The sequence below is a fragment of the Actinomyces sp. 432 genome (assembly GCF_009930875.1).
GTDB lineage: Bacteria > Actinomycetota > Actinomycetes > Actinomycetales > Actinomycetaceae > Actinomyces.
On the sequence record NZ_CP025249.1, the window covers coordinates 865,071 to 921,787 of the forward strand.

48 protein-coding genes, 2 tRNA genes and 3 pseudogenes (1 of these 53 only partly in view) are annotated in these 56,717 nt (G+C 68.9%); 32 read left to right on the top strand and 21 right to left on the bottom strand.

Annotation, left to right across the window (positions count from 1 at the left end):
• Window positions 1–150: 150 nt before the first annotated feature.
• The 3 genes from CWT12_RS03540 to ptsP form a co-directional block, all read right to left on the bottom strand.
• Window positions 151–1,545 carry an Ig-like domain-containing protein gene (locus CWT12_RS03540; protein WP_161923734.1) on the bottom strand — a complete coding sequence of 465 codons (1,395 nt, stop codon included), beginning with the start codon at window positions 1,543–1,545 and terminating at the stop codon, window positions 151–153.
• A 441-nt stretch (window positions 1,546–1,986) separates the two neighbouring features.
• Window positions 1,987–2,982 carry an acyl-CoA thioesterase gene (locus CWT12_RS03545; protein WP_161923735.1) on the bottom strand — a complete coding sequence of 332 codons (996 nt, stop codon included), beginning with the start codon at window positions 2,980–2,982 and terminating at the stop codon, window positions 1,987–1,989.
• Window positions 2,979–4,676, bottom strand: a complete 1,698-nt coding sequence (gene ptsP, locus CWT12_RS03550) for a phosphoenolpyruvate--protein phosphotransferase (RefSeq protein WP_161925269.1) — start codon at window positions 4,674–4,676, stop codon at window positions 2,979–2,981. Before ptsP ends, CWT12_RS03545 begins: the two co-directional genes overlap by 4 nt.
• A gap of 279 nt (window positions 4,677–4,955) precedes the next feature.
• Between ptsP and CWT12_RS03555 the strand changes: the two genes are divergently transcribed.
• Both CWT12_RS03555 and malQ read left to right on the top strand, forming a co-directional pair.
• Window positions 4,956–5,186, top strand: coding sequence for a glucose PTS transporter subunit EIIB (locus CWT12_RS03555; protein ID WP_161923736.1), 231 nt, complete (start codon window positions 4,956–4,958; stop codon window positions 5,184–5,186).
• A 289-nt stretch (window positions 5,187–5,475) separates the two neighbouring features.
• Window positions 5,476–7,635: a 4-alpha-glucanotransferase gene (gene malQ, locus CWT12_RS03560; RefSeq protein ID WP_161923737.1), complete on the top strand. Its 2,160-nt coding sequence runs from the start codon at window positions 5,476–5,478 to the stop codon at window positions 7,633–7,635.
• A 59-nt stretch (window positions 7,636–7,694) separates the two neighbouring features.
• Here the strand turns inward: malQ and CWT12_RS03565 are convergent, their stop codons facing one another.
• Window positions 7,695–8,156, bottom strand: a complete 462-nt coding sequence (locus CWT12_RS03565; protein ID WP_161923738.1) for a PTS sugar transporter subunit IIA — start codon at window positions 8,154–8,156, stop codon at window positions 7,695–7,697.
• Window positions 8,157–8,273: 117 nt separating this feature from the next.
• On the bottom strand, window positions 8,274–10,862 hold the full coding sequence (pepN, locus tag CWT12_RS03570) for an aminopeptidase N (RefSeq protein WP_161923739.1): 2,589 nt from the start codon (window positions 10,860–10,862) through the stop codon (window positions 8,274–8,276).
• A gap of 529 nt (window positions 10,863–11,391) precedes the next feature.
• Between pepN and CWT12_RS03575 the strand changes: the two genes are divergently transcribed.
• The 8 genes and pseudogenes from CWT12_RS03575 to CWT12_RS03605 all read left to right on the top strand — a co-directional run bounded on the left by CWT12_RS03575 (window position 11,392) and on the right by CWT12_RS03605 (window position 19,004).
• The gene (locus CWT12_RS03575) at window positions 11,392–12,537 is read left to right on the top strand and encodes an MFS transporter (RefSeq protein ID WP_272927774.1); all 1,146 of its coding nucleotides are present in this window, start codon (window positions 11,392–11,394) and stop codon (window positions 12,535–12,537) included.
• 140 nt (window positions 12,538–12,677) lie between these two features.
• Window positions 12,678–13,574 carry a DeoR/GlpR family DNA-binding transcription regulator gene (locus CWT12_RS03580; RefSeq protein WP_161923740.1) on the top strand — a complete coding sequence of 299 codons (897 nt, stop codon included), beginning with the start codon at window positions 12,678–12,680 and terminating at the stop codon, window positions 13,572–13,574.
• 77 nt (window positions 13,575–13,651) lie between these two features.
• Window positions 13,652–13,932: pseudogene (locus tag CWT12_RS14645) on the top strand (alcohol dehydrogenase catalytic domain-containing protein); the annotation flags it as partial.
• A gap of 316 nt (window positions 13,933–14,248) precedes the next feature.
• Window positions 14,249–14,644, top strand: a pseudogene (locus CWT12_RS13380) (zinc-binding dehydrogenase); the annotation flags it as partial.
• 183 nt (window positions 14,645–14,827) lie between these two features.
• Entirely contained in the window at window positions 14,828–15,655 is an 828-nt protein-coding gene (locus CWT12_RS03590) for a class I fructose-bisphosphate aldolase (protein ID WP_161923741.1), read from the top strand.
• Between the two features lie 42 nt (window positions 15,656–15,697).
• Window positions 15,698–16,801, top strand: a complete 1,104-nt coding sequence (locus CWT12_RS03595) for an FGGY-family carbohydrate kinase (protein ID WP_161923742.1) — start codon at window positions 15,698–15,700, stop codon at window positions 16,799–16,801.
• A gap of 92 nt (window positions 16,802–16,893) precedes the next feature.
• Window positions 16,894–17,904, top strand: a complete 1,011-nt coding sequence (locus tag CWT12_RS03600; protein ID WP_161923743.1) for a 2-hydroxyacid dehydrogenase — start codon at window positions 16,894–16,896, stop codon at window positions 17,902–17,904.
• The gene (locus CWT12_RS03605) at window positions 17,901–19,004 is read left to right on the top strand and encodes a glycerate kinase family protein (protein WP_161923744.1); all 1,104 of its coding nucleotides are present in this window, start codon (window positions 17,901–17,903) and stop codon (window positions 19,002–19,004) included. Before CWT12_RS03600 ends, CWT12_RS03605 begins: the two co-directional genes overlap by 4 nt.
• A gap of 51 nt (window positions 19,005–19,055) precedes the next feature.
• Here CWT12_RS03605 and CWT12_RS03610 read toward each other — a convergent pair whose 3' ends face one another.
• From CWT12_RS03610 to CWT12_RS03620, 3 genes and pseudogenes are all read right to left on the bottom strand, one after another.
• Window positions 19,056–20,153, bottom strand: a complete 1,098-nt coding sequence (locus tag CWT12_RS03610; RefSeq protein ID WP_161923745.1) for an LCP family protein — start codon at window positions 20,151–20,153, stop codon at window positions 19,056–19,058.
• A 17-nt stretch (window positions 20,154–20,170) separates the two neighbouring features.
• Entirely contained in the window at window positions 20,171–21,142 is a 972-nt protein-coding gene (locus tag CWT12_RS03615; protein WP_161923746.1) for a hypothetical protein, read from the bottom strand.
• 366 nt (window positions 21,143–21,508) lie between these two features.
• Window positions 21,509–23,634, bottom strand: a pseudogene (locus tag CWT12_RS03620) (M13 family metallopeptidase).
• A gap of 86 nt (window positions 23,635–23,720) precedes the next feature.
• On the opposite strand from CWT12_RS03620, the gene CWT12_RS03625 reads away from it, so the two are divergent.
• Both CWT12_RS03625 and CWT12_RS03630 read left to right on the top strand, forming a co-directional pair.
• Complete coding sequence (locus tag CWT12_RS03625; protein WP_161923747.1) at window positions 23,721–24,185, top strand: ribose-5-phosphate isomerase; 465 nt, start codon at window positions 23,721–23,723, stop codon at window positions 24,183–24,185.
• A gap of 72 nt (window positions 24,186–24,257) precedes the next feature.
• Window positions 24,258–25,232: an Fpg/Nei family DNA glycosylase gene (locus CWT12_RS03630; protein WP_161923748.1), complete on the top strand. Its 975-nt coding sequence runs from the start codon at window positions 24,258–24,260 to the stop codon at window positions 25,230–25,232.
• A gap of 217 nt (window positions 25,233–25,449) precedes the next feature.
• Here CWT12_RS03630 and cysE read toward each other — a convergent pair whose 3' ends face one another.
• The 3 genes from cysE to CWT12_RS03645 all read right to left on the bottom strand — a co-directional run bounded on the left by cysE (window position 25,450) and on the right by CWT12_RS03645 (window position 28,429).
• Window positions 25,450–26,025: a serine O-acetyltransferase gene (cysE, locus tag CWT12_RS03635; RefSeq protein ID WP_161923749.1), complete on the bottom strand. Its 576-nt coding sequence runs from the start codon at window positions 26,023–26,025 to the stop codon at window positions 25,450–25,452.
• 362 nt (window positions 26,026–26,387) lie between these two features.
• Window positions 26,388–27,317, bottom strand: a complete 930-nt coding sequence (gene cysK / locus CWT12_RS03640) for a cysteine synthase A (protein WP_161923750.1) — start codon at window positions 27,315–27,317, stop codon at window positions 26,388–26,390.
• 455 nt (window positions 27,318–27,772) lie between these two features.
• Window positions 27,773–28,429, bottom strand: coding sequence for an IMPACT family protein (locus tag CWT12_RS03645; protein WP_161925270.1), 657 nt, complete (start codon window positions 28,427–28,429; stop codon window positions 27,773–27,775).
• 237 nt (window positions 28,430–28,666) lie between these two features.
• On the opposite strand from CWT12_RS03645, the gene rpmF reads away from it, so the two are divergent.
• The 4 genes from rpmF (at window position 28,667) to CWT12_RS03665 (ending at window position 30,173) form a co-directional block, all read left to right on the top strand.
• A complete protein-coding gene (gene rpmF / locus CWT12_RS03650) occupies window positions 28,667–28,831 on the top strand; it encodes a 50S ribosomal protein L32 (protein WP_092535029.1) in 165 nt (54 codons plus the stop codon).
• A gap of 74 nt (window positions 28,832–28,905) precedes the next feature.
• Window positions 28,906–28,976, top strand: a tRNA-Gly gene (locus tag CWT12_RS03655).
• Window positions 28,977–29,027: 51 nt separating this feature from the next.
• A tRNA-Pro gene (locus CWT12_RS03660) sits at window positions 29,028–29,101 on the top strand.
• A gap of 319 nt (window positions 29,102–29,420) precedes the next feature.
• Complete coding sequence (locus tag CWT12_RS03665) at window positions 29,421–30,173, top strand: hypothetical protein (protein WP_161923751.1); 753 nt, start codon at window positions 29,421–29,423, stop codon at window positions 30,171–30,173.
• 319 nt (window positions 30,174–30,492) lie between these two features.
• On the opposite strand, the gene mmuM is transcribed toward CWT12_RS03665, so the two are convergent.
• A complete protein-coding gene (gene mmuM, locus CWT12_RS03670; protein WP_161923752.1) occupies window positions 30,493–31,446 on the bottom strand; it encodes a homocysteine S-methyltransferase in 954 nt (317 codons plus the stop codon).
• Window positions 31,447–31,552: 106 nt separating this feature from the next.
• On the opposite strand from mmuM, the gene CWT12_RS14310 reads away from it, so the two are divergent.
• The 4 genes from CWT12_RS14310 to tig all read left to right on the top strand — a co-directional run bounded on the left by CWT12_RS14310 (window position 31,553) and on the right by tig (window position 35,032).
• On the top strand, window positions 31,553–32,305 hold the full coding sequence (locus CWT12_RS14310) for an amino acid permease (RefSeq protein ID WP_272927764.1): 753 nt from the start codon (window positions 31,553–31,555) through the stop codon (window positions 32,303–32,305).
• Window positions 32,306–32,310: 5 nt separating this feature from the next.
• Window positions 32,311–33,069, top strand: coding sequence for an amino acid permease (locus tag CWT12_RS14315; RefSeq protein WP_272927765.1), 759 nt, complete (start codon window positions 32,311–32,313; stop codon window positions 33,067–33,069).
• 45 nt (window positions 33,070–33,114) lie between these two features.
• Window positions 33,115–33,444 carry an FMN-dependent dehydrogenase gene (locus CWT12_RS03680; RefSeq protein WP_161923753.1) on the top strand — a complete coding sequence of 110 codons (330 nt, stop codon included), beginning with the start codon at window positions 33,115–33,117 and terminating at the stop codon, window positions 33,442–33,444.
• Window positions 33,445–33,601: 157 nt separating this feature from the next.
• A complete protein-coding gene (gene tig, locus CWT12_RS03685) occupies window positions 33,602–35,032 on the top strand; it encodes a trigger factor (RefSeq protein ID WP_161923754.1) in 1,431 nt (476 codons plus the stop codon).
• Between the two features lie 184 nt (window positions 35,033–35,216).
• Here the strand turns inward: tig and CWT12_RS03690 are convergent, their stop codons facing one another.
• Window positions 35,217–35,570, bottom strand: a complete 354-nt coding sequence (locus tag CWT12_RS03690) for a cupin domain-containing protein (RefSeq protein ID WP_161923755.1) — start codon at window positions 35,568–35,570, stop codon at window positions 35,217–35,219.
• A 294-nt stretch (window positions 35,571–35,864) separates the two neighbouring features.
• Between CWT12_RS03690 and CWT12_RS03695 the strand changes: the two genes are divergently transcribed.
• Both CWT12_RS03695 and CWT12_RS03700 read left to right on the top strand, forming a co-directional pair.
• Window positions 35,865–36,503 carry an ATP-dependent Clp protease proteolytic subunit gene (locus CWT12_RS03695; RefSeq protein ID WP_161923756.1) on the top strand — a complete coding sequence of 213 codons (639 nt, stop codon included), beginning with the start codon at window positions 35,865–35,867 and terminating at the stop codon, window positions 36,501–36,503.
• Between the two features lies 1 nt (window position 36,504).
• Window positions 36,505–37,200, top strand: a complete 696-nt coding sequence (locus CWT12_RS03700) for an ATP-dependent Clp protease proteolytic subunit (RefSeq protein ID WP_108966449.1) — start codon at window positions 36,505–36,507, stop codon at window positions 37,198–37,200.
• Window positions 37,201–37,363: 163 nt separating this feature from the next.
• On the opposite strand, the gene CWT12_RS03705 is transcribed toward CWT12_RS03700, so the two are convergent.
• On the bottom strand, window positions 37,364–37,618 hold the full coding sequence (locus tag CWT12_RS03705) for a CoA biosynthesis protein CoaBC (protein ID WP_237564297.1): 255 nt from the start codon (window positions 37,616–37,618) through the stop codon (window positions 37,364–37,366).
• Window positions 37,619–37,778: 160 nt separating this feature from the next.
• Here CWT12_RS03705 and CWT12_RS03710 point away from each other — a divergent pair, with 160 nt between their 5' ends.
• Window positions 37,779–38,261 carry a DUF523 domain-containing protein gene (locus tag CWT12_RS03710; protein WP_237564298.1) on the top strand — a complete coding sequence of 161 codons (483 nt, stop codon included), beginning with the start codon at window positions 37,779–37,781 and terminating at the stop codon, window positions 38,259–38,261.
• A gap of 241 nt (window positions 38,262–38,502) precedes the next feature.
• Here the strand turns inward: CWT12_RS03710 and CWT12_RS03715 are convergent, their stop codons facing one another.
• From CWT12_RS03715 to CWT12_RS03730, 4 genes are all read right to left on the bottom strand, one after another.
• Window positions 38,503–39,465, bottom strand: a complete 963-nt coding sequence (locus tag CWT12_RS03715) for an ImmA/IrrE family metallo-endopeptidase (RefSeq protein WP_161923758.1) — start codon at window positions 39,463–39,465, stop codon at window positions 38,503–38,505.
• A gap of 114 nt (window positions 39,466–39,579) precedes the next feature.
• A complete protein-coding gene (locus tag CWT12_RS03720; protein WP_161923759.1) occupies window positions 39,580–40,287 on the bottom strand; it encodes a hypothetical protein in 708 nt (235 codons plus the stop codon).
• Window positions 40,288–40,518: 231 nt separating this feature from the next.
• Entirely contained in the window at window positions 40,519–41,130 is a 612-nt protein-coding gene (locus CWT12_RS03725) for a class I SAM-dependent methyltransferase (protein WP_161923760.1), read from the bottom strand.
• 55 nt (window positions 41,131–41,185) lie between these two features.
• Complete coding sequence (locus CWT12_RS03730; protein WP_337247903.1) at window positions 41,186–42,658, bottom strand: MFS transporter; 1,473 nt, start codon at window positions 42,656–42,658, stop codon at window positions 41,186–41,188.
• 105 nt (window positions 42,659–42,763) lie between these two features.
• On the opposite strand from CWT12_RS03730, the gene hflX reads away from it, so the two are divergent.
• The 3 genes from hflX (at window position 42,764) to CWT12_RS03745 (ending at window position 47,674) form a co-directional block, all read left to right on the top strand.
• Window positions 42,764–44,452, top strand: a complete 1,689-nt coding sequence (gene hflX, locus CWT12_RS03735; RefSeq protein ID WP_161923761.1) for a GTPase HflX — start codon at window positions 42,764–42,766, stop codon at window positions 44,450–44,452.
• Window positions 44,453–44,642: 190 nt separating this feature from the next.
• Entirely contained in the window at window positions 44,643–46,559 is a 1,917-nt protein-coding gene (locus CWT12_RS03740; protein ID WP_237564363.1) for an ATP-dependent DNA helicase, read from the top strand.
• Between the two features lie 125 nt (window positions 46,560–46,684).
• Window positions 46,685–47,674, top strand: coding sequence for an L-lactate dehydrogenase (locus tag CWT12_RS03745; protein WP_374939141.1), 990 nt, complete (start codon window positions 46,685–46,687; stop codon window positions 47,672–47,674).
• A gap of 183 nt (window positions 47,675–47,857) precedes the next feature.
• On the opposite strand, the gene lexA is transcribed toward CWT12_RS03745, so the two are convergent.
• Window positions 47,858–48,631 carry a transcriptional repressor LexA gene (lexA, locus tag CWT12_RS03750; protein WP_161923764.1) on the bottom strand — a complete coding sequence of 258 codons (774 nt, stop codon included), beginning with the start codon at window positions 48,629–48,631 and terminating at the stop codon, window positions 47,858–47,860.
• 219 nt (window positions 48,632–48,850) lie between these two features.
• Here lexA and CWT12_RS03755 point away from each other — a divergent pair, with 219 nt between their 5' ends.
• The gene (locus CWT12_RS03755) at window positions 48,851–49,573 is read left to right on the top strand and encodes a LysM peptidoglycan-binding domain-containing protein (protein WP_161923765.1); all 723 of its coding nucleotides are present in this window, start codon (window positions 48,851–48,853) and stop codon (window positions 49,571–49,573) included.
• A 96-nt stretch (window positions 49,574–49,669) separates the two neighbouring features.
• On the top strand, window positions 49,670–50,149 hold the full coding sequence (gene nrdR / locus CWT12_RS03760) for a transcriptional regulator NrdR (protein WP_161923766.1): 480 nt from the start codon (window positions 49,670–49,672) through the stop codon (window positions 50,147–50,149).
• A 46-nt stretch (window positions 50,150–50,195) separates the two neighbouring features.
• Here the strand turns inward: nrdR and CWT12_RS03765 are convergent, their stop codons facing one another.
• Window positions 50,196–51,335 carry a glycosyltransferase family 4 protein gene (locus tag CWT12_RS03765; RefSeq protein ID WP_161923767.1) on the bottom strand — a complete coding sequence of 380 codons (1,140 nt, stop codon included), beginning with the start codon at window positions 51,333–51,335 and terminating at the stop codon, window positions 50,196–50,198.
• A gap of 148 nt (window positions 51,336–51,483) precedes the next feature.
• Window positions 51,484–52,224, bottom strand: a complete 741-nt coding sequence (locus CWT12_RS03770; RefSeq protein ID WP_203234105.1) for an IclR family transcriptional regulator — start codon at window positions 52,222–52,224, stop codon at window positions 51,484–51,486.
• A 130-nt stretch (window positions 52,225–52,354) separates the two neighbouring features.
• Between CWT12_RS03770 and leuC the strand changes: the two genes are divergently transcribed.
• The 4 genes from leuC to CWT12_RS03790 all read left to right on the top strand — a co-directional run.
• On the top strand, window positions 52,355–53,770 hold the full coding sequence (leuC, locus tag CWT12_RS03775) for a 3-isopropylmalate dehydratase large subunit (protein WP_161923768.1): 1,416 nt from the start codon (window positions 52,355–52,357) through the stop codon (window positions 53,768–53,770).
• Window positions 53,771–53,806: 36 nt separating this feature from the next.
• Window positions 53,807–54,490: a 3-isopropylmalate dehydratase small subunit gene (gene leuD, locus CWT12_RS03780; RefSeq protein WP_161923769.1), complete on the top strand. Its 684-nt coding sequence runs from the start codon at window positions 53,807–53,809 to the stop codon at window positions 54,488–54,490.
• 195 nt (window positions 54,491–54,685) lie between these two features.
• Window positions 54,686–56,008 (top strand): UDP-N-acetylglucosamine 1-carboxyvinyltransferase, encoded by a 1,323-nt coding sequence (gene murA / locus CWT12_RS03785; RefSeq protein WP_161923770.1) that lies wholly within the window; start codon window positions 54,686–54,688, stop codon window positions 56,006–56,008.
• A 141-nt stretch (window positions 56,009–56,149) separates the two neighbouring features.
• Window positions 56,150–56,717: the 5' portion of a lysophospholipid acyltransferase family protein gene (locus CWT12_RS03790; protein WP_161925274.1), read on the top strand. The gene runs 275 nt beyond the window's last position; only the first 568 of its 843 coding nucleotides appear in the window; the start codon lies at window positions 56,150–56,152; its stop codon lies beyond the right edge, outside the window.

Sequence of the window (56,717 nt, forward strand, 5' to 3'; positions counted from 1 at the left end):
AGATGACCTGAGTCCGTCTCCGCCTTCCCGCATACCTTGGCGTCGACAACCCGACAAAACGGGTGGGGCCACGGATCGAATCGATCCGTGGCCCCACCCGTTCGCTGCTGCCGGTCTAGGTGCTAGGCCAGGCAAGCGGGATCAACTGGGTTACTCCCGAACGCGGGCGCGCTGCAGAGCGACCGCCCCTGCGATCAGCAGGGAGCCCGCGCCGAGGACAAGCACCAGGCTGTTGGCTCCGGTGCGTGCCAGCGAGGGGCGGGACGGCGTCGTAGCGGAGGCGGTTGCAGCAGGCGCGCTGGTCTTTCCGCTGGTCGCCTTGGCGGTCGCCGGGGCAGAGGGCGTGGTCGGGGCAGTGGCCTGTGCGCTCGGCGACTCGCTGGGGGGCGCGGCCTCCGTCGGTGTTGTCGACTCGGAAGGCGTAGGCGACTCGGAAGGAGCCGGGGACTCGCTCGGAGTCGGGGACTCGGAGGGAGCCGGGGACTCGGAGGGAGCCGGGGACTCGGAGGGAGTCGGCGTCACCGGAACCGAGCCGTCTGCGGAGCCGCCGCCATCGCGACGAACCACGGTGGTCTCAGCATTGTGCGAGGTACCGGCGATGACCACAGAGGCGTCATCGGTCCAGGGGCCTGCTCCGGTGAACGTCATCGGCAGGATGATCCGGGCGAACTGGCCGGTCGGAATCACGATCGTGCCCGTGATGGTAGTGTCGTCGCAGCTAGTGACGGTCACCTGGGCGCTGGAGCCTCCGGTGGGGTCACCCCACTCATTGCGGCCGGTGTAGGAGTAGGCGGAGGCTTCGCACGTGAAGGCCTGGCCGGCAGAGGTGACGGTATCGGTCCACTCCGCCGTTACGGAAGCGGCTCCGCCCGCCATGTCCTCGGTGATGGTGGGGGTCTGAATCGTGACACTGCCCGGGCGGGTGCCGGATTCGTCCGCTGCGGCTGCAGAACCGTACTTGCCCGCGGCGCGGGGCATCTCGGTGCAGTTCCCAACGCACTCCCCGACCGGAACTACAACCGTGGTCACCTTGCCATTTGTGTTGAAAGTAAGAGTCTCAGTAGTTGACGGCGTGATCGCACTTGTCAGGCGCGTGTCAATCCAGCCGGAGAGAGTGACATCCTGGTGGGACTCGACGTACTCAGTCAGAGTAATCACCAGGCGGCCCGTGTCAGCGCCTTCGTCAGCGACGTACGTCATGGTTGCGGCGACGTCGCCTTCCTTGGTGCTGAGGTTCCAGGTGGTTCCGGAGTCGAAGCGGAGTTCTGCAGGCGTGCTGATCTCATAGGTCTGGCCGGCGCAGTGGCCTTCCTCAAGTGCGAGGTCAAACTGCAGTTTTAGCATTTCCCAGGCGACCGCCGTGTTATCGGCGGACACGGGCTGATCATCCTTGAGAAGCGAGATGTCAGGGGTTTCGGAAGTCGCGGTGCAGCTGCCTTCAACAGCACTCGCCGTGGTGTGGAACGCCGCGGGGACGATCATCGCCAGGGCCAGTGCTCCCAGGGCAAGCACCGCAAGAAGACGTGAAGCTGCGCGAGCGCGCATGATGCTCCTTTCCTCAGGTGCGTGCGGGGTCTATTAGTAGTGGGACCGGCTGCCGCGGGAACTGCGTCACGCCCGACGTTTATAGCTGTGGGGCGAGTAATGGCGAGTCTCCGTGACGGCAGGTTTCAGTTGAGCATCATACCTGCGGGTGGAGGTGGAAGCCGGCGTTTCTGACAGGAAATGAGTTGTAGCCTGTTGCGTTTGTCACCGGAGTACTAACCAGTAAATTGCTAGGCTGCGCTATGCGACCGCCATTCAAGTGTGCGTCTCCCGTGACCGTGGCTGAAACCGGGCCTGCGCAGGCATGTCGCCGCGATGCTATGGGAATACCGCAGGACTGTGCAGCGCGCGCGGGACCGAAGTCTGTAAGCGATCCGCAAATGAGCGAAGAAGTCGGTAACAGGGGCACGACCGGCGCGCAGTGAGCGGGCGCGTGCGGCTTCAGGCGGTGGCGTCCGGGATCGGCCCGCCGTCGTCTCCTTCTGCTACACGAATCGCCCAGTCGCCGCTTCCGTGCGCCTCGGCGGTGGGGGTGCGGATCATGCCCTCCTGGGCGATGGAGGAGACCAGTCGGCCCGCGGAGTCGAACACCTCCGCGCGGGCCATCGAGCGTCCGCCCTGAGAAGTGGGGGAGTCCTGAACGAACAGCAGCCAGTCGCCGGCATCCACATCGCGGTGGAACCACTGGGCGTGATCCAGGGTTGCCAGGCTCATGCCCTCACTGCGCCAGGACAATCCCTGACTACGCAGCGCCGGCTCCAGCATGACCTGGTCGCACATATAGGTCAGCAGCGCCCGATGCACCGTCTGAGTGGTGCTCGGTGGAAGTGCTCCGCGCGATCGCACCCACAGATGCTGCCGCCCCTGTACGCGCTTGCCCGGGCGCAGGTAGATGTTGCCTTCCACGTGCCTAATGTCGAAGGCTGTAGTGCGCCCCAGGAACTTTGCCACCGGGTGATCAATGGAGCGGAAGATCTCCAAGGCGCTGACCAAGTCATCCGGCCGCGGCACGTCGGGCGCCGCCAGCTGCACCTCTGTGCCCTCCTGCTGCTCCTGGAATGAGGCGACCATGGTCAGGATCGGCACGCCGTCCTGTGTGGTGGTGGTGCGTCGCTGAGAGAACGAGCGGCCGTCGTGCATGCGCTCGACGTCGAATCGCAGTTGTTGCCCGGGCTTGCCGCCACGCATGAAGAAAGCATGCACCGAGTGGGGTTGGCGGGGACCATCACCGTCATCGACCATGGTGGCGGCCGCCGCGAGCAGGCCCTGGGCCACGACCTGCCCGCCGTAGATCCGTCCGGAGATCTGGGGGAGCGAGGAGCCGGTGAAGGCCTCAACCCCGTTCCCCGCGCCGGTCACCTCCTCCAAGGCGAGGATCCGCGTAACGGAGCCAAGTGGTTCGGTGCTGGCGGGGGGAACGGGGTATGGCCGTGTCAAAGACCGAGCTCCTCCAGAATCGGCAGTTCGGCGCGTACCGCCTGCCGGGCCTCATCGGCGGTCGCCGACGCCGTGGCGATGCCGGCCAGGCGCTGGCAATCGGCCAGGTCCACCGACTTCAGCACGGCGTCGACATCAGGCAGGGCACGTGCGGTCATGGACAGGCTGGCCACGCCTAGGCCCACCAGCACCGTCGCAAGCGCCGGATCGGCGGCGGCCTCACCGCAAACGCCGACCGGACGACCGTGCGGGGCGGCGCCGTCACAGGCCTGCTTGATCAGGCGCAGCACGGCAGGCTGCCAGGCCGTGGACAGGTCCGCCAGCGAGGACAGCAGTCGGTCCGCCGCCATGACGTACTGGGTCAGGTCATTCGTGCCGATCGAGGCGAAATCGGCGTGCTCGAACATCTTGTCCGCCATGATTGCGGCCGAGGGCACCTCAATCATCATGCCGGCAGTCTGCAGGCCGTAGGAGCGGGCCTTCTCGGTGAAGGCCTTCGCCTCCTCCGCTGTGGAGATCATGGGTGCCATCACCCATACCTTGGCCTCGGTCTCGGCCTCCGCCTTGGCCAGTGCCTCCAGCTGGTGGTCGAGCACCTCCGGGTCGCGGCGCGTGGTGCGGTAGGCCCGTACACCTAGGGCCGGGTTCGCCTCGGTGGCATCGGTGAGGAAGGGCAGGGGCTTGTCTGCGCCGGCGTCGAGCGTGCGCACAACCACTTTCTTCCCGGGGAAGGCGGCCAGCACGGCCTTGTATGCCTCAACCTGCTCGTCGACGCTCGGCTCCTCCGGCTGATCCAAGAAGCAGAACTCGGTGCGGAACAGGCCCACGCCCATGGCGTTTGCCTCCGCTGCCGAGCGGGCGGCAGCACCGTCACCCACGTTGGCGAGCAGCTGCACCTCGTGGCCGTCCTTGGTGGCGCCGTCGCCGTTGAACACGCGCACGCGGCTGGCCAGTTCGCGGGCGCGGCGCAGCTGGTCCTCGCTCGGATCGAGGACGATCGTTCCCTTGGTGCCGTCCACCAGGACGATGTCACCATCGGAGAGCTGGTCGGTGACCTCGGCGCCGGTACCTACGATCGCCGGCATGCCCAGGGCGCGGGCGAGGATGGCGGTGTGCGATGTGGGACCGCCCTCGGAGGTTACGAAGGCCACGACCTTCTCCGGGTCCAGCAGGGCGGTGTCTGCAGGGGCGAGGTCCTCGGCTACCAGTACGAAGGGCTCCGGCAGACGGGGGATGCCGGGCATCGGCGAGTCGGTCAGCACCGCGACGATGCGGTCGCGGACATCCTGCACGTCACGTGTGCGCTCTGCCATGTAGCCGCCCAGGGACTCCAGCATGGAGGCGAGGGTGCCAGCGGCCTCCCAGACGGCGCGCTCGGGCACGAGGCGGCGCTCACGCACCATCGCCTGAGCCGAGGAGGTCAGCGTGGGGTCGGCTGCCATCTGGGCAGTCGTCTCCAGGAGCGTGCGGCCATCACCCTTGGCCTCGGCGGCGGAGAGCTCGAGACCCTTCTTGACTGTCTGCGCGGCCGCGGCGATGCGGTCGCACTCCTTGTCAATGTCGCGGCTCGGATCCAGGGTGGCGATCTCGGGCTCGGTGATACCGGGTGCCATGCGGGCGACGGGTCCGGCGACGAGTCCGGGGCTCACGCCAATGCCGGTCAGAGGGGTTGGGGTTGCGGCGGACGGGGCCATACGGTGCTCCTCAACAGCGATGGAGACGGGTGTCATGACTCATTGTGCACCGAGTCTGTGCTTCGGGGAGCGATTCTGCCATTGGATGAATGACGATTGACACCCTGGGCTCGGCCCTGGAGTCGGACGGACAGCACTCTACGGCTTCACTTGTGTTCCCCTAAGGCGCGGCCTCGGGCGGCGACGCCCGCTCTGCGTGGGCCGGGAGCTGAATGCGCCCGCTGCGACCGCGAACTGCGATAAAGTGATGTCGAGCACGAGGTACTACGAGGAGCACGCATGAGCACTGCAGCCGAAATCGTCGCCGGCCTGGGCGGGCGCGAGAACATTTCCGACCTGGAGCCCTGCATCACTCGTCTGCGGGTTGAGGTTGTTGATCAGGAGAAGGTAGACGAGGAGGCGCTGCGCGCCACCGGTGCGTTCGGGGTGGTCCGCTCCGGCCGGGTGGTTCAAGTGGTGGTGGGTCCCACAGCGGACACGATCGCCCAGGAGATTGCTGAACTCGACTGACGGCGGGCCTGCCCGGCGGCCGTGGCGAGCGGGCCCGGCCGCCCGCGGCGGCCCGCGTGGGGCTGGGACTGCCCGGCTAGGTGAAGCGGGCGCCGCCCGGCGTGGGCGACTGGCATTGGCGCCGAACGTATGAAACGCTTTCTGCAAGAGATGTTCCCGCCCGCCGCGTCGGCCGCGCAGCCGCTCGGTTGAGCCGGTGGGGTATCACTTGAAAGCAACTTCCCGCGCCCCAGGTAACCGGGGACGCCCCCTCGCGCGCACGCGCGACCGAGCACTAGGCTGAACCGCAATGACCGAATCGACCGCCGCATCCGACCTTCCTGACGAGCGTCTCAAGCAGCTCGCCGAGGCCCACGGGGTCTCCACCGAGTACTGGGACTTCCATGGCAATCTCGCTGCCCCGTCGCGCACCACGCTGGTGGCTGTGCTGGCAGCACTAGGCGTAAAGGCCGATACCGCGCAAGAGGTTGAAGAGGCGCTGCGCGAGGTTGAGATTGCCCCGTGGCGCCGGACCCTGCCGCCTACCGTGGTGGTGCGCGCCGGCACCCAGGCAACTGTGCCGGTGCACATGCCCGAAGGCGCTCATGTCCAGATGCACATCATCCTGGAGGAGGGCGACACCCTGCAGCTGCTGCAGGCGGATGACTGGACCGCGCCGCGGGAGGTCGATGGTGCCACCATCGGGCAGGCATCCTTCGTTATCCCCGAAGACCTGCCGTTGGGCTGGCACACGATCGTCGCGGAGATCGACGGCTCCGACGAGCGCGGACACTACCGTGCAACCGCCGCGCTCGCGGTGGCCCCGGACCACCTGGACCTGCCCGCGTCCCTGGGCGGCCGGGGCTGGGGGGTCATGGCCCAGCTGTACTCGATTCGCTCCCGCGACTCCTGGGGAGTCGGCGACGCGGACGATCTGACCGAGCTGGTCGGTTTCCTGGGCGACGAGGGAGCAGACTTCCTGCTGATCAACCCTATGCATGCCGCCGAGCCGGTGGGTCCGATGACGCCCTCGCCGTACCTGCCGGTCACGCGGCGCTTCGTCAACCCCATCTATATCCGGCCGGAGAACATCTTGGAGGTCTCCCGGTTGTCCGGCCCGCGGCGCTCGCTGGTGCAATGGGCCCACGAGGAGGTCGCGGACGCGAACCTGACCGCAGACGCCATTGATCGTGACGCCGCATGGAAGGCCAAGCGCGAAGCCCTGGAAGTGATTTTCGCCGCCGGTCGCTCCCGGTCCCGGCAACGCGACTTCGAACGCTTCCGCCAGGCCCAGGGGCAGGGGCTGGAGCGCTTTGCGCTGTGGTGCGCGCTCATGGAGAAGTACGGGAACTTCGAGGACTGGCCGGACAACCTTAAGGACGCCTCCAGCGCTTTTGTGGCCAATGAGGCGCGTACCCTCGCGGACCGCATAGACTTTTACGCCTGGCTGCAATGGATCGTCGATGAGCAGCTGGCGCGGGCCCAAGCCGAGGCGAAGGCCGCCGGCATGAGCCTGGGCCTGATGGATGACCTGGCGGTCGGCGTACACCCCCGAGGCGCGGACGCCTGGGCCGAGCCGGAGGCCTTTGCGGCCGGCGTCGGCGTCGGCGCCCCGCCGGATATGTACAACCAGCTGGGCCAGAACTGGTCCCAGCCGCCGTGGGACCCGGTCCGGCTGGCGGAGACCGCCTACGCGCCGCTGCGGGACATGGTCGGCACCGTGCTGCGGCATGCCGGGGCTCTGCGTATCGATCACGTCATCGGGCTGTTCCGCCTGTGGTGGATCCCGGACGGCCTGCGCGCGGACCAGGGCGCATACGTGCGCTACGACCATGAGGCGATGATCGGTGTGCTCCTGCTGGAGGCGCACCGGGCGGGCGCCGTCATCATCGGCGAGGACCTGGGCACGGTGGAGCCGTGGGCGCGCGAGTACCTGGCCAGCCGGGGCGTGCTGGGCACCTCCGTGCTCTGGTTCGAGAAGCAGGAGGAGGACGGCTGGCCGCTGGAGCCGGGAGCGTACCGGCACCTGTCCCTGTCTACGGTCAACACCCACGACTTGCCGCCCACCGCCGGATATCTCGCGGATGAGCACGTGGCACTGCGCGAGCGGCTCGGGCTGCTCACGGAGCCGGTCGACCAGGTGCGCACCGAGGCCCGTATCGAGCGGGAGCGCATGCTCAGCCGCCTGCGCGAATACGACCTGCTGAGCGAGGACCCCTCCGAGCGGGAGACCGTCGAGGCGCTGTACCGCTATGTGGTCCGCACGCCGTCGGCCCTTGTAGGGGTCGCCCTGGTTGACGGCGTGGGCGAGCGCCGCGCGCAGAACCAGCCCGGCACGGATCAGGAGTACCCGAACTGGAAAATGCCTCTTGCGGACGGCTCGGGAGAGGTTGTCCTGGTAGAGGATCTGCCGAGCAACGTGCGTCTTGCCAGTCTGCTTACCGCCGTGCGCGAGGAGTTTCGTCGCTGATCCCGGCCGCCGCCCGCGTCGAAATCGTGGCGGCGGTCGGTCAGGACCGGATGCACCGGTCAGGCCCAGGTGAATAGGGCCTCGCCCGCATCCACATGGGTACGGGCGGCGGCCTGGGCTATCTGAGCGGCGTCAGCCTGGAGGGCTACGACCGGGACGATCGGACTGCGGCCGCCGGCGGCGACGGCGCTCGGGCACCAGGTGACCACCGGGTCGCCTACGGTTACGGCATCGCCCTGCTCAACCAGAAGCGTGAAGCCCTCCCCTTCCAGCTGCACGGTGTCCAGGCCCAGGTGTACCAGGACACCGCGCCCGGAGGTGTCAGCCACGATGAAGGCATGGGGGTGGATCTTGGTGACTCTCCCGCTGACCGGGGCCAGCGCGGTCACGTTCCCACCGTCGGCGGGATCGGGGTCGACGGCGACTCCGGGACCGAGCATCCCGGCGGCAAACACCGGGTCCGGCACATCGCTGAGCGCGATCACGCGACCAGCAAGAGGGGAGTGGATCAAGGTGTTCATCAAAGCTCCTTCGTGCCTTCGTGAGTGTTGTCCGGTACCAGTAGTGGGCAAGGGGCCCGGTTCCGCCGTTCGTCATGCCGAGCGCGGAACCGGGGCCGCCCGTTCAAGCGAACGTGTTCACTCGCCCGCGTGTCCCCGGGCCTGGACTCGCATCACCCTGAGGGTGTCGTCGAGGTTCTCGCTCACAATCCGGCGGAAGGCGGCGGGAGCATCGATGTGAGCGGCCAGCCAGCCCTCCAGAGCGGCGGCCGGGTCGACGCCGGGCAGCCCCACGGTGGTGGTAGACCACAGTCTGGCCAGCAGATTCTCGGCCATGTGGAAGGTGCGCGAGCTCCAGATGCCGTCTGCCTCCCTGACGTACTCCGAGACGTAGGGGGCCAGCAGCTCGGGGTTGCGCTCGACCATGTTGAAGCCGGCGAGCATCTTCACCTGAGTCTCATTGGGCAGGGAGGCGTTGTCCACCAGCTCGCGCCAGGCTGCCGCCTTCGCCTCCGCGGTGGGAACGGCGGCCCGCGCCTGGGCGGCGCGCTCACGGCCCGTGGTTGTACGGTCGCGCGCCTCCTCGGCGGCGATCTCCGCCTCGCCGCAGCGGCCGGCGGCGACCAGCCCCACCAGCAGCTCCCAGCGCAGGTCCTGGTCCACCACCAGGCCCGGCAGGGGTGCCGACCCGGCCAGCCAGGCGGCGACGGCGTCGAGCTGGTTGCTGGTGACGGCATGAGCGGCGACGGCGCGCACCAGCTGTAGCTGGGTGTCGCTGCCGGCCTCGGCGGCGCGTGCTAGGTCCAGCAGCGTGTCAGTGGTCGACGCAGCCGCTTCCCGACGCTCGGCCGGGGGCAGGTAGGCCGACAGGCAGGTCGCCACCCGCGCCAGCAGCCCCTGCACTACGCTGGAATGCGTCTCGGCACGCAGTGCTCGCAGCGCGGCGGCCAGGAAGTCGACGGCCGGCAGCTCGCCGTCGCGCACCATGTCCCAGGCGCTGGCCACCAGCACCGAGCGTGGCAGGGAGGTGGTGAAGGACTCAACATGCGCCAGCCCGGTGGCGAGCGAGGCGGCGTCCAGGCGCACCTTGGCGTAGGTCAGGTCCTCATCGTTCAGTAGGAGGACATCAGGGCGTACGGTGCCTACCAGCTCGGCCACCTCGGTGCGCGCCCCGGCGACGTCGAGCTCAATGCGTCCGGTGCGCTCCAGGGCGGCCGGGGCCTGGGACCCGAGGGCGTAGGAGCCCAGCACCACGCGGTGGGGGCGCAGCGAGGCCGGCGAGCCTGCCGGAATCTCCTGCACGATCGCGGCGGAGGTGAGCACGCCGTCGGCATCGGTGTCCAGCTCCAGGCGCAGTGTGGTCACACCCGCTTCCTGCAGCCAGACCCGGGTCCAGGCGGACAGGTCGCGGCCGGAGACTTTTTCCAGCTCGCCAAGCAGGTCGGCCAGAGTGGCGTTGGCGTAGGCGTGGGCCGCCAGGTAGTTCTTGATGCCGGCGAAGAATGACTCGCGTCCCACATACGCCACCAGCGCGGACAGCACGGAGGCGCCCTTGGCGTAGGTGATGCCGTCGAAGTTGACCTCCACATCGTGCAGGTCGTTGATCTGCGCGGCGATCGGGTGGGTGGAGGAGAGCTGGTCCTGGTTGTACGCCCAGTTCTTCTCCAGCACCTGGAAGGTGGTCCAGGCGTCGGTCCAGCGGGTGGCTTCGGCGACGGCGAGCGTGGAGCAGTACTCGGCGAAGGACTCGTTCAGCCACAGGTCGTCCCACCACTTCATGGTGACCAGGTCCCCGAACCACATGTGTGCCAGCTCGTGCAGGATGGTCTCGGCGCGGCGCTCGACGCGTGCCTGCACGGGGCGGGAACGGAAGATGTAGTCGTCGCGGTGGGTGACGATGCCGGCGTTCTCCATCGCGCCGGCGTTGAACTCGGGCACGAAGGCCTGGTCGTACTTGCTGAAGGCGTACGGAGTGCCGAATAGCTCCTCGTAGTAGGCGAAGCCGTTCTTGGTGATCGACAGGATCTCCTCGGCGTCCATGAACTCCGCCAGGCTCTTGCGGCAGTACACGCCCAGGGGAATGTTGCGGCCGTCGGCGGCCGTGTAGACGTCGGTGGTTCCCGTATAAGGGCCAGCCACGATCGCCGTGATGTAGGAGCTGATGCGCTCGCTGGGCGTAAAGGCGAAGGTGTGTGTGCCGACGGCGGCCGGCGTGGGTACGGGCGTGGGGGAGTTGGACAGCACCGTCCAGCCCTCGGGCACGGTGACGGTGAAGCGGAAGGGGGCCTTCAGATCGGGCTGCTCGAACACGGCGTACACGCGGCGGGCGTCGGGCACCTCGAACTGGGTGTACAGGTAGGTCTCGCCGTCAGCCGGGTCGGTGAAGCGGTGCAGGCCCTCTCCGGTGTGCATATAGGCGCAGTCGGCGACCACGGTCAGCTCGTTGTCCGCGCGCAGGTCCGCCAGCGCGATACGCGAGTCGGCGAAGACCTGCTGCGGGTCGAGCTCGTTCCCGTTGAGTGTCACCGCGTGCACTGCCGGGGCGATCAGGTCGATGAAGGTGGACGCCCCCGGGGTGGCGGTGAAGCGGACCGTCGTGGTGGAACGGAAGGTGGCGTTGGCGGAGTCCGCGGCGCCGGACAGATCCAGGACGACGTCGTAACTGTCGGCGGAGACGACGGCGGCGCGCGCCACCGCCTCCTCGCGGGTGAGGTTCTGACCGGGCACGAAAGCTCCTTCAGTCGTATTGGCAGATGCTCTGGGAACCGCGGTGTGAGCCGCGAGTCCCCGGGCGATTGTCGCATCGACGGCCTGGGGCCGGAAATCGGAGCATGCGACGTGGGTGCACGTGGGCCGCCTGTGTGGGGAGGGGCGGGAGCGACGGCGGTTATCTGGGGCTAAAGGCCCATCTCAAGCCGCAGTAGATGATCGAATCGTTCAATATGGTGATCGATATGATCGAACGACTTGACCGGCGTGCCGGAAGCGAGCGTGCTTAAGGTATCAGATGATCGAACCGATCATTTTATGGCTCTCGCATGAGAGAACCGCTCAGTTTTGAGGTACAAGGAGGTATCCATGACAGCAGCAGCTACGCCCGTGCGGCGGCAGGGCAAGACCAACTGGCGTTGGGTCGTCGCCGTCGTTTGCGCCATCGGCCTGGCCATCAACTACATCGACCGCTCGGCGATCTCGGTGTCTCTGCCCTATATGACCAAGGACTTCCACATCACTCCCGGCGAGCAGGGGGCTCATCCTGTCGGCCTTCTGCTGGTCGTACGCGATCATGCAGATCCCCGCGGGCTCCCTGATCGACAAGTTCGGCGAGCGCGTCATGTTCGGAGCCTCGGTGTTCGTGTGGTCAGTGTGCACCGGCGCCACCTTCCTCGCCAGCAGCTTCGCCATGCTGTTCGGACTCAGGCTCGGCCTTGGCATTGGCGAGTCGGGCGCCTACCCCGCATCTGCAAAGACCGTCTCCCGCTGGTTCCCCCAGCGGGAGCGTGCACGCGCCACCTCCGTCTACGACTCCGGCGCGCGTATCGGCTCGGCCATCGTAACCCCGGTGATCGCCGGGATCATTGGACTGTGGGGCTGGCGGTGGGTCTTCCTGATCGCCGGTGTGCTCGGGATCCTGTGGGCCCTGGGCTGGTGGGCGCTCTATCGCCGTCCAGAGCTTGTCAGCTCAATCGGCGAGGAGGAGATGGCGGTTATCAACGAGGGCCGCGACGAAGAGGAGCGTGAGGCGGCTGCGGCCGGCACCGAGAAGGCCATCCCGGTACTCATCCTGCTGCGCAAGCGCGCCGTGTGGGCCATGATGATCGGCTTCTTCTGCGTGAACTTCGCGGTGACGTTCTTCCTGACCTGGTTCCCCACCTACCTGGTCGACGAGCGCGGCTTCGACCTGCTCAAGCTCGGAGCCTTCGGCGCGATCCCCCCGATCTGCTCCATCATCGGCTCGTGGAGTGGCGGCCTGATCAACGACGCATTGCTCAAGCGGGGCTGGTCGGTGACGCGCGTGCGCAAGACCTGCCTGGTCGTCGGGATGCTGTTGTGCGCCGTGATCGGCGGAGCGGCCTTCGTTCCCACCGCGGGACTGGCGCTGGCACTGATGTCGGTGTCCTACTTCGGCTCCGCCTTCACCATCGTGACCATCTGGTGCCTGCCCGCGGACTTCGTCCCGGCATCCACCGTCGGCGTGCTGGGCGGCACCCAGAACTTCTTCTCCAACATTGGATCCGCTCTCAACCCGATCGTCATCGGCTTCCTGTACGGCGCCACCGGTGCCTTCGGCCTGCCGCTGCTGCTGTCCGGCGCAGTCTCGGTCTTCGGCGCCCTGGTCTTCGCCTTCATGCTTCCCAAGGTCGAGCAGATCGACTTCTCCAGGGATGTGGTCGCGGTGTGAGGGCAGGGGCAGGAAACCACCCGGCGCGGATAGGCGCTAGTACAGCAGGCTGAACGGCGGGCTGGAGGGCCGGTACCGTGCGCGGCCCGGCGGAGACGATGCAACCCGATGCGACCACAATGACGAAAGGAGGTGGGACGATGCGGTCAGAAGCGATTCTCAACGACCAGGGAGGCACCATGGCCATCACCGTTCGCTCCAGCGTCACTGGCGAGCCCCGCACCAAGGGAGACCGGCGGCGGGCCCGGCTAGTCGAGCTGCTGGGCGAAGGCTCTGGCAGGAGTGCCTCGGTCAATGAGCTCGCGCAGGCACTGGATGTATCCGTGGTCACTATTCGTCGGGACCTGGCGCTGTTGGAGAAGAACGAAGTCATCTCACGCACCTACGGGGGAGCGTCGCTGGCCCCTGGGCGCAGTGAACTGACCATGGCGCAACGGCAGGTGAGCAACGTCGTCGCGAAGGAGGGGATCGCGCAGGTGGCGGTCTCCCTCCTCAGCGAGGGGGACCTGGTGATCCTCGACGCCGGCTCCACGGCGGAACGCATCGCCGCCGCCATCGACAACCGCTTCGAGCTCACCGTGGTCACCAACGGGCTGCGCTGCATCAACCGGCTCGTGGGGCAGGACAAGGTCCACGTGCTGGTGCTGGGCGGCAACCTGCGCGGCATCAACGAGACCATCTGCGGGGGCGATGCAGAGATGACCCTGTCCCGCATCTACGGCAACATCGCCTTCGTCGGCGCCGACGCCGTCAGTGCCGAGCGGGGCATCGCCTCGCGCACCTACGACCAGTCCCGGCTGAAGTCGATGATGCTGCGCCAAGCCTCCCAGGTGTACGTCATCGCCGACTCCTCCAAGCTCGAGGATGACACGGACTACCCCTACTGGTCCCCGCTGCCCCATGAATGGGGGCTCATCACCGACGCCGGCGCCTCGGCCGAGCAGATTGAGGCCCTTGAGGACCGCGGCGCCACCACCATTCTGCTCGCCGGCGAGCAGAACCAAGCAGACTCACTCAGTTTCAAGGAAGAACCATGACTAGCAAAACGACAGTCGTCCCGACCGTCGACTTGAGCGCCACCATGCGCAAGGCCGTACTGCACGCCGCCAACGACATGCGGATCGAGCAGGTGCCGATCCCCGAACTCCAACCGGGCGACGTCCTGCTGAAGGTGACCGGGGCCCTGCTGTGCGGCACGGACGTGCGCATCTACACCGGCCGTAAGACCCGCAATGTGACCCTGCCCTCCACGCTGGGGCACGAGTTCGCCGGCGAGGTCGTCGCCGCGAACGGTGACCTTCCCGACGGCGTGTCCATGGGTGACCAGGTCTGCGTCTACCCGCTGTACCGTGCGGGACCTGCTCCGCGTGCTCCAAGGGCCACCCCAACATCTGCCGCAACCGCGTCGCCTTCGGCTACCAGCTCGACGGCGGGCTGTCGCAGTACGTGCGGGTCCCCGCCCAGGCGCGCGAGAACCTGATTCCGATCAACAACGTCTCCGCCCTCGAGGCCGCCATCGTAGAGCCGGTCTCCTGCGCCCTGAACGGCCAGAACCTGGCCAAGGTGGCCGGGGCGGACACGGTCCTGGTGGCCGGCGCGGGGCCGCTCGGCCTGATCCACATCCGCCTGGCCAAGGCGCAGGGCGTACGCCAGGTCATCTCCGTGGAGCCCAACCAGGCCCGCCACGACATCGCCCCGCGCCTCCGGAGCCGACCTGGTGCTCGCACCATCGGACGACATCGCCGACCGGATCAGGGAATTCGCCCCCGACGGCATCGACGTGGTCATCATGGCGATCGGCCGCCTCGAGGCCATGACCCCCTACCTTGGGGTACTCGCCCCCGGTGCCCGCATCTCCGTATTCGCCGGCTTCAACTCAGAGGCCAGGCTCGAGTTCGTTGCCAATGACATTCACTACAACGAGTACGAGATCGTCGGCGCCTCCTCCTGCCGCCTGGAGAGCTTCCAGCAGGTCGCCCCGATGATCAACGACGGTCGGCTGAGGGTGGCCGACCTGATCGGCACGCAGCTCCCCCTAGACCGCGCCGTCGAGGCCATCGACCTGGCCGCCTCCGGTGCCGACATGCGCGTCGACGTCTGGGCCTGACGTCCGGCGACTCCTGCCAACCACCCCTCCGGCTCGCGTCCCCGACGCGAGTCCCGGCCAGCACACCCCTATTCGCCTCACTGGCTCAATTTCACCCGAGTGGCCCGGCACCGGGCCGGGCTTGCACATCCGCACACAACCCGAAAAACCCCGAAAAACCCCGAAAAACAAGGAGACAGAACCATGTCCGTCTACTCCATCAACCCCATCGGCACCACCCCCGCCCTCGGCCGCCAGCTGCGTATGCGCCGCCTGCTCGGCGCGGACGGGCGCATGATGTCCGTGGCCCTGGACCAGGCGGTTCCGCGCGGCGTCGCCCCGCGCCTGGCTGACATCAAGAACACCTTCAACCGGATCATCGAGGGCGAGCCCGACGCCTTCGCCGTCTTCAAGGGCATCGCCGGCCACCTGCTGTGGGACACCGAAATCACCGTCCTGCTCATCATCAAGGGCTCCACCTTCTGCGTCGACTTCCACCCCACCTACGACGCCACCGTCGCCTCCGTCCACGACGCCATCCGCCTGGGCGCCGACGCCCTGGCCATCGGCATATCCGCGGGCTCGGAGCACCAGGTCGCCATGCTGGAGATGATGTCCGCCACCACCGAGGAGGCCCACAAGTGGGGCATGCCGGTCATCTGCCACGCCTACCCCTCCGGCGAGCTGTGGGGTGACCGCAAGGGGTCCACCGAGTCCGTCATCTACGCGGCCCGGGCCGCCGCCGAGTGCGGCACCGATATCGTCAAGACCTGGTACACCGGCTCCGCCGCGGAGTTCAAGCAGGTCGTCGACGCCGTCCCAACGCCCGTGGTCGCCGCCGGCGGCGCCCCCGCCCCCAAGCCCATCAACGTGCTGGAGCAGGCCGCCGCGGTGATGGAGGCCGGCGGTGTGGGCATGACCTGCGGGCGCAACATCTGGCAGGCCGAGGACCCCGCCAAGATGGTGCGGGCGCTGCGCGCGGTGGTGCACGACGGCGTCGTCCCCTCCGAGGCTGTCAGGCTGCTGGACTGACGGCCGGCAGCGCCGCCAAGACGAGAGGATGACGGAGGTTCAATGATGAGCACATTCGTCGGAATCGACCTGGGGACCTCGGCCACCAAGGCCGTCGTCGGCATCGACGTCCACTGCCCGGTCGCCGTGCCTCTGGACGCGGCCGGGAGGGCCTGCGGACTGGGAGTGGTTTGGGACAACAACATCCTGCGCTACTACTTCAACCAGTTCTCGGATCAGCGCTCGGAGCAGGCGCTCGCGGCCACGGGGAACCACCCCTCGCAGTCGACCTTCATGGCCCTGGCTCACCCCTACCTGCGCAATCACGACGCCGACGCCTTCGCACGCATGGTCACATTCGGCATGGCCGGCACCTGGCTCGGCGCCCTGCTGACGGGCGAGACTGCACTGGACCCCACGCAGGCCTCCTACTCCGGCATCTTCAACACACTGGAGCCGGAGCGGGGATGGATCCAGGAGACCGTCGAGCTGCTTGGCATCGACCCGGACACGCTCCCGCCGGTCAAGCACGCGGTGCAGATCCTCGGCACGGTCACACCGCAGGCGGCCGCAGACTTCGGTCTGCCCGCCGGCATCCCCGTGTCGGTCGGCTCGGCCGACACCCCGGCGGCCTCCTACGCCCTGGGCACCAGGCCCGGCACCAAGCCCTTCTTCATCATGGGCACCACCCACGTGATCAACTCCTGCCTGGACGCTCCGGACACGCGTGCCACCGCCCTGCAGCGCTGCGGCAACCGGCCGGGGGAGTGGCTGATCAATGGGGTGACCAACGGCGGCGACGCCCTGGCCACCGGGGCGCTGGCGGCCGGCTTCGGCGAGGCCGGCGGCGGTGTCGCCGAGATGATCCGCACCGCCTACGACATCTCCCGCGAGGACGCGGTCACGGCACCGTTCTTCATCCCGCACGTCATGCGGGAGCGGGGGCCGCTGTGGTTCGAGGCGCCCTGCGCCCGGCTGGTGGATATCACCCGCGAGACGTCTCGCGCGCAGGTGGCCCGCGGCATCGCCGACGTCGTGCTGCCGGAGATCGTCTCCCGGCGAGTCAGCCCACGGCCGGACTGGGTGGCCATCAACGATGACCGCTGGGACGCCTTCCGCGCCTCCTGGACCGACGCGACCGGGCGCGAACCCCTGCCGGAGATCTGACCGCCCCGACCGCCCAACCCCATTTGTCACCCCTCACGAAAGGCAGTTCCATGACCACTTCAACAAATAGTGTGGAGGCTGTGAAGCCAACCATGTCTGTGTACGTCGCCCGGCTACTGACCGACGCCGTCACCCACGAGCTCGACTCCTACGCCGGGATCAGCTTCGACGTCGGCCGGGAGGCGCCGCCCGCCCGGGCGGAACTGCTGGAACGGGTGGCGGGAAAGGATGCCGCCATTGTCACGCTCACCGAGCGCATCGATGAGGAGTTCTTCACCGCCGCCGGTCCGAGCCTGAAGGTGGTGGCCAACGTGGCCGTCGGCTTTGACAACATCGACCTGGACGCCGCCGCCCGCCACGGGGTCACCGTCACCAACACCCCCGGCGTCCTGGACGGCGCCACCGCCGACCACACCTTCGCCCTGATTCTGGCGCTCGGTCGGCGCATCGTCGAGGCCGACCGCTTCATCCGTGAGGGCAACGACTGGGTGTGGGGGCCGCGCATGTTCGTCGGCCTGGACATCTCCGCCGGGGCAACCCTGGGCATCATCGGTCTGGGCCGCATTGGGCGGGCCGTGGCCAGGCGTGCCCGCGCCTTCGACATGCGCGTCATCGCCACCGACGCGACCCGGCCGCTCGGCAGCAGCGTCGACGGTGTCGAGATCGTCAGTCAGGAGGAACTGCTGGCCACCTCCGACGTGGTCACGCTGCACGTGCCGCTGCTGCCCTCCACGCGTCACTTGATCAACGCCGAGACGCTCGCTCTGATGAAGCCGGGCGCCTACCTGGTCAACTGTGCGCGCGGCGGCATCGTCGACGAGCAGGCGCTGATCGAGGCGATCGACTCCGGGCACCTGCGCGGAGCCGCCATCGACACCTTCGAGGGCGAGCCCCGCGTCAACCCCGAGCTGATCGCCCGGGAGCAGGTGGTGCTCACCCCGCACACCGCCAGCGCCGGTGAGGCGACGCGCGACCGCATGTGCCGCCTCGCCGTCGACAATGTCATTGCCGTACTGGCCGGGCGCGAGCCGCTCACCGAGGTCAAAGCGTCCTTACCAGGCTGCGGGCACCGCGTACACGAGACCGAAAGGACAGCACCATGAAGTTCGCACTGGCGCCCGACTCCTTCAAGGAGAACATGACGGCCCTGCAGGCCGCCCAGGCGATGGCGCGCGGTGTACTAGACGTGCATCCCGACGCCGAGACGGTCATGGTCCCCATGTCCGACGGCGGGGAGGGCTTCGTGGATGCGGTTACCGCAGCCTGGGGCGCCGAGCCCGTGGAGGTGCCCACCGTCGACGCCCTGGGGCGGCCCCTCCGCGCCGCCTACGGGCTCGATGGCGATCGCGCCGTCATGGATGTGGCCAGCTGCGCCGGCCTGGAGCTCATCGCCCCCGCCGACCGCGACGTCCTGCACTCCAACACCGCCGGGCTGGGAGTGCTCATCGGGGACGCCGTGGGCCGCGGGGCGCGACGCGTCATCCTGGGCATCGGCGGCTCGGCCACAAACGACGCCGGCCTGGGCATGCTCACCGCCCTCGGAGCGCGGTTGCTGGGTGAGCACGGCGAGGAGATCAGCCCCTACCCGGACCAGTTCGACCGCATCGTCGAAATCGACACCTCCGGGATGCTCCCGCAGCTCGCCCAGACCCGCTTCCAGGTGGCCTGCGATGTGACCAACCCGCTCACCGGCGCCGACGGCGCCACCGCCGTATTCGGCCCCCAGAAGGGCGTTAGCGAGGAGCTCGTGCCCATTCTGGATAGTGCCTTGGCACACGTGGCTCGCCTATCCGGCCACGAGCCGGAGGCGGCCACGCCCGGGGCGGGAGCCGCGGGCGGACTCGGCTTCGCCCTGCGGGCCTTCCTCGGCGCGGAGCTCGAGCCCGGAGTCGAGCTGGTGGCCCAGGCGGTCGGCCTCGCCGACGCCGTCGTCGGGGCGGACCTGGTGCTGACCGGGGAGGGCTCGGTGGACGCCCAGACCCTGGCGGGCAAGACGCCCGCCGGGGTGGCCCGGCTTGCCGCGGAGGCGGGCGTGCCCTGCGTCGTCTTCGCCGGGCGCATCAAGGCCGGTGCTGAGAACCTGCTCTCCCACGGAGTCAAGAATCTGGTCAAGGTTGGTCCACCCGACGAGCCCCTGGAACAGGCCCTGCGCCACGGCCAGGAGAACCTGCGCCGCGCTGTCGGCGACTACCTGCGGCGCTGATACCCAGCCGGTGCGGGGCCGCCATGCGTGATTTCTACCGACCTGGGCGAGTCAGTCGGCGGGGGTGCAGGTGCCGGGGGTGTAGCCGTAGGCGGCCAGGGTCGCGTAGGTCTCGTCGGTCGGGGGCGCGGCGAAGCCGTCCCCGACCGGTCCCGCGGGGACCGTCACCAGGTTCACCCCGCTGTCCGCATCCGCCCCCATGGCGCCGCGCACGGTGCGGGCCAGGCGGGCCAGGTCGAGCAGCCCGGTGCCGACGTCGGTCCCGAGGTCTCCGGTCAGGGTCCAGGCGAGCGACTGCACCGCCAGGGGGTTGTGTGCTCGCTCCAGCATCCCTGCCAGTACAGCGCGCATGACGACGCCGGTGAAGCGGCTGCGCCGCTCGGCGCCCTCCTGCTCTGATAGTGCCACCCACTGCCCATCGCGCAGGACCTCCGGATGGCGTGAGCGCACGAGTGCCAGGGTATCCACACCGCTCAGATGCTGCGTGCCCGCGGTCTCGATCTGGAGTCCCGAGTAGGCGTCGCGTACGGGCTCGTCGACCTCGACGTCGACCCCGCCCAGGGTGTCGACGATGTCGGCGAACTGGGCCATGTCGACCGTGACTACGTGGTCGGTGGACACACCGAAGGCGGAGCAAAGGGAATCGACGGTGTGCTGTGGCCCTTGCAGGAAGGATGTGGCTAGGCGCTCGTCGAACATCTGCCCCTGTGCCACGGTCAGGTCGCGTGGCAGCACCAGCACGTTTACTTCGGAGGCGGCCGGCTGGACCAGCGCGACGACGTCGGCGCGCGCTCCCTGCCCCGCTTCTTCCACGCTGCCGTAGCGGTCGGGGCCTTCGGGCACCGCAGTGCGCGAGTCCGTGCCGATCACCAGCCAGGTCTCCGCCTGGGGGAGGGTGCTGCCGTCGGCGGTGGCGCTGCTTGCGCCCAGCTGCCGAGGCATGTCCACGTCGAAGCGGTCCATGCGGGCATGCAGTAGACCCAGGTCACCGAGTCCCAGACCGAGCCCCAGGGACAGGACGGTGAGTATGACAGTGAGCGCGGGACGCCGGCGGGCATGTGCACGCAGTCGCGCCCACCAGGCTGAGAGCGCCTGGTGGGCGCGACTGCGAATACCGGCTGCCGCGGGCGAAGGCTCCGAGGGGGTCATCACCCGCAGACTAGCGCTCAGGCGTGCCGGCGGGTGTGCAGCAGCACGGCACCGCAGGTGACCAGGCCTGCCGCGAGGATGGACAGGGCCAGGCCATTCGCACCGGTCTTAGCCAGCTCCTGGCCGGAGGCCTTGGCCGGCGCCGTGACGGCCACGGTCGCGGCCGTGTCGCCGGCGACGGGCTGGGCGTTGGCGTCATCGTTCTGGGTGATGACATTGTCATCGCCGTTGGAGTCGTCGCTGCGGGCGGTCAGGCTGTAAACGCCGCCCGAGACGGTGATCAGCGCGGTGGAGTCGCCGCCCTCCCCGTAGCGGTCACCGGTCAGTCGCAGGACGTAGGTGCCGTCGGGGACTGAGGGAGCCGGGAAGGTCCCGGTGAAGTTCCCGTCGGAGTCGACGCTGCCCGAGCCGATCGTGGCCGCCGGGGTGGCGTCGGCGGACTCGGCGTCGGCCTGGTTGATCAGAACGGCGGTGGCGGTCTCGCCCGGGGTCAGGCCGGACGCCGTGATCTCGAAGGACTGCGCGCCGGCCTCGCCGGTGATGACGTACTCGCCCGAGAAGGAGGTGCCGTCAGGGATGATCTGCTCACCGGCGGTGTCACTCAGGGAGCCGCTGTAGTCCATGCACTGGGCGGCGATGTACCACGGGTCGGTGTTGGGGTCGGTGCCGAGCTCGGCAATGGCCTTGCTCAGGTCCAGGGTGGCGGTCCAGGTGCCGTCGGCCTGGGCGTCCACGGTAACCGGGGTGGAGAAGGCGGAGCCATTCTCGTCATTGGTCAGGGCCACGCTGACCTGGCCGGGGTTCTCTGCGTTTCCACAGCCGGAGCCGGTGACCGTCAGTGAGGAGGCCGGGTCCACGACGCGACTGGAAGGCGCGTCCAGCGTGAAGCCGTCCTCAGTGGTGTAAGCGAGTGCGGGGGTAGATACGGCCGTGCCGGCCACTACGAGAGCAGCGGCACCGGCGATGGTCAGTGAGCGTCCCAGACGCATAGATCCTCCAGATGGGATAGACGAGACACGGCGCGGGGCGGCGCCGGACTGCAACCACTCTCTCGCGAATCTCGTTTTGGAGACAAGCCCTACTCGTGTGATCTGTCTGTGATTCTGGACGGGTTTGTGACCACATGAGCCACATCAGTCACGAATCTGGGACGAAAATCCCAGGTTCGGCGGGTTCTGGGCGCGGGCTGATGGGTAGAACTCCCCATCACTCCGTCTCGCACACACTGTCTGTTCCGTCACTTCGTCTGGCCGTGGGCATCGCCGGGTCATCTACGGGCCATCGCCGGGATGTCGTCTGGCCCTTTGTGCGGGGGCCTCCGGCCGCGCCGGACGTCGGCCCCCGCCGGCCGCACCTCACCAGATGCTCACGCGCTCCTGAGGCGGGAGCCATAGCGCGTCGCCCTCGGTGACGTTGAAGGACTCGTAGAAGGCGTCCACGTTGCGTACGATCCCGTTGCAGCGGAACTCCGCGGGGGAGTGGGGGTCGATCGTCAGTAGCAGCTCGGCGTAGTCGTCCCTGCTCTTGCTCCGCCAGATGCGCGCCCAGGAGTAGAAGAAGCGCTCCAGGCCGGTCAGCCCGTCGATGACCGGCGCCTGCTGCACGGAGCCGATACCGGCGTCGGCCAGGGCCAGGGCGTAGGCCTTCAGGGCGATGCCCAGGCCGCCGAGGTCGCCGATATTCTCACCGATCGTGAGCTCCCCGTTGACGTGCGGGGCCTCATCGACGCCCTTGCCGTCCGCCTGCGCACGTTCCACCAGCGCCCTCGGCCGGTAGGCGTCGTACTGTGCGATCAATGCATGGGTGCGTGCCTCGAATGCCTCCCGGTCCGCCTCGGTCCACCAGTTGGTCACCTTGCCGTGTCCATCGAAGGTGGAGCCCTGGTCGTCGAACCCGTGGCCGATCTCGTGGCCGATCACAGCGCCGATGCCGGCGTAGTTGACGGCGTCATCGGCCTCGGGGTCGAAGAAGGGGGGCTGCAGGATCGCGGCGGGGAAGACGATCTCATTCATCGTCGGGTTGTAGTAGGCGTTGACCGTCTGCGGCGTCATGTGCCACTCCTCCCGGTCCACCGGACCGCCCAGCTTGCGCAGGTCCCGGGCCAGCTCGAAAGCCTCAACCGAGCGCACCGAGCCGACTACGTCACCGGGCGTGACCACCACGGCGCTGTAGTCCCGCCACGTGCGCGGGTAGCCGATCTTCGGGGTGAATAGGGTAAGCTTCTCCAGGGCGCGCTCGCGGGTGGCCGGGCTCATCCAATCCAGGGTGGAGATCGACTGCCGGTAGGCCTCGATCAGTCGGCCGACCAGGTGCTCCATGTGCTCCTTGTGGGCGGGCGGGAAGTGTCGTGCCACGTACCGCTCGCCCAGCGCCTCGCCCAGCGTCCCCTCAATCAGGCCCACGCCGCGCTTCCAGCGGGCCCGCAGCTCGTCCACACCCTGAAGAGTGTGGGAGTAGAAGTCGAAGTTCTCCTCTACGAAGCCCCGTGAGAGCAGCGGCGCCCGGCCGTGAACCACGTGCCACGCCGCCCACGCCCGCAGGTCGCCCAGGGGGTTTGCCGCCATACCTGGGCCAGGTGCGGCAGATAGTCGGGCTGCTCAACGATCACCTCATTCAGCAGCGTGCCCGGCTGCGCCTGAACAGCCGCTGCGGCAGCGTCCACGCCCGCGCGCCAGGCTGACCAGGGGAAGTCGGGAGCGGAGTCCACCAGGTCTGCCCAGGTGGTTGGGTTGTTGATCTTCTCAATGTCGCGGCAGGCTACTCGGTCCCAGTGCCCCTCGGCCAGCGCGGTCTCCACCGCCATGATCCGCTCGGCGAGTGTGTCCGCGGCGGCCCCCAGGCGCTCCGGCAGACCTGCCAGCTCCAGCATGCGCGCTACGTGGGCGACATAGGCCTCCCGGATCTCGGCCTGGTCCTCGTCCCGGTAGTAGGACTCGTCCGGCAGCCCCAGGCCCGACTGCTCCATCCAGGTGGTGTAGCGGTCCGGATCGTTCAGGTCCACCTCGACGCCGATGGCCGCAGCACCGGTGAACCCCGCCGCCAGGCGCGCGCCCAGGCTGCGGGCGAGAGCCTCCTTGTCCGTCGCGTTCAGGACCGGCTCAAGCTCGGGGCTCAGCGGGGCGGCCCCGAGGGACTCGATGTGCTCCTCGTCCAGGAAGGAGGCGTATAGGACGCCGATTTTCTCAGCGGACGTGGAGGGCACGTCTGTGCGCGGGGCGGCGGCCAGCTCCTCCAGGATGTCCCGGCAGGCGGCCTCGGCGGCGTCACGCAGCACCAGGAATGAGCCGGTGGCGGGGCGGTCGGCGGGAATGGTCGTCGTAGCCAGCCAGTTCCCGTTGACATGGCGGAACAGATCATCCTGGGGGCGCACGGAGGCGTTGGCGGCGGCGGTCTCATAGACGCCCGCCAGCACTGTGGCATCCGCTGGGGCGGTCGCCCCACGGGAGTCGGTGCTGACGGCGGAGTGGCTCGGATCGGTCATGGCGCAACGCTAGCCCGCGCCTGCACATGCGCCCGCATGCGCCGGCCAGGGCCGCAAGATATGTTCGCGTGAGGCACAATTCATCCATGCGCATTCACATCGGTACCGACCACGCCGGATTCGAACTCAAAGGCATTCTCGTCTCCCACTGGCAGCAGGCCGGGCACGAGGTCGTCGACCACGGGTGCTACGTCTACGACCGCCTTGACGACTACCCGGAGTTCTGTATCGCCTGTGCCGAGGCGGTGGCGGCCGAGCCGGGCAGCCTGGGTGTGGTCCTCGGCGGTTCCGGCAACGGCGAGCAGATGGCCGCCAACCTGGTGGCGGGTGTGCGCGCGGCACTGGTCTGGAGCGAGGAGACCGCCCGGCTGGCCCGTAAGCACAATGACGCCAACATTGCCGGCCTGGGCGCCCGCATGCACACGAATGACGAGGCCGTCAGAATCCTGGACGCATTCATTGCCGAGCCGTTCAGCGGCGAGCAGCGCCACCAGAATCGGATTGATCAGATGGCCGCCTACGAGGAGCGCCGAGACCGCCGGTCGGCCTGATGCGCGTCGCGCTCCGCGCGCCTTGGCGGGCGGGTTGCGGGAACGGCGCAGCTATCGTGTAGCGTCCCCGGCATGCCCGAAGGTCACACCGTCCACCGACTTGCAGATGCGCTGGCGGAGCTTTACGGCGGTCAACGGCTGACCGTCTCCTCTCCGCAAGGACGCTTCGCCGATGGCGCCTCCCGGCTGGACGGGCAGGTCCTCCTGGACGGGCAGGCCTATGGCAAGCACCTGTTCCTCCCATTCGCCCCTGAGGCCGGCACTCCCACCGATTCCCTGGATGTGACCTGGCTGCGCATCCACCTGGGCCTGTACGGCTCATGGACCTTCGACGGCGACAGCGCCTTCACGGCGCCGCACTCCATCGGTGCCCCTCGGCGGAAGGTGGGGGAGCGGGGCGAGCATGCGCTGTCGCGCGGTGGCGGCTCGGCTCTGTCCGGCATCAGTGGCCAGGATCCCGCCCCACCGGCTCCGGGTGAGTGGATGCCGCCGGCGCCCCGGGGCGCCGTGCGCCTGCGCCTGGCTGGGGACCACGGAGTAGCGGACCTGACTGGGCCGGCCGCCTGCGAGTTGCTGGACGCCGCGGGCGTTGCCGCGGTGCGGCGTCGCCTGGGCCCCGATCCGCTGCGCCCGGACGCCGATTCCGAGGAGTTCATTGCCGGGGTGCGCCGTCGTCGGAGGGCCGTGGGCGAACTGCTGATGGACCAGTCTGTGCTGGCGGGGGCGGGCAATATCTTCCGCGCCGAGACGCTGTTCCGGGTGGGGCTGTCACCGTTTAGGCCGGGAAATCGAGTCAGTGCCAAACGGCTGCGGGCGGTCTGGGATGACTTGGTTCCGCTAATGGAGTACGGGGTGGCTACCGGTTTCATCACCACGGTCGACGCGGAGGATGTGCCTGAGCCGCTGCCGGAGGGCGATGAGGAGGCCGGGCGCTGGTACGTCTACCACCGCACGGGCCGACCCTGCCTGCGCTGCGGCACGGTAATCGCTGAGCGTGAAGTGGCTGGCAGGCGCCTGTTCTGGTGCCCGTCCTGCCAGGCGCGCTGAGAGGGGAGCCTCACGGCGGCCAGGGGCTGAGGAACGGCCGCGCGTCCAGCCCCGATCCCAGTCGTGTGGCGCCGGACGCGAGCCTGCTGGTGCTTATGCGCCTGCGCGGCGTCGCTCCGGAAGCCGCTGGACGCGGCTGGGTGCAAACGGGTGCTGGACACGACCGGATGCCCTGGGAGCCGCCCGGAGTGGCAGATCTAGATGTAGCTGGATGTAGCTAGATGTAGATAGTCGGGTCGAGCATGAGCTCGGGGTCGGTGCGCGGGTCCCGGGCACGTGCGGGCACCCCCACGCCGACGTGATCGGCGGGCAGGTTCTTCACCAGCACGGCGTTGGCTCCGATCTTGGCTCCGTCCTCAACGGTCACCGGTCCCAGTACCTTGGCGCCCGCCCCGATCTGCACGTTGTTACCGATGGTGGGGTGGCGCTTGCCGGGGTTCATGGATACGCCGCCGAGCGTGACGCCGTGGAACATGAGCACGTCATTGCCTACCTCGGCGGTCTCCCCGATCACCACGCCCATGCCGTGGTCGATGAAGAAGCGCTCACCGATCTTGGCTGCGGGGTGGATCTCGATGCCGGTGGCCGCCCGAGCCACCTGCGACAGTGCGCGCGCCGCGAAGTAGTGGCCCCGTAGCCACAGGCTGTGAGCGGCACGATGCGCCCACAGGGCGTGGACACCCGGGTACAGCAGTGCGACTTCGAGGCTTGAGCGGGCGGCCGGGTCCCGGCGCCGGGCGGTCGCCAGATCCTCCTTGGCGAGATCAACGAACGACCGACTGGGCTTGTGCATGGTGCTCCTAGAACAACAACCTAGTGACAGGTGTGATGACCGACAGGGACATTTCTGGGATGCGGGCGCCGGAGACGCCGCGAACGGTGCCTGACCTGCGATGATCCGACCGGAGAACGTCGGTGGTGGCGTCCCTGTTCCCGGGATACCACCACCGACGCCATTCCGTGGCCGTTTCCGCTGCGGAACATGGCTGCGGCCGGGTGCCTGAGGTGGCGCGAGGATGCGCAGCAACGCAATCGGACACGGGTGCGGCTACATGCCCGACTATTCAGCTGACTGCTATTCCGGCCGCTTTTTCAACAGCAGGCTTGTGCTGTCCGGCCTGCGCCCCGGCTCAGGCACTGGTGCCGGTTAAGGGATTAGTTCAGGTACTCGGCGTACAGCGCGGTGGACAGGTAGCGCTCGCCGGTGTCCGGCAGCACGGTGACGATCGTCTTGCCCGCGAATTCCTCCCGCTGCGCGATCTGCGAGGCGGCGGCCAGCGCTGCCCCGGAGGAGATTCCCACCAGCAGGCCTTCTTCGGCGGCGGCGCGGCGGGCGTAGGTGAGCGCCGTGTCGGACTCGATGTGCAGCAGCTCGTCCCAGATGGACTGGTCCAGTACCTCGGGGATGACGTTGGGGCCAATGCCCTGGATCTTGTGGGGCGCGGCCTTGCCCTCGCTGAGCAGCGGGGACTCGGTGGGCTCAACGCCGAAGATCTTCACGCCGGGGATCTGCTCGCGCAGGATCTGTCCCACACCGGTGAGGGTGCCCCCGGTGCCGATGCCGGCCACGAAGGCGTCCACCTGCGAGCCGGTTGCCGCCAGGATCTCCTGGGCGGTGGTCTCACGGTGGATTCGTGGGTTGGCGGGGTTGGTGAACTGGGACGCCAGCACGGAGTTGGGGGTTACTGCCTGAATCTCCTCGGCTCGCTTGACCGCACCCGCGACCCCGCCCTCAGTGGTTAGCACCAGGTCGGCGCCGTAGGCGCGCATGATGGCGCGGCGCTCCTTGGACATGGTCTCCGGCATGGTGATCACTACCCGGTAGCCGAGGGCAGCACCCACCATGGCCAGGCCGACGCCGGTGTTGCCGGAGGTCGCCTCGATGATGGTGCCGCCCGGCTTCAGCTCGCCGGAGGCCTCGGCGGCCCTGACTATGGAAAGGGCGATACGGTCCTTGACGCTGCCGGCGGGCTCGAAGGCCTCGACCTTGGCCAGGACGGTGGCGGGTGCGCCGTCGGTGACGCGGTTGATGCGGACCAGGGGGGTAGAACCGACGAGCTCGGTGATGTTGGCGGCGTATGTCATTGCAGAATCCTTAAGTCGTATGGGGTGTGAGGAGCCGTTGCGTCGATTCGGCGCGGCGTACACGGTCAGACGTATACCGCCCGGGCCTGGGCGGCGGCTGAGCGGCTCCTGACGGGGGTTGAACTGGTGGAGGGGCACTGGCAGGAGGCCCCGAGCGCCGGGCATGCGCGCATCAGCGCGCGCACAATGTCATGGCCTGGCGCTCTACCGACACTGGCAGCAGCGAGGGGACATCACGCACATGACGTGGTTGGCCGTCATGGGGTCCTCCTCTTGCTGGTACTGCCGAAGCTTGCGGAATCGATCCGACGACGAGCGCTAACCCGATCCGCTGGCGACACAGTAGCGCCTGGGTCGGCGCGGCTGTCAACTCGATCGAATGGTGAAATGCGCTTCATTGCGCCTGCTTGTTCGTGCAGCGCGTGCCACGCGCGGTGCGGGGCCGGCAGGCGCGCTCAGGCCCCGGAAAGGGGCGTTTCAACCACGCGGCTGCCGGCCGGCTCGGCAGCCGCGGCCCCGCCGGTCAGTGCGGACAACTGCGCTGCGAGCGCGGTGGCGTCGGCAGTGGGGGTGGACAGGGTGAGGACTGCATGGGTGGCCTGCCACTGGGTGTCCTCCACCCCAATGCCCTGCGGCCCGCCCTGCCCGCGCAGTTGTGCCTCCAGGCGTCCGGCCTCTGCTACTGGCACGCGCACGTGCCAGAGGTGCCGGGTGTCCAAGCGGGTGCGGGAGACGGCGGCCAGGGCCTGTGCGGCGGCCTGCGAGTAGGCCCGGGCGAGGCCGCCCGTGCCCAGTAGTGTGCCCCCGAAGTAGCGGGTGACTACAACCGTGGTGTTGCTCAGGCCCGTGCCGCGCAGCACATCCAGCATCGGCTGCCCCGCCGTGCCGGAGGGCTCGCCGTCGTCGCTGGAGCGTTCAATCGGCTGCGCCCCGGGCACGCAGACGACGAAGGCGCTGCAGTGGTGGCGGGCGTCGGGGTAGCGGGAGCGGACGGAGGCGATGAAGGCACGGGCGGCCGCCTCGTCGTCGGTGCGGGCGGCGCGCCCTAGGAAGTGGGAGCGCTTGACCTCCAGGTCGATCTCCGGCTGCTCGCCGCGTGCCGGCGTGACAATGGCGGCGCCAGCGGCAGGGAGGGCGGTGGGGCGGTCATGGCTCTATGTATAGCCCGGGGGAGCTGCGAGCGCCGTGGAGCTGTGGCCACCGCCAGCTGGACGGGACTGATCTCACACGTCTTACGGCGCAGGCTGGCTGGAATGGACTCCGGTCGAGCCGCTAGGGTGACCCCTGGTCAACTATTCTTCGGGTTGCCCGTGAGCGGGCAGCCCCACGAGTTTGAGAGGAACGGGCGCATGGCAGTGCCGAAGCGGAAGATGTCCCGCAGCAACACCCGTAACCGTCGTTCGCAGTGGAAGGCCAAGCTGCCTGAGCTCCAGACGGTTCGTGTCGGCGGTCGTAAGATCGCGGTGCCCGGACGGCTGTCGAAGGCCTACCGGACCGGCCTCCTCGAGGACTGATAAGAGCAGTAAAGTCCTGACGTCCCGGCTATGTCGGTGACGATGCAGTAGCGGCGGGCCAGGGTCCGTCCCATGCGGGTGTAGCTCAATGGTAGAGCCTCTGCCTTCCAAGCAGATGGCGCGGGTTCGATTCCCGTCACCCGCTCGGTGAACGTGCGGCCGCCCCGGACTCCGGTGGCGGTCGCAGGCGTTTACGCGGGGTGTGGCGCAGCTTGGTAGCGCGCCTGCTTTGGGTGCAGGAGATCGTGGGTTCAAATCCCGCCACCCCGACGATAAGAAGGTCCATGAGCTTGCTCATGAGACCTTCGCAGAGGAGGGAGTAAGAGGCCGTCAGGCCGAATACCCCGACGACGAGGACGCCCGCGAGCTCGCTCGTGAGGCGTCCTCGCGTCTACGTCGCGTCTGCTACGAGCTCTTGTCTCCTAGTACGAGCTTTTGCACCCTGGTGTACGGGTATTTGCCGCGCACCAGGGTGCAAAGCGTCGTAGCAGGATGCAAAGCGTCGCACCAGGCACCGCGGGCGGCTGTCCGGCGCCGCGGCGGGTTCTCCAGGCTCTGCTTTGCCGGGTGATCGCATACAGTCGTCACCGTGTTGTCGGGCCTGTTGATCGTTGTCGGCGTCGCGGCTGCCTTCGCCTGCATTGAACTGCTGCAGAGTAGACGACGCGCGATGGGCGTGGCGCTGTCCGGCGTGCCGCTGATCGCCGGCTTCACCTGTGGGGTGCTGAACCGGCACAACCCCGCCGCGCTGCCGATCGGTGTGCTGGTGGGTGCCCTGGGCAGCTTCGATGCACTCGCAATGGGTGTACTGCGCGGCGACAAGCGCCACGGCACGGGGCTGCACCGGCTTCGCCGGGCGGGCGCCGGGGCTGCGCTGATCTACGTCGGGGTTGCAGTGGTCTACGTAGCGATCGTGGTGGCGACCTATGCAACGTCGTCTGACGCATTGCGGGACGAACAGGGCGAGCCGCTGTTCATCATTGGGAAGCCGGTCAGCCTCGTAGCGGTCGCGCTGATGTTCGCCTGCATACTGTCGTCGGCTGACGCCTTTGACAAGGGGCATACGCGCGCCTGCATCGGGTGGAGCGCATTCCTGCTGCCGCTGGGCTGCGTGCTCGTCCTGCCCGCTGGAATCGGCTCCCTGGTCCCTCCCGTGGGACTTTTCATTGGTGCCGGCTCCGCCATGTTTGCGCTCCTGGCTGGGCTACTCCCGCCCCCGGGGCAGACCACGTCCAACATTCACCACCTGCGCAAGGCGCACGTGCTGGCCTTCCTGGGATACCTCGGCACCATCGCGCTGTGTGCGGTGTACGTAATCGTCTGGCGGCAGCTAGCTCGGTAGTGGCGTCATGGTCCTCGCGTTGAGGCGCCTCGGCTGTCTGCTACGAGCTTTCGTCTCTTAGTACGAACTTTTGCACCCTGGTGTACGGGTATTTGCCGCACACCAGGGTGCAAAGCGTCGTAGCAGGGTGCAAAGCGTCGCAACAGGCACCGCGGGCACGGGTCACGGGTGCGGCAGTGGTAATCGTCGCCGTGCAAAGGTGTCGCACCAGGCACCGCGGGTACGGGGCAGGGGATCACGTTGCCGACCGGGGTTGCCGTGGTCTTCGGGCCGCGTCCCCCGGACCTCGGAGCGCGCTTCCCCCGACGTTCTCAGGCTTCTACGCCGTCGGCTCTCCCACCGCGGCCGCCAGCGCCCGGATCTGGGCCGGGGTGGTGCGGCAGCAGCCGCCGACGGCACGGGCTCCCAGAGCCTCCCAGGCAGGCAGTTTGCTGGCCAGCAGGTCGTCTCCGTGTCCCGTGCCGCCGCTGCCGGTGGACCATGTCTTGGCCTCGGCGTCATACTCCTCACCCGAGTTCGGGTAGACGACCAGCGGCACACTGCTGAGGCCGCCGAGCAGGCTCAGCGCCGTCGTCGCAGTCTCCGGGCGAGTGCAGTTGACCCCCAGCAGCCGTAGTTGCGGGGTTTCCCGCGCCCAGGCCGCCACGTCCTCCAGTGGCGTGCCGTCGCGCAGGGCTGCGCCGTCGTCGCGCACCGACAGCGACAGCCACGCGGGCACGCCCGGAGCCACTTCGGGCAGCAGCCCCAGCAGCGCGCGGATCTCCGGTCCCTGCGGCATTGTCTCCAGGGCCAGCACGTCCACGCCCGCCTGAGTCAGCAGCCGCAGCCGCGGGCGGTGGAAGGCGCGAAAGTCCTCATCCGTGCGCGTGTAGGCGCCGGTGTACTCGCTGCCGTCGGCCAGATAGGCGCCGTAGGGCCCCACCGAACCCGCCACCAGGCCGTGGCGCCCGGTGGTCGCCGCGTGCTCGTCGCGGGCTCGGCGTGCCAGCCGCACCGCCTGGCGCACCATGCCCTCGGCCTCGTCCTCGCTCAGGCCCGCGCGCCGGTAGGCGTCCAGATTCGCCTGGTAGGTGTTGGTCGTGGCCACGTCGGCGCCGGCGGCGAAGTAGGCACGGTGCACGTCCAGGACCGCGTCGGGTGCGTCGCGCATGGCCAGCGCGGACCACAACGGCCCGGAGGTGTCCACGCCCCGCTTCTCCAGCTCGGTGGCCATCGCGCCGTCAAGGACGATCGTCCCCCGCCTGGCCAGTAGTCTCGTTAGTGCGTCGCTCATATCGATTCCCTCCCGACCCTGTTCGCGGCCGCCGCACGCCGACGGCATACCCACCCTAGCCGGGAAGACCAGACGCACCTGCCCGGACCTCTCTCAGGAAGCCCCCATGGCACTCGAACCCGACACCGTCGCCGATCCTCCCGGACCGGCAGCCTCATCCCCACCGCCGCCTTCATCACCAATACCCCCGCCATCGCAGTCCGCGGCCTGGACGCCGCCCGAGGCGCCGCCGACCGACGCTGAGTCGGCACGCAACCACGACCGCCTGCAGCGCAAGATGAGCTCGCGCCACCTGACGATGATCTCCTTCGGCGGGGTCATCGGCACCGGCCTTTTCGTCTCCTCCGGCTACACCATCAGCCAGGCCGGCCCGCTGGGAACCGTGATCGCCTACGCCGTCGGCGCGCTGCTGGTCTACCTGGTCATGCTGTGCCTGGGTGAGCTGAGCGTGGCCATGCCCTGGACCGGCGCCTTCCACGTGTACGCCAAGGAGCTGATCGGTCCCGGCACCGGGTTCGTGGTGGCGGTGCTGTACTGGCTGACCTGGACCATCGCGCTGGGCTCGGAGTTCACCGCAGCCGGCGCCATCATGCGCCACTGGTTCCCCGCCACGCCGGTGTGGATGTGGTCGGCGATCTTCATCGTGGTGGTCTTCGCCACCAACGTGTTCTCGGTGCGGGTATTCGCCGAGGCCGAGTCCTGGCTGGCGGGGGTGAAGGTCTTCGCCATTATTGCCTTCATCGTGCTCGGCGGCTTGGCGATCATCGGCATCATCCCCATGTCCGATGGCTCCTCCTCTCCGGGCCGAGCAACTTCATCCGCGACGGCGCCTTCCCCAACGGCTTCGGGGCGGTGCTAACCACCATGCTGACGGTCAACTTCGCCTTCTCCGGCACCGAGCTGATTGGTGTAGCCGCGGGGGAGACCGCTGACCCCGGCCGCAACATCCCCCGCGCCATCCGCACCACCCTGGTGCGCTTGACCGTGTTCTTCATCGGCTCGATCGTGGTCATGGCCGCCTTCATTCCCTGGCGGGACGCTGGTGTGGACAACTCGCCCTTCGTCACGGTGCTGGACATGATCGGCGTGCCCCACGCGGGCGACATCATGAACATCGTGATCGTCACCGCGATCCTGTCCGCCGCAAACTCCGGTTTGTTCGCCTCCACCCGCATGCTGTGGTCGCTGGCCAACGAGGGGACCGTGCCGGAGATCGTCGCCCGTACCAACATGCGGGGCGTGCCCGTGGTGGCGCTGGCTCTGTCCATGTTGGGCGGACTGCTGGCACTGCTCAGCTCCGTGGTGGCCGCCGACACCGTCTACCTGGTGCTGGTGTCCATTTCCGGGCTCGCGGTAGTGATTGTGTGGATGGCGATCGCTGCCTGCCAGTTCGTCTTCCGACGCCGCTGGATCGACGCCGGGCACAGCCCCGCCGAGCTCGGCTACCGCACCCCCGGCTACCCGTGGGTGCCGCTGGCGGCCTTCATCGGCTCGGCCGCATCCTGCATCCTGATCGTCTTCGACCCCGGCCAGCGCTCCGCCCTGTACTGGACCGTGCCCTTCGTGGCCCTGTGCTACGCCGGGCACGCACTGGCACTGCGCCGCGGCTGGGTGAAGGCCTGACTCGGGCGCGCGCAACGGCGGCGGCCCGCGCCATAGGCTGACCGCATGCCCTCATATCGCACCATCCTCACGGTCACCAACCTGCTGCCCGGCCACGGTCCGCAGGAGGTGGAGTCCGCCGCCCGCGCTGCCGTGACCGCGTCGACCACGCTGGAGGCCTTCCAGGTCGACGTCGTGCGCGGCCAGCCGCGCGTCACGATCCGCTTCACCGGGGCCGACGACGCCGAGGCCCGCACGGTACATGAGCGCACGGTGGCAGGGGTGCGGGAGGTCGCCGTCGTCCCGGCCGGTGTGCTTGCCAAGGTGGTAGGCGGGCGTAGCGTGCCTGTCGTCCAGGGGCGTGAGGTGCGGTGGCACGGCCAGCGCCCGGCGTGAATGTGAGCAGTTCCCGCCTGCTGTGGGTGGGCTCATTTGTCACCTGGCCGCGGCCGTGCCCTAGGATGGCCCGGAATTGACGCCGCACCAGGGCGTCCGCAGGGACCCTTCCGGTCCCGCGCCACCAGCCGCATCCAAGCATTCGGAGTAGAACCCCGTGAAAAGTACCGTCGAGAACCTTGACCCCGCGCGCATCAAGCTGACCGTGGAGGTCCCCTACGAGGAGCTGGGGCCGAGCCTCGACGCCGCCTACAAGGAGATCGGCTCACAGGTTCAGATCCCGGGGTTCCGTCGCGGGCACGTCCCGCCGCGCATCATTGACCAGCGTGTGGGCCGCGCCTCCGTCATCCAGGAGGCCGTCAACAACAAGCTGCCCGACTTCTACCGGGACGCCATCAACGAGTCCGGACGCGTGCCCCTGAGCCAGCCGGACATTGAGGTCACCGAGCTCGTCAACGTGACCGGCCCCCAGGGAGGTCAGCTGGTCTTCACCGCCGAGGTCACCGTGCGCCCCGAGTTCGAGCTGCCCGAGCTGGGCGAGCTGGACGTGACCGTGGACGCCGTCGAGATCACCGACGCCGATGTGGACAGCGAGCTGGACAACCTGCGGGCTCGCTTCGGCTCGTTGAAGTCCGTCAAGCGTGCCGCCAAGACCGGCGACTTCGTCACCATTGACCTCAAGGCCGTCATCGACGGCGAGGAGGTCGACTCCGTGTCCGGCGTGTCCTACGAGATCGGTAAGGGCAACATGCTTGAGGGCCTGGATGACGCACTGACCGGCTTGAAGACCGACGGCTCCACCACCTTCACCACCAAGCTCGCAGGCGGTGAGCACGCGGGTGAGGAGGCTGAGGTGACCGTCACCGCGACCGCTGTCAAGGAGCGCGAGCTGCCGGAGGTGGACGACGAGTTCGCCCAGATGGCCTCCGAGTTCGACACCGTTGACGAGCTGCGCGAGGACCTGCGCCGTCAGGCGGCCGAGCGCAAGACCGGGGACCAGGCGATTGCCGCCCGCGATGCCCTGCTGGAGCGCCTGCGCGAGGCGGTCAGCTTCGAAGTGCCGGAGTCCGTGGTTGAGGATGAGATCAAGCAGCATCTCCAGGCCGAGGGCAAGCCCGAGGGCGATCCGCACGCCGACGAGATCCGCGACGACGTCACCTCCGGGGTGCGCGATCAGATCCTGCTGGACGTGCTGGCCGAGTCGCTGGACGTCTCTGTGACCCAGGACGAGCTGCTGGAGTTCCTCATGCAGACGGCTCAGCAGTACGGCATGGAGCCGGCGCAGTTCATGCAGGGCGCTCAGCAGGCCGGCCAGATTCCAGCCTTCGTTTCAGAGGTTGCCCGCAACAAGTCCCTGGCGATGGGGCTGCGTCAGGTGACGGTGAAGGACTCCAATGGCCAGACCGTGGACCTGACCGAGTTCATCGGCTCCGACGAGCTCGACGCCGAGGCCAATGCGGCCGCCGCAGCCGAGGCTGCTGCCGACCAGGCAGATGAGGCGGCGGACGAGGTCGTCGTTTCCCCTGCCGATGCGGACGAGTCCGCCGACTCCGGCTCCTCCGCGGAAAGCGCCGACGACGCCGAGTGACGTCTGCACATAACGCGTAGAGGGGGCCGCGCCTTAAGGCGCGGCCCCCTCGCATTACGGGTTCTTCGTGCTTGCGGGTGTGGTGGGGTGGCTGGTGCGCATGTCTGGAGTGCCGTGCGTGTGTGCCCGGGCGCCCTGGGTGCGAACCACTGCACCCGCAAACCCCAAGAGCCGGGTTGGGCGGTTAGTTCCTGCTGCTCCGATCATCGACCTCCACCATCACCAGCTGCATCCGGCAAGGGGTGACGGCGGTCAGGGCGTGGCGGTCGTTCGGGGCCAGGTAGATGACGTCGCCGGCCCGCATGCGCTCGGTGCGCCCGGCCACGGTGAAGTCCATCTCGCCCTCCAGCAGCGTGACCACCACCGCCTTGGTGGAGGCGTGCTCGGTGAGCAGCTGGCCGGCGTCGAAGGTGAAGATGACGGTGCGCAGGACGGCGTTGTTGACCACCACGCGGGAGGTGGTCGCTTCCTCGCTGACCGGCAGGGCCTCATTCAGGCCGAGGCGGAACAGGGACTCGGAGACGGGCGTGGTGGGCATGATGGTTTTCCTTCCTCGGCTTACACGTGCATGTTGGGACTCAACGCGCTCGCGGACGGGAGCATTTATCCCCGGTAGAGCCGTTTCAAATCCTGTAGCCGAGGCTACTCGCATCGGGGGCGGCTAGCCGGTGGCCTCGGGCACACCGCGGCTGGTCGGGTTCCGTCCGTGGCGGGGCGAAGTGGCGATCCGCGCCGTCGTTGTGTGGGCCGTAAGCGAAAAGCCTCCGATCCTGGGCATGCGCTGGGCGAGTGGCGGGTTAGCGTTGGCATCACCGAACACGGAAGGACTGACGTGAGCGAGCTCCACACGCCCCCGGCGGCCATCACTCCGGCCGCCGCCGACGGATCCGGTACGGGCCTGGGCCTGACCGACTCCATCTACAACCGCCTGCTCAAGGAACGCATCATCTGGCTCGGCTCTGAGGTGCGCGACGACAACGCCAACGCCATCTGCGCGCAGATGCTGCTGCTGGCCGCCGAGGACCCCGAGCGGGACATCTACCTCTACATCAATTCCCCGGGTGGCTCCGTGACTGCTGGCATGGCCATCTACGACACCATGCAGTACGTCCAGCCAGATGTCGTCACGGTCGCCACCGGCCTGGCCGCCTCTATGGGGCAGTTCCTGCTCTCCTCCGGTGCGCGGGGCAAGCGCTACATCACGCCGCACACCCGGGTGCTCATGCACCAGCCCTCCGGCGGTGCGGGCGGGTCGGCCACCGATATTCGCATCAACGCCGACCTGATCATCAAGATGAAGCAGGAGCTGTCCGAGATCACTGCCGCGAACACCGGACACACGGTTGAGGAGATCATCCGCGACTCCGACCGCGACCACTGGTTCTCCGCGCAGGAGGCCCTGGACTACGGCTTTGTTGACCACATCGTGAGCTCCAGCCGCGAGATCGGCACCCAGAACGGAGAGAACTGACATGACGAGCTCTCGCCCTTACTTCGACGCCGTTGCCAGGCAGGTCGAGGCTGCGGGCATTAACCCGCAGTCGCTGCCGCAGGCCCGCTACGTGCTGCCCCAGTTCGAGGAGCGCACCGCCTATGGCTTCAAGCGGCAGGACCCATACGCCAAGCTGTTCGAGGACCGGATCGTCTTCATGGGCGTGCAGGTCGACGACGCCTCCGCCGACGACATCATGGCCCAGCTGCTGGTCCTGGAGTCGCAGGACCCCGACGGCCTGATCACCATGTACATCAACAGCCCCGGCGGCTCCTTCACGGCGCTGACGGCAATTTACGACACCATGCAGTACATCAAGCCGCAGCTGCAGACCGTCTGCCTGGGGCAGGCCGCCTCCGCGGCCGCCGTGCTGCTGGCCGCGGGCTCGCCCGGCAAGCGCCTGGCGCTGCCCAACGCGCGCGTGCTCATCCACCAGCCCGCCATGGAGGGCGTGCAGGGCCAGGCCAGTGACATCGAGATCATTGCCAACGAGATCGATCGCATGCGCACGTGGCTGGAGGAGACCCTGGCGTCTCACACCGGTCAGCCGGTGGAGAAGGTACACGCCGATCTCGAGCGTGACACGATCCTGACGGCTGCGGCCGCCAAGGAGTACGGCATCGTCGACCAGGTGCTGACCTCCCGCAAGGCGCCCGCATCTCCGCACTCGGCGTAGGCGCGCGCCGGTCTTACCGGATCGGGTGAAATTCCGCAGGGCGGGGCGGTGCCGGTTCTCCGGCGCCGCCCCGCTTGCTTAATCGCCGAGACCGGCACTTGTAACGCACCGAGACCGGCTCAAGCGGGTCAGCGGCCATCGTGCCCGCCAAGGGTGCTAGGGCTTAATTATAGGTCGCCCCGGCGCGGGCGTATTCCGCTATGGCTGGTATCGCTGCCGGTACGACACGGAACCAGGCTGGCAGGCTCTCAACCGGAAGAGAGTGGTTGGCAACCGAACGTGAGCAAACCTCGAAGGTGCCGTCGGCGGCAGCGGCTCGCTCCATTGCGGAAGTCCAGTCGTTGGCGCCCTGAATCGCGTAAATCGCCGTTCCATTGACCATTACCGTGATGGCCTCAGCGAAGCCGAGTTCGGTCATATTGGCGAGGTTGCTTAGTGCGGCTGGCCAACGGTCGGCTTGAGAGACATGAAGAACAAAACGAGTCGTTACCACAATGATGATAGCCCGCCATCCGGCTTCCGCCTCGGGCCGTGGCGCGCTCGACGTCGAACTTCCACGGGCCACTAGGCTAGTCACCGTGAATTCTTCCGTTCAGGGCGGCCCGCTGCTCGTAAGCGCCTGTTTGGCCGGCTTCAAGTGCCGGTACGACGGCGGTGCGAAGCCCGATCGCGACATCGCTGGCCTGGCTGCCGAGGGACTCGCCCTGCCGCTGTGCGCCGAGCTGATGGGCGGTCTGCCCATCCCGCGGTCGCCTGCCGAGATCGTCGGCGGTGACGGTGAGGATGTCCTCGACGGGCACGCCCGGGTGATCACCCGCGACGGCGAGGACGTCACCGATGCATTCATTCAGGGTGCCAATGCGGCCGCCGCGGTAGCGGCACATATGGGATGTCCAGCTGCGGTGTTGCAGGAGCGCAGCCCCGCATGCGGCGTGCGCACCATCTACGACGGCACTCATAGCGGCGAGCTCAAGCAGGGCTGCGGAGTGCTGGCCGCCGCACTACGTCGTCGCGGGATCGCCGTCGTCCCCACGGGAACCGTGCGAGAGCGCGGCCGGTAGCCGTCGCTGGATTCCGGCCCACGAGCGTCGACGCCTTCGCCGATTGTCCCTGCGCCGGTAACCCAGCGTCCGCCTGACCGTGCGCCGAAACGAGGGCCGGCACGAGATGGCCTTCCCCGCCTGTGCGCTGCGCAGTCGACGGTGAGCGATGCATGCTCGCGGGCACGGCGGTCACCTTCCTGCGCGGGGAGGTCATGGGACTGTAGATGGGTTCCGCGTTTGGGTGCGGGCGGAACAGGGCTTAGGGTGCGACCGACAGCGCTTGTCCGAGGGTAAAGGCCGCGACATCGTCGGGGCGCTGGCCGATGGCGCGCGCCCAGGCAGTCGTCGTTATCCGAGACTGGCGCAGATGTTTCACCAGGGCGTCATGGATCCGTGAGCGCTCATAGGGGAGTGAGCTGCCGGGCTCACCGGTTTCAAAACCGCGGCGGGTGAGTTCGGCCATGAGTTGGCGGTGTCCCCAATCAGAAGCTCTTCCGACGTCGTGGACTGAGTGTGCCGCGGCGACGGCGGAAGTGCCGAAATGACGGGCGAGCGCAATAACTGCGTCCAGCGGTGGGGCGGAGGGCATCATAGCGCGTACGGAATCGGGCGGGAGCAAGAGCGTTGCTGCGAAGACGTTGGCCTCCCGTTCCAACTCCCGGTCTGTGGCGGCGTCGGTCTTTGTGCTGGAGTGCATCAGGAGATGTCCGAGCTCGTGGGCGAGATCAAAGCGGGACCGCTCCGGCGTCTTCCGGCGGGCGAGGAACACGTATGGGCGTGCATCTTGACCCCAGAAACTGAAGGCGTCGACGTCCTGCTCGGCCGCCGGGATCCCCAGCACCCGAATGCCATGGGACTCAACAAGCTGTACGAGGTTCGGCAGTGGGAAGTCGCCTAAGGCCCATTGTCGGCGCACCGCCTCAGCCGCCGCTTGAGGGGACAGGCTCGGATCGAGTTCCGGCAGCGCAAGCACAGGCAGGCCAAGTCGCCGGCTCATCTCGTTGAACATTTCCATTCCCAGAGCCCCGAGGGCGGTGGCCCGGTGTAGGAGAGCTGCGCTCGTACGGCGGCGCATTCTGAAGAATATCAGATCATCGGTCACCGCAGCGGCCGGATTAGTTTGGAAGAATGCCACGGGTTGTGCGGTGGCGGTTGAGAGCACGTCGGCCCTGGTCTCGGGCGCGCCGCTGTCTTCCCAGTTTGCGAGAGTACGAGTGGTCACGCCGACGGCGGTGGCCAGGTCTAGCCGGGACAATCCGCCGCGTTCGCGGGCGATTGTGACACGTGTGGGGTGGATGGACATGTCGTGATTGAGTCGATGCCACTGGGGTGGGCGTTACAGCGCCACCACGTCGAAGTCGACGTCGTCGGTGGGCCCTCGCTGTGGGATGGCCTCGAGACCGGCGGGCTCCAGTGGTGCTTCCGGCAGAATGATGCGGGTATGCCATTGCGTGATGATGCCGTCGTCGCATGCTATGGGAAGCGAGAGTTCGCAGCGAAGCACGTTCTCAGTGCGATCCCAGAAATACAACAGTATCCAGGTGTGTAGTGGAATACCCCGGGCCACGGCGGCATCAGCGGTTGTTACGCCTTCGGATAAGTCGAGGGCGGGCTGGTGGGCAAGCTGAATGTGCGAGAGGGCGGCATTGTCGTCAACTTCGTCGCGGAAGACAGTGCCCTTGCTTCTCGCGTTGGCGGGCCGTTTGTCCGGGTTTCCGGTGTTGGCGTTCCCTCCCATAGCGGCAATGGCGGTCAGATCCTTGTTAGGGCTAACCGAGCGGGGCGCATTGGCGCGGTCGTGGGCCCGCCAGCCGAGGCTGTCCAGATACTTACGTACAGCGCTGACGGTCTTCGCCCAGTGCTCAAAGCCGAAGGCAATAACCGGATCGAATGGCGTGTGTTGGTTGATGGTGGCCTGAAGACCCTCGTGACACGCCTCGGCCAGGAGGCCTGCATCGAGCCCCATGGTCGTTAGCTGTTGTGCGGCCGCCTGGCCCGTGAGGACCGCGCCGGGCGACGGTTGCAACGGGAATGACTCGGTCATGTCCGCCCCTCAGCCTCTCCGATGAGTGTTCAAAACCGGAAGTAACTATACCCCCGAGACGATGCGCGGCAACCCTGTCCGGCGATCACGAACACGGCTCCTACTGGCGCAATGTGGGAGTGAGGGAGCGGTGGGGCCTGATTAGCGGCCGGTCGCGGCGAGCGATTTCGACCGGTCTCGGTGTGTTACTAGTGCCGGTCTCGGCGAGGGGGCGGGGCAGGGGTGGTGGGGTCAGCGGGTTACGCGCAGGACGCGGTAGCCCTTCGAGGAGGCCTCGCGCTCGACCTTCCAGCCCTGGTCGCCCAGCCACTTGGCCAGCGAGTCCGCACCGAGGTTCTTCTGCACCACGAGCCAGGCCTCGCCGTCGTCCGCGAGCAGCCTCAGCCAGTCCGCCAGCAGTGCGTGCAGCGCGGGCTTGCCGATCCGCATTGGCGGGTTGGACCAGATCAGGTCCAACCGGGTGCCGGAGCTGCGCAGCTCCTCCAGCAGCGCGTCGGCGAGCACGGCCCGCACACGGCTGTGCCCGGCCTCGGCGGCGTTCCGGCCGGTGAGCTCCACAGCGCGCTCGTTGACATCCGTGGCCAGCACGGTGGCCTGCGGGGCGGCGTCGGCCAGGGCCAGGGTCAGTGGTCCCCAGCCGCAGCCCAGGTCCAGGAAGGTGCCCGTCTGCGGCGGCTGCGGCGCCTGCCGCAGCAGTACTCGCGTGCCCAGGTCCAGCCGGTCGGCGGAGAACACGCCGGACGCGGTGGTCACGTCGTGCTCGGTGCCGCGGATGACGAAGTGGTGCCGCCGCTCCTCGGCGGGGGAGTCGGGGGAGGCGGTGAAGTAGTGCTGCTCGCTCACCCGCCCGACACTACCGGGCCGGGCGCGAGTAGTCCTGGGCAGTTGCAGGCGCCGCTCAGGCCGCCCTGCGAGCGAGCAGCGGGGTGACAGCAAGCGCCACGGTGAGCGCCGCCGTGGTCGGCACCAGCAGGTCCGCCCGCACGCCCGCTGCCGACGGCGCTACGAAAGTGGTCGCCAGGGTTCCCAGGGTGGCTGCGCCGGCGGCATTCGCCACAGTCACGGAGGTGGCGATGCGTGCCTCGGAGATGCCGTCCGGCGCTCCGCCCAAGTCCTCTGGGGCGGTCACGCAGCGGATCATCGTGTCCTGATTCGTCAGCCCCATCCCGGTCCCGGCAGTGGCGAAGCCCACGTGCAGGCACCACCAGGGCGCAATGTCGGCGAAGGCGAGGGTCATGAGCGTCCCGCCGATAGCGAAGCACGCTGCCCCCATGCCGATCCGCATCCGGAAGCGGCGCGGGGCGCGGGCAGGGTGCGCCGCCGTCCAGATGGCGATTGACGACCAGGCCAGCCCCGCGCAGGTCAGGGCCCAGCCGACTGCATTCGGCCCCAGTCCGAGCACGTCGTGGGCGGCGGGTGAGACCAGGTAGTCCAGCGTGAAATAGGCGGCGCACAGCCAGGCGAGCATGGCCAGCGCCGCGGGCCGTCCCGGCGCCAGGCGCATGGTCCCGGCGGGGAACACCCGGGCGCAGGCCCACGTCACCGCCGCCAGTCCGGCCGCCCCGACGGGCACGAACCATGCCGACGCCGCCGGCACCGCACCGATCCCTGCCACCCCGACTGCCATTGCCAGCGCCGGCACCAGCGGGGGACGGGCCTCGTCGTCGTCCACATGCAGGCCCCGAATCGCACGGGCCATCACCAGCCTGGCCGCTACCAGGAGCGGCACGTAGGCGACCAGCGCCCACCGCCATCCCCAGGCCTCGGAGACCACAGCCGCATATCCCGGGCCGAGGACGGAGGACACGATCCAGGTGGCCGAGCCGGCTGCCAGGAACAGCCGCCGCCACGCCTCCGGCAGCCCCGCCACCAGCACGCCCATGCTCACCGTCGCGAGTGCCCCGGCGGCCAGACCTCGCAGCACCTCGCCGGCCACGTACACCCCCACGCCCGGGGCCAGCGCCCCGGTGACGGCCCCCGCCACCAGTACGGCGGTGAGCGTCGTCATCAGCCGGTCGGCCCGCCAGCGGGCCAGCATGGTGCCGCCCAGCGGCATGGTCAGGAAGGTCGGCACCATGGCGGCGGCCGTCACCAGCCCGTAGTGGGCGCGGGCGCCCAGGTCCGTGGCCACCAGCGGCAGCACCGTCTGGTTGATGTAGGTCTGCATGCCGGCCAGCAGCTCCACTACCAGCATCGCTGTGGCCAGGCGCCCCACCGGCGTGGACGCCAGGGCGCGCAGCGACGGCGGCGGGGGCGGCGGCGCCCCCGGGACCGCGGCGGAGCCTGCGAAGGAGGCGGAATCAGCCGCGGCGGGGCTGTCGGCCGAGGCGACGGCGTCGGCCTGCGGCATGTCGGACTCGCGGGAGCTCACCGCCCGAGCGTATCGGCGCGGCTGCGGCCGGTGCGACCGCCTACGGCGAACGGGGCCCGCGGGCGCTCGGCAAGGCGGAGGGTGGGCAGTAGGATCTGAACCCGCATGGATAACACTCAGCATCACAGCCACTCCGCCGACCACGCCCTCCCCGCCGTCACTGACAGCGCCGACGGCACTGTCGCCGCCGACAACGACGCTGGTCTTCTTGGTGACACCGACCCCGCCGCGGCGCTCGCCTCCCGGGTCCGCTCCCGCGCCGGCACCGCCCTGGCCTCCACCGCCGGGCACCGGCAGTACCACGAGTCCGACGCCGGCGCCCTGGAACGCGAGGCCCGCGCCGGCACCCGCCGCGTGGCGGGACTGTCCACCGATCAGGAGGACATCAGCGAGGTCGAGTACCGGCAGGTTCGTCTCGAGCGCGTCATCCTCGTCGGCCTCGAACTGCCCCAGTCCGGCGCGGTTGTCGCGCACGCCAATGCGAGCGCCCACCCCAACGCCGGCACCCACGCCGCCCTCGGCGCTCCGGTGGTCAACGGCGCCGCGTACACCACTGCCGCCCAGGATGCCGAGACCTCCCTGCGCGAACTCGCCGCCCTGGCTGAGACCGCCGGAAGTGAAGTGGTTGATGCGCTCATCCAGCGCCGCGACCACCCCGATCCGGCCACCTACCTCGGGTCTGGTAAGGCCAAGGAGCTGGCTCAGATGGTCGCCGACTCCGGCGCGGACACGGTCGTCGTCGACGGCGAGCTTGCGCCTTCCCAGCGGCGTGCGCTGGAGGACGTGGTGGACGCCAAGGTCGTGGACCGCACCGCCCTGATCCTGGACATCTTCGCCCAGCACGCTAAGTCCCGTGAGGGCAAGGCCCAGGTGGAGCTGGCGCAGCTGGAGTACCTGCTGCCGCGCCTGCGCGGCTGGGGCGAGTCCATGTCCCGGCAGGCCGGCGGACGGGTCGCCGGCGGTCAGGGCATCGGCTCGCGCGGGCCCGGCGAGACCAAGATCGAACTGGACCGCCGCCGCATCCGCCAGCGCATGGCCAAGCTTCGCCGCGAGATCCGCGCCATGGCGCCCTCCCGCGAGGTCAAGCGCGGCTCGCGGCGCCGCGGCCCCATCCCCTCGGTCGCGATCGCCGGCTACACCAACGCCGGCAAGTCCTCCCTAATGAACCGCCTGACCGGCGCCGACATCATGGTGCAGAACGCCCTGTTCGCCACCCTGGACCCCACCGTCCGCAAGGCCGAGGCCGCCGACGGGCGCATCTACACCCTCACCGACACGGTCGGCTTCGTGCGCAGCCTGCCGCACGAGCTGATCGAGGCCTTCCGCTCCACCCTGGAGGAGGTCGCCGAGGCGGACGTGCTGCTGCACGTGGTCGACGCCGCCCACCCCGACCCGCTCGGGCAGATCGCCGCCGTCCACGCCGTCCTGGCCGACATCCCCGGCGCCCTGGACGTGCCCGAACTGATCGCGCTGAACAAGGCGGACCTGGCCGACCCGGTCACCCTGGCCGCCCTGCGCACCCGCCTGCCCGGCGCCGTCGTCGTCTCCGCCCGCACGGGCCAGGGGCTGGCGGAGCTGCGCGACCGCATCGAGGCCATGCTGCCGCGCCCGGACGTGGCCGTGGACGTCGTGATCCCGTACTCGCGCGGGGAGCTGGTCTCCCGGGTGCACGCCGACGGCGACATCACCGCCGTCGAGTACGTCGAGGCCGGCACGCATGTGGTCGCCCGCGTGGACGCCGCCCTGGCGGCCGAGCTGGCCGCCGTCGATGTTGCCGGACCCGCCGCCGGGTGAGCCCGTGCGCGAAATGAGTGCGCCTGCCCCGGTGGGCCGGGCGAATAAGGACGCCGACGCCGCAACTGCCCGCACCCCCGCGGCCGCCCCGGGCGAGTCGGGCGCGACGGCGGAGCAGGCACGTACCCGGGCCGCGCTGGACGCCGCCGTGACCGCACTCGGCGGCAGCCCGCGCGAGGGCCAGACCGAGATGACGGCGCGCGTATCCCACGCCATGGAGACCGGCGGGCACCTGCTCGTCCAGGCCGGCACCGGCACCGGCAAGTCGCTGGCCTACCTGGTGCCCGCCATGGTGCACGCCGTTGACGCCGGAGAGCGCACGGTCGTGTCTACCGCCACCCTCGCCCTGCAGCGCCAGGTGCTCACCAAGGACGCCCCACTGGCCGCCGACGCCGTCGAGCGCACCACCGGCGTACGGCCCTCCGTCGCCCTGCTCAAGGGCTGGCAGAACTACCTGTGCCGCCACCGCCTGGCCGGCGGTTACCCCGACGACGACGCCGACACCCTCTTCTCCGCTGCCGCGGCCACGCCCCGTGCCCGCATCGGCGAGGGTACCGAGCAGACACTCGGCGAACAGGTGGTGCGGCTGCGGCAGTGGGCCGAGCAGACCGACACCGGGGACCGCGACGACCTGGTGCCCGGCGTGTCCGACCGCGCCTGGGCACAGGCCTCCGTGGCCGCCGCGGAATGCCTGGGCAGCAGCTGCCCCCTGCACGACGAGTGCTTCCCCGTGCTCGCCCGCGCCGCCGCCGCGGAGGCCGACGTGGTGGTCACCAACCACGCCATGCTCGGCATCGCCGTGGCCGGCAATCCCGGCGTGCTGCCCGAGCACGAGGTGCTGGTGGTAGACGAGGCCCACGAGCTCGCCGACCGGGTGCGCTCCCAGGGCACCGCCAGCCTGTCCGCCGCAGCCGTCGCGCGCGTGGCCGCGACCGCCCGCCGCCACGCCGGCGTGCTGGTCAACGAATTGGAGGAGGCGGGGCAGACCCTGCAGCTGGCGCTGGCGGAACTGCCCGACGGGCGCCTGGCCGAAGGGCTGCCGCCGGCGCTCGCGGACGCCCTCACCCTGTTGGAGGCCGCCTGCCGGCAGGTGCTCACCGACGTGCGCGACGCCGCCCGCGCGGCGAGCCAGGGCGGCGGGCAGGCGGGTGCCGAGGCCGGGGGAGTGGCCCTGGCTCGTACGGCGGTCGCCGACATGACCGACGTGGTTGAGCGCATGACCTCCGATTCGGTGGCCCAACGCCGCGACGTCGCCTGGGTGGAGCGCCCGCGCCTGGGCGCCGATCCGCCGCGGCTGACCCTGGCGCCCATCGACGTGGCCGGATCGGTGGCCGACACACTGCTCGCCGACCGCGCCGCCGTGCTCACCTCCGCCACCCTGGCCCTGGGCGGCAGCTTCAACCCCATGGCTGCGGCCCTCGGGCTCACGCTCGCCGACGCCGACTGGGAGGGGCTCGACGTCGGCACCCCCTTCGACTACGCGCGCCAGGGCATCCTGTACACCCCCACCCACCTGCCGCGCCCCGGCGCGGGCATCTCCGAGGAGGCCCTGGAGGAGGTGGTGGCGCTGGCCGAGGCCAGTCGCGGCGGCATGCTCGGCCTGTTCTCCTCCCGGCGGGCCGCTGACGACGCCGCGGCGCTGCTGCGCGAGCGCACCGAGCTGAACGTGTACGCGCAGGGAGAGGACCGGCTGCCCACCCTGGTGGAGGCCTTCGCCGCCGATGAGGACGCCTGCCTGGTGGGAACCCTGTCCCTGTGGCAGGGCGTGGACGTGCCCGGCCGCACCTGCCGGCTGGTAGTGATCGACCGTATTCCCTTCCCCCGACCAGACGACCCGGTCGCCCAGGCGCGCAGCGAGGCCGTCACCGCAGCTGGCGGCAACGGCTTCATGACCGTCTCGGCCACGCACGCCGCCTTGCTGCTGGCGCAGGGGGCGGGGCGGTTGGTACGCCGGGCGGACGACCGCGGCGTCGTCGCCGTATTGGACCCCCGGCTGCGTACGGCGCGCTATGGGGCATTCCTGGCCCGCTCCATGCCGCCGCTGTGGCCTACCCGGGACCGCGACGTCGTCCTGGGTGCGCTGGGGCGGCTGGCCGCCGGCAGGTGAAGCCCGGAGATTTTCCCCGTACTCGTGCGGCGCCGGTCCCGACCGCGTACTCTGTCTCCTGGGTGGGCCAGCTCACCAAACTGACAACCGTTCAGATTCGGAGGAACACAGTGTCAGACCCCACGATTACCAACAGCGCTCAAGGTTCGTACCCGACGGCTCGCTCAGGCCGTCCTTCTAAGGTCGCCATCATCGGTGCGGGCGCGGTTGGCTCCACGCTCGCCTACGCGTGCGTCACCAAGGGCGTCGCCCGCGAGGTTGTCCTGCAGGACATCGTTAAGGAGAAGGTCGAGGCCGAGGCCCTCGACATCGCCCAGGGCATCCAGTTCACCTCCGCAGGCGCCGTATCCGGCTCTGATGACCCGGAGATCTGCCGCGACGCGGACGTGATCGCTGTCACTGCCGGAGCCAAGCAGAAGCCCGGCCAGTCCCGCCTGGAGCTTGCCGGCGCCACTGTTGGCATCATGGAGAAGATCCTGCCCAAGCTGGTAGAGGTCGCTCCCAACGCCATCTTCCTGATGGTGGCCAACCCGGTTGATGTGGTCACGTATTGCGCCAAGAAGATCACCGGGCTGCCTGAGAACCAGATCTTCGGCTCCGGGACCGTCCTGGACACGGCTCGCATGCGGTACCTCGTCTCCCTGGAGACCGGCACCGCAACCCAGAACATCCACGGATACATTGCCGGTGAGCATGGCGACTCCGAGGTCGCCCTGTGGTCCTCCACCGAGATCGGCGGCGTGCCGATCACCCAGTGGGGCAAGACTCTCGACGGCGGAGTTTTTGACCAGGCCAAGCGCGACCGCATCGCCCATGACGTGGTCCGCTCCGCCTACCGCATCATCGAGGGCAAGGGCGCCACCAACTACGCCGTCGGCCTGGCCGTCTCCCGCATCATCGGGGCGATCCTCAACGATGAGCAGCGGGTGCTGACCATTTCGCCGCTGCTGGACAACTGGCACGGCATCTCCGACGTGTGCATGGCGGTTCCCACGATCGTCGGCCGTGAGGGTGCTGGACGCCGTCTGGAGCTGCCCCTCACCCTCGACGAGCGCGACCGGCTGACCGCCTCCGCCGAGCGGCTGCGCGAGGTGGCGCGCGGGCTGGGCTACTGAAGGCGCGCGGCGCTCTAGTGAGGGCCGCGTCTACAGGCATCACAGTGCCGATTGCGCCGTAGCAGAATCCTGCCACTGGAAGGTGGGTACAGGAGGGGCCGGCCCCGATGGGGCCGACCCCTCCTACGTTGCTGTGCGGGCCGCGGCCGACGGCGGACGCAATCGAGCCGTGCAGGGTGCGGCCTACAGCGCTCGCAGCACGGTGACAACCTTGCCCATGATGGTGGCCTCGTCCCCTGGGATAGGGGCGTAGTCGGGATTGCGTGGCAGTAGCCACTGGTGCCCGTCCCGGCGTGAAAGCACCTTGACGGTGGCGGAGGCGCCATCGACGTCCTCAACCATCGCCGCCACCACATCACCGTTGTCAGCATCGGGCTGGGCGCGTACAACCACCCAGTCACCGTCGCAGATCGCTGCGTCGATCATGGAGTCACCGTGGACCTCCAGCATGAATAGCTCGCCGTCACCGGTAAGCCGACGTGGAAGCGCCACTACGTCCTCAACCTCTTGCTCGGCCAGGATTGGTGAGCCGGCTGCGATGCGGCCCACCAGGGGAACGGCCACGGCCTCGCCATCGGCAACGCCCGGAAGTACCGGGAGTGACGGCTCCGGTGCGGCGTCGGAGCCCGCGGGTGCGGGGGCGGGCTGAGCCGTGGGCTCTACGACCTCCAGGGCGCGCGGCCGATTCGGATCGCGCCGCACCAGGCCGAGGCGTTCGAGCTTGTCCAGCTGGTGCTTGACTGAAGAGGGGCTGGTCAAGCCCACCTGGGCGCCGATTTCACGCATGGAGGGCGGGTAGCCCTGGGTGGCCACCGCCTCGCACACGGACTCGTAGACCGCGCGGGCGCGCGGGTCCAGGGTGTGCAGTGCCTCCGGCTCGACGGGCGCGGAAAGGTCGGCGGAGCCGGAGGCCTTGTCCGAGCGGCGACGGCTCTCCGGCCCGGTGGTTGCGCTCATCTCCTGTCCTCGTTTCCCGGGCTGCCGGTGACCGCGGGGGCGGGTGCCGGATAAGGGGCCCGAATTCGTGTCGGTGGCCTGTGGTGGCCTGGTCCCGTAAGCCTACGGCCGATCATCCGAGCACTCAAACATGTGTTCGAAAGTGCTCTGGACGTGTCGGCCGCTTACCGGTAATCTATCGAACAGGCGTTCGTCGAACATGTGTTCTAGGAGGGTGTCATGAGTGCTCTTGCCGTTCCCCTGCCCCCGCGGCCGCGGCTGGTTTCCATTGAGGGCGGCCGGGCGTCCGCGCAGTCCGTGGTCTCGGGTGCTTCCGGCCTTGAGGCGACCGCCGGAGCGGGGAGTCCCGCACGATCGGCGGGCTCGCGCCGTCCTCGGCTGCGCGTGGTTGACGGTGGTGCTCCTGCCGCGGAGGTCCTCGTGCCCGCGGGACCAGCTCGGCGCCCAGTCGCTCCACGGCACCAGCGTGAACTCACGCCCAGGGCGGGCCAGGAGCGTCCCGTGGAGGCGCGCCACTCGGCGTCCCCCTCCGGTAGCGGGAGAGAAGCGTCGCTGGAAGCGCTCGCACCCATGCACCCGTCCGTCAGGGCCCAACTGCGGCAGGGGGTGGCCGCGTCGGCTACGCGTGAGGCGCGGGTGGCGGCCGCGCGCAGTGAGGCCGACGCAACTGTGCCGGCCGTCGTGCGGCGCTTCCTGGCTGGAGGTGCCGTAGTGCTTGCGGCGGTGCTGGTGGCGGCCGGCGGCATAGTGCTGTCCGGATTCCAGTCGGTACCGGTTAATACCACCACGGCCACCGTCCAGTCCGGCCAGTCCCTGTGGGACGTAGCCGTGGATACCGGCGCCGGAGACGTCAATGAGGTCATGGCGCAGATTGTGGAGCTGAACGGCCTGACTAGCTCCACGCTGCAGCCGGGGCAGACCCTGATCGTCCCGGCGCGATGAACCGCCTCGTGCAACGCCGGTAAGCGCTTGCAGACCAAGCGCTGTGCGCATAACCTCCTAACGTATTAGTGATGCGGACAACCGGAGGTGGTCGGCGTGCGCTGTCCTTACTGCCAGCACAGCGGCTCGCGCGTGGTCGACTCGCGTACTTCCGACGATGGTGCCTCGATTCGCCGTCGGCGGCAGTGCACCAGATGCGGGCGCCGTTTCACCACCATTGAGGCCGCCAGCCTGTCGGTGCGCAAGCGATCCGGTGTTACCGAGCCCTTTTCGCGCGAGAAGGTGATCCGGGGCGTGAGGCGTGCCTGCCAGGGGCGCCCCGTCACCGATGATCAACTTGCGCATCTGGCCAACAAGGTGGAGGAGACGATTCGCGGCACGGGCCACGCGATCGTGGACTCGCACGAAGTGGGGCTGGCGATCCTCGACCCACTGCGTGAGCTGGATGAGGTCGCCTACCTGCGCTTCGCCTCGGTGTACTCCGACTTCAACTCGCTGGAGGACTTTGAGACGGCAATCGCGGAGCTGCGCGCACTGCGCGTTGTAGCCGCCGGCGCCTCCAGCTCGCCCGCGTAGTCGAGCGCGGCGGCCACCCGCTGCTGCTTCGCGGTAAGGCGCGCCGTCACCGGGCGTCGATGGTCTGCACCAGGCTGTCAACCAGCCCGGGCCAGGTCCACTTCTCGACCATGAGCGCGCGCCCGGCCTCGCCCATGCGTGCGCGCAGCGCAGGGTCGGTCAGCTGACGCACGAGGGCTGCTACCAGCGCGTCCTCGTCGCGGCCGTCCACGACATTCCCGGTCACGTCCTCCACCACCGTCTCGGGCGCCCCGCCGCTCATGCCTGCGATGACCGGCAGCCCCGCGGCGGAGGCCTCAAGAAAGACGATACCGAGGCCCTCGACGTCGAGTCCCTGCCCGCGCGTACGGCAGGGCATCGCGAAGACGTCACCCATAGCGACGTGGCCGGGCAGCTCGTCGTAGGGCACCTTCCCGGTGAGGGTGATTGACCCCCGCACCGGGGAGGAACGGCGCAGTAGAGCCAGCTTCTTCGCGTAAGGACCCCAGCCGACGATCACTAGCCGGGCCTCCGGCACTTGTTCGACCACGCGCGGCCAGGCACTGATAAGTGAGTCCTGCCCCTTGCGGGCCACTAGCCGTGACACGCATACGGCGGTGGGAGCGTCGCCCAGCCGGTACCGGGTGCGCAGGGCGGCGCGCGCCTCGGCGTCGGGGTGGAAACGGTCGACGTCGATGCCGCTGGGCAGGCGCAGGACCTCCTGGCCGGGCGGCATGTGGGGGCGTAGCTCGCCGAGTGTGTAGTCGGAGATGTAGGTGACGACGTCGGCCTCGCGGAAGATTCGGCGCAATGCCTGGCGGGCTCCGAGCACCATGCCCCAACCGACCTCGTGCCCGTGGGTGGTGGCGATGACGCGGGTGGCGCCGGCCTCCTTGGCGGCGCGTCCCAGGAGACCGAGCGGGGCGGCGGCTCCGAACCAGACGGTCTCGATCTCGCGTTCGCGGATGAGTTGCTGCATGCGCCGACGCACGTCCGGGGTCGGCAGAAGGACATGCGTGGGCATGCGCACGACGTCGAAGGCGGCCGCGCGGTCGAAGGTCGCGGCGGCGTCGGGGCCCTCAGGGGGTGTTGACGCCAGGACGGTCAGATCCGCGGCGGGCAGACGCCGGGTGTAGTCGTCCAGGTAGGACTGGATGCCGCCGACGACGGGCGGGAAGTCATTGGTGACGAGCAGGGTCCTACGCATGGGGCGAGTGTACGTGGATGAGTCGACGCCAGCGGAAGGCGCGGCACGCCATTTCGCTCGGTCTCGGCGTGTTACTGGTGCCGGTCTCGACAACCAGAGCGACCGACCTCGGCGAGGGAGGAGGGAGGCGGGGAGGGGGAGAGGGGAATCAGCCCTCGTCGTTGCTGCGCAGAACCTCGGACAGGCGGCGCGCCGCGGCCGCCACCACGGGGCCGTGCACGCGCCCGGGCTGGCGCCCCATCCGCTCAATCGGCCCGGAAATCGACACCGCAGCGATGACCTTGCCGCTGGCGCCTCGCACTGGTGCCGACACGCTGGCCACACCCGGCTCGCGCTCGCCCACGGACTGGGCCCAGCCGCGGCGGCGAACCGCAGAGAGCATCGTGGCGTTGAAGCGGGCGCCTGCCAGGCCGCGGTGCAGCCGGTCGGGCTCCTCCCACGCCAGCAGCACCTGGGCGCCGGAGCCTCCCTGCATGGACATGGTGGCTCCTACCGGGATGGAGTCGCGCAGGCCGATGGGGCGCTCGGCGTTGGCCACGCACACGCGCACGTCCCCCTGACGCCGGTACAGCTGTGCTGACTCGTGGGTCTTGTCCCGCAGGGCCGCCAGCACGGGGCCGGCGGCGGCCAGCAGGTGGTCCTCCCCGGCGGCGGAGGCGAGCTCATTCAGGCGCGGTCCCAGAATGAAGCGCCCCTGCGCGTCGCGGGCCAGCAGCCGGTGGAACTCCAGTGCCACGGCGATGCGGTGCGCCGTTGGGCGTGCCAGGTGAGTGGCGGTGACGAGCTGCGCCAGCGTGGCAGGGCCTGCCTCCAGTGCGCTCATGACCAGAGCGGCCTTGTCGATGACGCCGACCCCACTCCCATTTTCAATGTCACCCAACGTGTCCATAATCTGATACTGCCATTCCGACTGCTGAGACTTCAAGTAGCGTGCAGTCAGAAAACGGCCCGGTCTTTGCCGGTTCCGCACACTTCGGGCGGGCATGCGGGCGGAACGTCCTAGGAAAGGAAGTGCAGCGATGGGAATGACCCTGGCACAGAAGGTGTGGCGCGACCACGTCGTCGCCCCCGGCACCGACGGAGCCCCGGACCTGCTCTACATCGACCTGCACCTCGTCCACGAGGTCACCAGCCCGCAGGCGTTCGAGGGCCTGCGCCTGGCCGGCCGCAAGGTCCGCCGTCCCGACCTGACCATGGCCACCGAGGACCACAACACCCCCACCCTGGACATCGACCTGCCCATCGCCGACGTCACCTCCCGCACCCAGATTGAGACCCTGCGCGCCAACTGCGCCGAATTCGGGGTGCGGCTGCACTCCCTGGGCGACGCGGACCAGGGCATCGTCCACGCCGTCGGCCCGCAGCTGGGGCTCACCCAGCCCGGCATGACCGTGGTGTGTGGTGACTCCCACACCTCCACCCACGGCGCCTTCGGGGCGCTCGCCTTCGGCATCGGCACCAGCCAGGTCGAGCACGTGCTGGCCACCCAGACCCTGCCCGTGGCCCCCTTCAAGACCATGAGCGTGCTCATCGACGGTGACCTGCCCGCCGGCAGCGGCGCCAAGGACATCATCCTGGCCATCATCGCCAAGATCGGCACTAATGGCGCCCAGGGGCACGTCATCGAGTACCGCGGCCGCGCCATCGAGCAACTGTCGATGGAGGCCCGCATGACCATCTGCAACATGAGCATCGAGGCCGGTGCCCGCGCCGGCATGATCGCCCCCGACGACACCACCTTCGCCTACCTCAAGGGCCGCCCGCACGCCCCCGAGGGGGAGGACTGGGACGCCGCCGTCGCCTACTGGCGCTCCCTGCGCACCGATGACGACGCCGTCTTCGACACCGAGGTCGTCCTGAAGGGCAGCGACATCGAGCCTTTCGTCACGTGGGGCACCAACCCCGGTCAGGGCCTGCCCATCTCCGGGGCGGTACCGGACCCCGAGGAGATCGCGGACGAGACGCTGCGTCGTGCTGCCGAGCGCGCCCTGGAGTACATGGACCTGGCGCCCGGCACCCCGCTGCGCGACATCAAGGTGGACACGGTCTTCCTCGGTTCATGCACCAATGGGCGTATCGAGGACCTGCGCGCCGCCGCCGAAGTCATCAAGGGCCGCACCAAGGCGCCCGGCCTGCGCATGCTCGTGGTGCCGGCCTCCGCCCGTATCCGGCTGCAGGCCGAGGCCGAGGGGCTGGATGAGGTGTTCAAGGAGTTCGGAGCCGAGTGGCGCAATGCCGGCTGCTCCATGTGCCTGGGAATGAACCCCGATCAGCTGGCCCCCGGTGAGCGTGCCGCCTCCACCTCTAACCGCAACTTCGAGGGCCGCCAGGGCAAGGGCGGGCGCACCCACCTGGTCTCGCCCGTAGTCGCCGCCGCCACCGCGGTGCGCGGAACCCTGTCCACTCCCGCGGACCTGCCGGCGCTCGCCGCCTGAGCCGCACTGCCGAGAGCCCGAGAAAGAGGAGCACGCATGGAGAAGTTCATCCGCCACACCGGCATCGGCGCCCCCCTGCGCCGCAGCGCGGTGGACACCGACCAGATCATCCCGGCCGTCTACCTCAAGCGCATTACCCGCACCGGCTTCGAGGACGCCCTGTTCGCCTCCTGGCGGGCGAGCGAGGCCGATTTCATCCTCAACCAGGAGGCCTACAAGCGGGCCAGCGTGCTGGTGGCCGGCCCCGACTTCGGCACCGGATCCTCCCGCGAGCACGCCGTGTGGGCGCTGAAGGACTATGGCTTCAAGGTGGTGCTCGCACCCCGCTTCGCCGACATCTTCCGCGGCAACGCGGGCAAGCAGGGACTGGTAGCCGGGGTCATCAGCCAGGAGGACACCGAGCAGCTGTGGAAGATCCTGGAGACCGAGCCCGGCACCGAGATCACCGTGGACCTGGAGCAGCGCACCGTCGAGGCGGGCTCCTTCCGCACCGTGTTCCAGATCGACGACTATGTGCGCTGGACCCTTATGGAGGGGCTGGATGACATCTCGCTCACCCTCACCCACGAGGAGGCCATCCGCGCGTACGAGGATGCCCGGCCCGCCTATAAGCCGCGGACTCTGCCGGCCCGCCACGAGCCGGCTGTAGCCGTCGCCCCTGCCCGGTCAGCGGAGATGCCCGTGCCTATCGGCTATCCCTTCCTGCGCCCGGGAGCGTGAGTTCCGGCGCCGTGCGTCGGCACATATTCCGGCCACGCCGTTGAGTTGAAGGACACGGCGGAGTTCGCTGTGAGCGGGCTGCGGACACTTCCATCCGCAGCCCGCCCGCATATGCTGGACTCACCCGCCCTTGGTGCGGGGGCGCCGCTTTCACCCACGGCGCCCGATCTTGACGCGAACACTCGGAGGTTACGCATGGTTGACGGTCTGCTCCAGGTTGAGGGCGGGCGCCCGCTCAACGGTGAAATCACCGTCCGTGGCGCCAAGAACCTAGTCCCCAAGGCGATGGTTGCAGCCCTGCTGGGCACCACACCGTCGGTGCTGCACAACGTGCCTCTGATCCGCGACGTCGACGTCGTCTCCGGGCTGCTATCGCTGCACGGGGTCAGTGTCGACTACGACCAGGCCGAGGGCATCCTGCGCCTGGACCCCTCCAGCGTCGAGAGCGCCCATATGGCCGACATTGACGCCCACGCCGGCTCCTCGCGCATCCCGATCCTGTTCTGCGGCCCGCTGCTGCACCGGCTTGGCGAGGCCTTCATCCCCGACCTGGGCGGCTGCCGTATTGGCGACCGGCCCATCGACTTCCACCTGGATATTCTGCGCAGCTTCGGCGCGATCGTCGACAAGCAGCCCCAGGGCATTCGCCTGACCGCCCCCGATGGACTGCGCGGAACCGTCATCGACCTGCCCTACCCGTCAGTCGGTGCCACCGAGCAGACGCTGCTCACGGCCGTGCGCGCCGAGGGCCTGACGGAGCTGCGTGGCGCCGCCGTCGAGCCGGAGATCATGGACCTGGTGGACGTGCTGCAGAAGATGGGCGCCATCATCTCCGTGGACACCGACCGCACCATCCACGTAGAGGGCGTGGACGAGCTCGTCGGCTACAACCACCGCGCCCTGCCCGACCGCATCGAGACTGCATCCTGGGCGGCGGCCGCACTGGCCACCCGCGGTGACGTGTTCGTCCACGGCGCCCACCAGAGCGACATGACCACCTTCCTGAACATCTTCCGCAAGGTCGGCGGCGCCTTCGACGTGCGCGACGACGGAATCCGCTTCTACCACCCCGGCGGCGACCTGAAGAGCATTGTGGTGGAGACCAACGTCCACCCCGGCTTCATGACCGACTGGCAGCAGCCGCTCGTCGTCGCCCTGACCCAGGCGGAGGGCCTGTCCATCGTCCATGAGACCGTGTACGAGAACCGCTTCGGCTTCACCGGCGCCCTGCGCAAGATGGGCGCCACCATCCAGGTGTACCGCGAGTGCCTGGGTGGCACAGCCTGCCGCTTCGGGCAGCGCAACTTCTACCACTCCGCCGTCATCTCCGGGCCCACTCCGCTGCGCGGGGCGGACATCGTCGTGCCCGACCTGCGCGGCGGCTTCTCCCACCTGATCGCTGCGCTCGCGGCGGAGGGCACCAGCCACGTGGAGGGCGTGAACCTCATCGACCGCGGTTACGAGCACTTCATGAGCAAGCTCGCCGCCCTTGACGCCAACGTCACCCGGCTGGCCTGAGCGGGCAGACCGGTCTACTACAAGCGCGTCGGCAGGCCGCGGCGGACTGCCGGATGGTCGAACCTCATCCGACCAGCGGATAACTGGCCCACCGGGTCCGCCGGGAGTGGGTAAAGTGCCAGCGTGCCCACCACACGACGTATGACCCCCTTCTACCGCTTTGCGGCCCGGGGGGCGATCATCCCCTTTCTCAAGGCGGTCTCTAAGCAGCACGTGACCGGGACGGAGAACATCCCCCGCGAGGGCGGCTTCATCGCGGTGGCCAATCACCTGTCCAACCTGGACCCGCTCACCGCCATGCGCGCGCTCGTGGACGAGGATGTGCCCATCTACTCGCTGGCCAAGTCCCAGCTGTTCGAGATCCCCGTCCTCGGGCACGTGTTCCGCGCCGGCGGGCAGATTCCCGTGTACCGGGACTCGGCCAAGGCTGGTAACTCGCTGGTGGAGGCCGAGCGGCGGCTTGGCGAGGGCGACCCGATCATGATCTTCCCGGAGGGCACGCTCTCGCGCGACCCGCTGCAGTGGCCGATGACCGGGAAGACCGGTGCCGCACGCCTGGCGATGCGCACCGGTGTGCCTGTTCTGCCCATGGGGCAGTGGGGGGCGCAGGATGTTCTGGGCGCCTACGGCAGTGGCTTCCGCCCCTTCCCCCGCAAGGACGTGGACGTGCTGATCGGCAAGCCTTTTGACCTGTCTGAATTCGGGGAGG

Bases quoted from the DNA above. Each gene is read 5' to 3' on its own strand.
- CWT12_RS03720 (WP_161923759.1), bottom strand. From the start codon at position 40,287: ATGACCGAGTCATTCCCGTTGCAACCGTCGCCCGGCGCGGTCCTCACG.
- CWT12_RS03595 (WP_161923742.1), top strand. From the start codon at position 15,698: ATGATGAGCACATTCGTCGGAATCGACCTGGGGACCTCGGCCACCAAG.
- ptsP (WP_161925269.1), bottom strand. From the start codon at position 4,676: ATGGCCCCGTCCGCCGCAACCCCAACCCCTCTGACCGGCATTGGCGTG.
- malQ (WP_161923737.1), top strand. From the start codon at position 5,476: ATGACCGAATCGACCGCCGCATCCGACCTTCCTGACGAGCGTCTCAAG.
- CWT12_RS03540 (WP_161923734.1), bottom strand. From the start codon at position 1,545: ATGCGCGCTCGCGCAGCTTCACGTCTTCTTGCGGTGCTTGCCCTGGGA.
- rpmF (WP_092535029.1), top strand. From the start codon at position 28,667: ATGGCAGTGCCGAAGCGGAAGATGTCCCGCAGCAACACCCGTAACCGT.
- CWT12_RS03630 (WP_161923748.1), top strand. From the start codon at position 24,258: ATGCCCGAAGGTCACACCGTCCACCGACTTGCAGATGCGCTGGCGGAG.
- cysE (WP_161923749.1), bottom strand. From the start codon at position 26,025: ATGCACAAGCCCAGTCGGTCGTTCGTTGATCTCGCCAAGGAGGATCTG.
- CWT12_RS03680 (WP_161923753.1), top strand. From the start codon at position 33,115: ATGCCCTCATATCGCACCATCCTCACGGTCACCAACCTGCTGCCCGGC.
- CWT12_RS03740 (WP_237564363.1), top strand. From the start codon at position 44,643: ATGACGGCGCGCGTATCCCACGCCATGGAGACCGGCGGGCACCTGCTC.
- CWT12_RS03580 (WP_161923740.1), top strand. From the start codon at position 12,678: ATGCGGTCAGAAGCGATTCTCAACGACCAGGGAGGCACCATGGCCATC.
- leuC (WP_161923768.1), top strand. From the start codon at position 52,355: ATGGGAATGACCCTGGCACAGAAGGTGTGGCGCGACCACGTCGTCGCC.
- CWT12_RS03625 (WP_161923747.1), top strand. From the start codon at position 23,721: ATGCGCATTCACATCGGTACCGACCACGCCGGATTCGAACTCAAAGGC.
- CWT12_RS03700 (WP_108966449.1), top strand. From the start codon at position 36,505: ATGACGAGCTCTCGCCCTTACTTCGACGCCGTTGCCAGGCAGGTCGAG.
- leuD (WP_161923769.1), top strand. From the start codon at position 53,807: ATGGAGAAGTTCATCCGCCACACCGGCATCGGCGCCCCCCTGCGCCGC.
- CWT12_RS03555 (WP_161923736.1), top strand. From the start codon at position 4,956: ATGAGCACTGCAGCCGAAATCGTCGCCGGCCTGGGCGGGCGCGAGAAC.
- CWT12_RS03605 (WP_161923744.1), top strand. From the start codon at position 17,901: ATGAAGTTCGCACTGGCGCCCGACTCCTTCAAGGAGAACATGACGGCC.
- CWT12_RS03755 (WP_161923765.1), top strand. From the start codon at position 48,851: ATGAGTGCTCTTGCCGTTCCCCTGCCCCCGCGGCCGCGGCTGGTTTCC.
- mmuM (WP_161923752.1), bottom strand. From the start codon at position 31,446: ATGAGCGACGCACTAACGAGACTACTGGCCAGGCGGGGGACGATCGTC.
- CWT12_RS03590 (WP_161923741.1), top strand. From the start codon at position 14,828: ATGTCCGTCTACTCCATCAACCCCATCGGCACCACCCCCGCCCTCGGC.
- CWT12_RS03565 (WP_161923738.1), bottom strand. From the start codon at position 8,156: ATGAACACCTTGATCCACTCCCCTCTTGCTGGTCGCGTGATCGCGCTC.
- CWT12_RS03765 (WP_161923767.1), bottom strand. From the start codon at position 51,335: ATGCGTAGGACCCTGCTCGTCACCAATGACTTCCCGCCCGTCGTCGGC.
- cysK (WP_161923750.1), bottom strand. From the start codon at position 27,317: ATGACATACGCCGCCAACATCACCGAGCTCGTCGGTTCTACCCCCCTG.
- CWT12_RS03610 (WP_161923745.1), bottom strand. From the start codon at position 20,153: ATGACCCCCTCGGAGCCTTCGCCCGCGGCAGCCGGTATTCGCAGTCGC.
- hflX (WP_161923761.1), top strand. From the start codon at position 42,764: ATGGATAACACTCAGCATCACAGCCACTCCGCCGACCACGCCCTCCCC.
- CWT12_RS03615 (WP_161923746.1), bottom strand. From the start codon at position 21,142: ATGCGTCTGGGACGCTCACTGACCATCGCCGGTGCCGCTGCTCTCGTA.
- CWT12_RS03770 (WP_203234105.1), bottom strand. From the start codon at position 52,224: ATGGACACGTTGGGTGACATTGAAAATGGGAGTGGGGTCGGCGTCATC.
- CWT12_RS14310 (WP_272927764.1), top strand. From the start codon at position 31,553: ATGGCACTCGAACCCGACACCGTCGCCGATCCTCCCGGACCGGCAGCC.
- lexA (WP_161923764.1), bottom strand. From the start codon at position 48,631: ATGAGCGCAACCACCGGGCCGGAGAGCCGTCGCCGCTCGGACAAGGCC.
- CWT12_RS14315 (WP_272927765.1), top strand. From the start codon at position 32,311: ATGCTGACGGTCAACTTCGCCTTCTCCGGCACCGAGCTGATTGGTGTA.
- CWT12_RS03690 (WP_161923755.1), bottom strand. From the start codon at position 35,570: ATGCCCACCACGCCCGTCTCCGAGTCCCTGTTCCGCCTCGGCCTGAAT.
- CWT12_RS03600 (WP_161923743.1), top strand. From the start codon at position 16,894: ATGTCTGTGTACGTCGCCCGGCTACTGACCGACGCCGTCACCCACGAG.
- CWT12_RS03705 (WP_237564297.1), bottom strand. From the start codon at position 37,618: ATGACCGAACTCGGCTTCGCTGAGGCCATCACGGTAATGGTCAATGGA.
- murA (WP_161923770.1), top strand. From the start codon at position 54,686: ATGGTTGACGGTCTGCTCCAGGTTGAGGGCGGGCGCCCGCTCAACGGT.